Source organism: Terrabacter sp. Soil810 (genome assembly GCF_001429645.1).
GTDB lineage: Bacteria > Actinomycetota > Actinomycetes > Actinomycetales > Dermatophilaceae > Terrabacter.
The window spans coordinates 1-57671 of the sequence record NZ_LMSW01000003.1; the positions used below are offsets into that span (position 1 = coordinate 1).

Annotated in this window: 51 protein-coding genes and 1 pseudogene (1 of these 52 running past the window's edge); 25 read left to right on the plus strand and 27 right to left on the minus strand. The window is 71.8% G+C overall.

Going from position 1 to position 57671, the window contains the following annotated elements; genetic code table 11:
- Positions 1-424: 424 nt before the first annotated feature.
- The 7 genes from ASG96_RS04040 to ASG96_RS04070 form a co-directional block, all read right to left on the minus strand.
- Positions 425-1714 carry a thymidine phosphorylase gene (locus ASG96_RS04040; protein ID WP_057586822.1) on the minus strand — a complete coding sequence of 430 codons (1290 nt, stop codon included), beginning with the start codon at positions 1712-1714 and terminating at the stop codon, positions 425-427.
- 56 nt (positions 1715-1770) lie between these two features.
- Positions 1771-2205, minus strand: coding sequence for a cytidine deaminase (locus tag ASG96_RS04045; RefSeq protein WP_082588952.1), 435 nt, complete (start codon positions 2203-2205; stop codon positions 1771-1773).
- Entirely contained in the window at positions 2205-3473 is a 1269-nt protein-coding gene (locus tag ASG96_RS04050) for an ABC transporter permease (RefSeq protein WP_057586824.1), read from the minus strand. Before ASG96_RS04050 ends, ASG96_RS04045 begins: the two co-directional genes overlap by 1 nt.
- Complete coding sequence (locus ASG96_RS04055; RefSeq protein ID WP_056761092.1) at positions 3470-4588, minus strand: ABC transporter permease; 1119 nt, start codon at positions 4586-4588, stop codon at positions 3470-3472. Before ASG96_RS04055 ends, ASG96_RS04050 begins: the two co-directional genes overlap by 4 nt.
- Complete coding sequence (locus ASG96_RS04060; protein WP_056761089.1) at positions 4585-6054, minus strand: ABC transporter ATP-binding protein; 1470 nt, start codon at positions 6052-6054, stop codon at positions 4585-4587. Before ASG96_RS04060 ends, ASG96_RS04055 begins: the two co-directional genes overlap by 4 nt.
- Positions 6055-6357: 303 nt before the next feature.
- Positions 6358-7425 carry a BMP family protein gene (locus tag ASG96_RS04065; RefSeq protein ID WP_056761086.1) on the minus strand — a complete coding sequence of 356 codons (1068 nt, stop codon included), beginning with the start codon at positions 7423-7425 and terminating at the stop codon, positions 6358-6360.
- Between the two features lie 112 nt (positions 7426-7537).
- Positions 7538-8797 (minus strand): amidohydrolase, encoded by a 1260-nt coding sequence (locus ASG96_RS04070; protein ID WP_057586826.1) that lies wholly within the window; start codon positions 8795-8797, stop codon positions 7538-7540.
- Between the two features lie 82 nt (positions 8798-8879).
- On the opposite strand from ASG96_RS04070, the gene ASG96_RS04075 reads away from it, so the two are divergent.
- The 4 genes and pseudogenes from ASG96_RS04075 (at position 8880) to ASG96_RS04090 (ending at position 12522) form a co-directional block, all read left to right on the plus strand.
- Positions 8880-9596 carry a (2Fe-2S)-binding protein gene (locus ASG96_RS04075; RefSeq protein ID WP_057586828.1) on the plus strand — a complete coding sequence of 239 codons (717 nt, stop codon included), beginning with the start codon at positions 8880-8882 and terminating at the stop codon, positions 9594-9596.
- 10 nt (positions 9597-9606) lie between these two features.
- Positions 9607-10601 (plus strand): annotated as a pseudogene (locus ASG96_RS04080) (pseudouridine-5'-phosphate glycosidase).
- The gene (locus tag ASG96_RS04085; protein WP_057586830.1) at positions 10598-11479 is read left to right on the plus strand and encodes a carbohydrate kinase family protein; all 882 of its coding nucleotides are present in this window, start codon (positions 10598-10600) and stop codon (positions 11477-11479) included. The pseudogene ASG96_RS04080 and the gene ASG96_RS04085 overlap by 4 nt, the downstream one beginning before the upstream one ends.
- 155 nt (positions 11480-11634) lie before the next feature.
- Entirely contained in the window at positions 11635-12522 is an 888-nt protein-coding gene (locus tag ASG96_RS04090) for a DUF559 domain-containing protein (protein ID WP_162262013.1), read from the plus strand.
- A 73-nt stretch (positions 12523-12595) separates the two neighbouring features.
- Here ASG96_RS04090 and ASG96_RS04095 read toward each other — a convergent pair whose 3' ends face one another.
- On the minus strand, positions 12596-14188 hold the full coding sequence (locus tag ASG96_RS04095; RefSeq protein ID WP_057586835.1) for a methylmalonyl-CoA mutase: 1593 nt from the start codon (positions 14186-14188) through the stop codon (positions 12596-12598).
- Between the two features lie 162 nt (positions 14189-14350).
- Positions 14351-14866 carry a GbsR/MarR family transcriptional regulator gene (locus tag ASG96_RS04100; RefSeq protein WP_235506859.1) on the minus strand — a complete coding sequence of 172 codons (516 nt, stop codon included), beginning with the start codon at positions 14864-14866 and terminating at the stop codon, positions 14351-14353.
- Positions 14867-14949: 83 nt separating this feature from the next.
- On the opposite strand from ASG96_RS04100, the gene ASG96_RS04105 reads away from it, so the two are divergent.
- From ASG96_RS04105 to ASG96_RS04140, 9 genes are all read left to right on the plus strand, one after another.
- On the plus strand, positions 14950-15855 hold the full coding sequence (locus tag ASG96_RS04105; protein ID WP_056761071.1) for an ABC transporter ATP-binding protein: 906 nt from the start codon (positions 14950-14952) through the stop codon (positions 15853-15855).
- Positions 15852-17480: an ABC transporter permease gene (locus ASG96_RS04110; protein WP_057586837.1), complete on the plus strand. Its 1629-nt coding sequence runs from the start codon at positions 15852-15854 to the stop codon at positions 17478-17480. The genes ASG96_RS04105 and ASG96_RS04110 overlap by 4 nt, the downstream gene beginning before the upstream one ends.
- Before the next feature lie 50 nt (positions 17481-17530).
- Positions 17531-18619 carry a mannose-1-phosphate guanylyltransferase gene (locus tag ASG96_RS04115; RefSeq protein WP_056761065.1) on the plus strand — a complete coding sequence of 363 codons (1089 nt, stop codon included), beginning with the start codon at positions 17531-17533 and terminating at the stop codon, positions 18617-18619.
- A gap of 13 nt (positions 18620-18632) precedes the next feature.
- Positions 18633-20237 (plus strand): DUF2029 domain-containing protein, encoded by a 1605-nt coding sequence (locus tag ASG96_RS04120; protein ID WP_057586838.1) that lies wholly within the window; start codon positions 18633-18635, stop codon positions 20235-20237.
- Between the two features lie 85 nt (positions 20238-20322).
- The gene (locus ASG96_RS04125; protein ID WP_057586840.1) at positions 20323-21126 is read left to right on the plus strand and encodes a GNAT family N-acetyltransferase; all 804 of its coding nucleotides are present in this window, start codon (positions 20323-20325) and stop codon (positions 21124-21126) included.
- Positions 21127-21385: 259 nt separating this feature from the next.
- Positions 21386-21520: a hypothetical protein gene (locus ASG96_RS24435; protein WP_255359540.1), complete on the plus strand. Its 135-nt coding sequence runs from the start codon at positions 21386-21388 to the stop codon at positions 21518-21520.
- 58 nt (positions 21521-21578) lie between these two features.
- Entirely contained in the window at positions 21579-23297 is a 1719-nt protein-coding gene (locus ASG96_RS04130) for an IlvD/Edd family dehydratase (protein ID WP_057586842.1), read from the plus strand.
- Positions 23284-24159: a fumarylacetoacetate hydrolase family protein gene (locus ASG96_RS04135; RefSeq protein ID WP_157610642.1), complete on the plus strand. Its 876-nt coding sequence runs from the start codon at positions 23284-23286 to the stop codon at positions 24157-24159. Before ASG96_RS04130 ends, ASG96_RS04135 begins: the two co-directional genes overlap by 14 nt.
- Positions 24156-25643 (plus strand): aldehyde dehydrogenase (NADP(+)), encoded by a 1488-nt coding sequence (locus ASG96_RS04140; RefSeq protein ID WP_057586844.1) that lies wholly within the window; start codon positions 24156-24158, stop codon positions 25641-25643. The genes ASG96_RS04135 and ASG96_RS04140 overlap by 4 nt, the downstream gene beginning before the upstream one ends.
- A 139-nt stretch (positions 25644-25782) precedes the next feature.
- Here the strand turns inward: ASG96_RS04140 and ASG96_RS04145 are convergent, their stop codons facing one another.
- Complete coding sequence (locus ASG96_RS04145) at positions 25783-26754, minus strand: SDR family NAD(P)-dependent oxidoreductase (RefSeq protein WP_057586845.1); 972 nt, start codon at positions 26752-26754, stop codon at positions 25783-25785.
- Between the two features lie 115 nt (positions 26755-26869).
- On the opposite strand from ASG96_RS04145, the gene ASG96_RS04150 reads away from it, so the two are divergent.
- The 7 genes from ASG96_RS04150 (at position 26870) to ASG96_RS04180 (ending at position 35667) form a co-directional block, all read left to right on the plus strand.
- Positions 26870-27715 carry a hypothetical protein gene (locus tag ASG96_RS04150; protein ID WP_057586847.1) on the plus strand — a complete coding sequence of 282 codons (846 nt, stop codon included), beginning with the start codon at positions 26870-26872 and terminating at the stop codon, positions 27713-27715.
- Positions 27715-29637, plus strand: a complete 1923-nt coding sequence (locus tag ASG96_RS04155; RefSeq protein WP_057586849.1) for a fumarate reductase/succinate dehydrogenase flavoprotein subunit — start codon at positions 27715-27717, stop codon at positions 29635-29637. Before ASG96_RS04150 ends, ASG96_RS04155 begins: the two co-directional genes overlap by 1 nt.
- Positions 29634-30386, plus strand: a complete 753-nt coding sequence (locus ASG96_RS04160) for a succinate dehydrogenase/fumarate reductase iron-sulfur subunit (protein ID WP_057586851.1) — start codon at positions 29634-29636, stop codon at positions 30384-30386. The genes ASG96_RS04155 and ASG96_RS04160 overlap by 4 nt, the downstream gene beginning before the upstream one ends.
- Positions 30387-30572: 186 nt before the next feature.
- Positions 30573-31226 (plus strand): succinate dehydrogenase cytochrome b subunit, encoded by a 654-nt coding sequence (locus ASG96_RS04165; protein ID WP_200958672.1) that lies wholly within the window; start codon positions 30573-30575, stop codon positions 31224-31226.
- Between the two features lie 36 nt (positions 31227-31262).
- Entirely contained in the window at positions 31263-33230 is a 1968-nt protein-coding gene (locus ASG96_RS04170; RefSeq protein ID WP_157610649.1) for a fumarate reductase/succinate dehydrogenase flavoprotein subunit, read from the plus strand.
- A gap of 58 nt (positions 33231-33288) precedes the next feature.
- The gene (locus ASG96_RS04175) at positions 33289-34032 is read left to right on the plus strand and encodes a succinate dehydrogenase/fumarate reductase iron-sulfur subunit (protein ID WP_057586854.1); all 744 of its coding nucleotides are present in this window, start codon (positions 33289-33291) and stop codon (positions 34030-34032) included.
- A gap of 114 nt (positions 34033-34146) precedes the next feature.
- Positions 34147-35667: a hypothetical protein gene (locus ASG96_RS04180; RefSeq protein WP_057586857.1), complete on the plus strand. Its 1521-nt coding sequence runs from the start codon at positions 34147-34149 to the stop codon at positions 35665-35667.
- Positions 35668-35696: 29 nt separating this feature from the next.
- Here ASG96_RS04180 and ASG96_RS04185 read toward each other — a convergent pair whose 3' ends face one another.
- Genes ASG96_RS04185 through ASG96_RS04195 form a run of 3 tightly spaced genes read right to left on the minus strand, consistent with a single transcriptional unit; the run spans position 35697 to position 38056 of the window.
- The gene (locus ASG96_RS04185) at positions 35697-36374 is read right to left on the minus strand and encodes a bifunctional 2-polyprenyl-6-hydroxyphenol methylase/3-demethylubiquinol 3-O-methyltransferase UbiG (RefSeq protein WP_057586859.1); all 678 of its coding nucleotides are present in this window, start codon (positions 36372-36374) and stop codon (positions 35697-35699) included.
- Positions 36375-36415: 41 nt separating this feature from the next.
- Entirely contained in the window at positions 36416-37489 is a 1074-nt protein-coding gene (locus tag ASG96_RS04190; protein ID WP_162262014.1) for a YihY/virulence factor BrkB family protein, read from the minus strand.
- Positions 37490-37525: 36 nt separating this feature from the next.
- Positions 37526-38056: a 2'-5' RNA ligase family protein gene (locus tag ASG96_RS04195; protein ID WP_056761019.1), complete on the minus strand. Its 531-nt coding sequence runs from the start codon at positions 38054-38056 to the stop codon at positions 37526-37528.
- A 90-nt stretch (positions 38057-38146) separates the two neighbouring features.
- Here ASG96_RS04195 and ASG96_RS04200 point away from each other — a divergent pair, with 90 nt between their 5' ends.
- The gene (locus ASG96_RS04200) at positions 38147-39229 is read left to right on the plus strand and encodes a glycosyltransferase family 4 protein (RefSeq protein WP_057586861.1); all 1083 of its coding nucleotides are present in this window, start codon (positions 38147-38149) and stop codon (positions 39227-39229) included.
- A 39-nt stretch (positions 39230-39268) separates the two neighbouring features.
- Here the strand turns inward: ASG96_RS04200 and trpS are convergent, their stop codons facing one another.
- The gene (trpS, locus tag ASG96_RS04205) at positions 39269-40318 is read right to left on the minus strand and encodes a tryptophan--tRNA ligase (protein WP_056761013.1); all 1050 of its coding nucleotides are present in this window, start codon (positions 40316-40318) and stop codon (positions 39269-39271) included.
- A gap of 55 nt (positions 40319-40373) precedes the next feature.
- Positions 40374-41180, minus strand: a complete 807-nt coding sequence (locus ASG96_RS04210; RefSeq protein ID WP_056761011.1) for an exodeoxyribonuclease III — start codon at positions 41178-41180, stop codon at positions 40374-40376.
- 100 nt (positions 41181-41280) lie between these two features.
- Here ASG96_RS04210 and ASG96_RS04215 point away from each other — a divergent pair, with 100 nt between their 5' ends.
- On the plus strand, positions 41281-42267 hold the full coding sequence (locus ASG96_RS04215) for a MauE/DoxX family redox-associated membrane protein (protein ID WP_056761009.1): 987 nt from the start codon (positions 41281-41283) through the stop codon (positions 42265-42267).
- A gap of 72 nt (positions 42268-42339) precedes the next feature.
- Here the strand turns inward: ASG96_RS04215 and ASG96_RS04220 are convergent, their stop codons facing one another.
- The 8 genes from ASG96_RS04220 to ASG96_RS04255 all read right to left on the minus strand — a co-directional run bounded on the left by ASG96_RS04220 (position 42340) and on the right by ASG96_RS04255 (position 50829).
- On the minus strand, positions 42340-42936 hold the full coding sequence (locus tag ASG96_RS04220; RefSeq protein ID WP_056761005.1) for a hypothetical protein: 597 nt from the start codon (positions 42934-42936) through the stop codon (positions 42340-42342).
- A 108-nt stretch (positions 42937-43044) separates the two neighbouring features.
- The gene (locus tag ASG96_RS04225; protein WP_056761002.1) at positions 43045-43386 is read right to left on the minus strand and encodes a hypothetical protein; all 342 of its coding nucleotides are present in this window, start codon (positions 43384-43386) and stop codon (positions 43045-43047) included.
- Positions 43383-44162, minus strand: coding sequence for a hypothetical protein (locus tag ASG96_RS04230; protein ID WP_056761000.1), 780 nt, complete (start codon positions 44160-44162; stop codon positions 43383-43385). The genes ASG96_RS04225 and ASG96_RS04230 overlap by 4 nt, the downstream gene beginning before the upstream one ends.
- Positions 44159-45310, minus strand: coding sequence for a glycosyltransferase (locus ASG96_RS04235; protein ID WP_056760997.1), 1152 nt, complete (start codon positions 45308-45310; stop codon positions 44159-44161). Before ASG96_RS04235 ends, ASG96_RS04230 begins: the two co-directional genes overlap by 4 nt.
- Positions 45310-46329, minus strand: a complete 1020-nt coding sequence (locus ASG96_RS04240; RefSeq protein ID WP_056760994.1) for a glycosyltransferase family 4 protein — start codon at positions 46327-46329, stop codon at positions 45310-45312. Before ASG96_RS04240 ends, ASG96_RS04235 begins: the two co-directional genes overlap by 1 nt.
- A complete protein-coding gene (locus tag ASG96_RS04245; protein ID WP_057586863.1) occupies positions 46326-47483 on the minus strand; it encodes a glycosyltransferase family 4 protein in 1158 nt (385 codons plus the stop codon). The genes ASG96_RS04240 and ASG96_RS04245 overlap by 4 nt, the downstream gene beginning before the upstream one ends.
- Entirely contained in the window at positions 47480-48826 is a 1347-nt protein-coding gene (locus ASG96_RS04250; RefSeq protein ID WP_056760988.1) for an O-antigen ligase, read from the minus strand. The genes ASG96_RS04245 and ASG96_RS04250 overlap by 4 nt, the downstream gene beginning before the upstream one ends.
- Positions 48823-50829 carry a glycosyltransferase gene (locus ASG96_RS04255; RefSeq protein WP_235509059.1) on the minus strand — a complete coding sequence of 669 codons (2007 nt, stop codon included), beginning with the start codon at positions 50827-50829 and terminating at the stop codon, positions 48823-48825. Before ASG96_RS04255 ends, ASG96_RS04250 begins: the two co-directional genes overlap by 4 nt.
- A gap of 118 nt (positions 50830-50947) precedes the next feature.
- On the opposite strand from ASG96_RS04255, the gene ASG96_RS04260 reads away from it, so the two are divergent.
- The gene (locus tag ASG96_RS04260; protein WP_235509060.1) at positions 50948-52369 is read left to right on the plus strand and encodes a polysaccharide biosynthesis tyrosine autokinase; all 1422 of its coding nucleotides are present in this window, start codon (positions 50948-50950) and stop codon (positions 52367-52369) included.
- Between the two features lie 50 nt (positions 52370-52419).
- Here ASG96_RS04260 and ASG96_RS04265 read toward each other — a convergent pair whose 3' ends face one another.
- Positions 52420-52674, minus strand: a complete 255-nt coding sequence (locus ASG96_RS04265; protein ID WP_157610644.1) for a PqqD family peptide modification chaperone — start codon at positions 52672-52674, stop codon at positions 52420-52422.
- Between the two features lie 38 nt (positions 52675-52712).
- Positions 52713-53624, minus strand: a complete 912-nt coding sequence (locus ASG96_RS04270) for a nucleotidyltransferase family protein (RefSeq protein WP_056760979.1) — start codon at positions 53622-53624, stop codon at positions 52713-52715.
- Between the two features lie 68 nt (positions 53625-53692).
- On the opposite strand from ASG96_RS04270, the gene ASG96_RS04275 reads away from it, so the two are divergent.
- Complete coding sequence (locus ASG96_RS04275) at positions 53693-54367, plus strand: phosphatase PAP2 family protein (RefSeq protein ID WP_057586868.1); 675 nt, start codon at positions 53693-53695, stop codon at positions 54365-54367.
- Between the two features lies 1 nt (position 54368).
- Here ASG96_RS04275 and ASG96_RS04280 read toward each other — a convergent pair whose 3' ends face one another.
- Positions 54369-55430 carry a glycosyltransferase family 1 protein gene (locus ASG96_RS04280; protein ID WP_057586870.1) on the minus strand — a complete coding sequence of 354 codons (1062 nt, stop codon included), beginning with the start codon at positions 55428-55430 and terminating at the stop codon, positions 54369-54371.
- A gap of 114 nt (positions 55431-55544) precedes the next feature.
- On the opposite strand from ASG96_RS04280, the gene ASG96_RS04285 reads away from it, so the two are divergent.
- On the plus strand, positions 55545-56783 hold the full coding sequence (locus ASG96_RS04285) for a glycosyltransferase family 4 protein (RefSeq protein WP_057586871.1): 1239 nt from the start codon (positions 55545-55547) through the stop codon (positions 56781-56783).
- Positions 56784-56794: 11 nt separating this feature from the next.
- Here ASG96_RS04285 and ASG96_RS04290 read toward each other — a convergent pair whose 3' ends face one another.
- On the minus strand, positions 56795-57671 hold the 3' portion of the coding sequence (locus ASG96_RS04290) for a lipopolysaccharide biosynthesis protein (RefSeq protein WP_057586873.1). 827 nt of this gene lie beyond the right edge of the window; the window shows 877 of its 1704 coding nt (coding positions 828-1704); its start codon lies beyond the right edge, outside the window; the stop codon is at positions 56795-56797.

The following is a 57671-nucleotide window of genomic DNA, read 5'->3' on the forward strand; positions in this document are numbered from 1 at the left end:
CCTTCAGGACGACCAGGCCCAACCCGCTTGGAATCAGCGGCACCACCCCCAAAGCCTACCGGATCAACCAGAGTGCTTCGGACCGCTCCGGACCGTACCCGATCGCTCGGGCGAGTCCAGAACTCCCGACTCGCGGTCCCGATCACTCGAGACCCGACTGCGGGGCCGTCCGAACCTTACCGGATCAACCGGAGTGCTTCGGACCGTGCTTCTCAGCCCCGGGACCGGCCAACTTCGCTGGGTGATCTCTCACCGCCGCGGTGGCGTCCGTTCCTCCCTGTCGGGCTGACGAAGAGAACATTACATGGGCCCCCGGGGATCTCATAATCGGGTCCCTGACCGTCCGGCGGACGTGCACCCGCAGCCCTCTGACCTGCGCAGACGCCATCTTTCGGCGTCGCATCCGGGCCGTGCGACGTCGGTGTCAGGACACCCGGTCGATGACGATGGGCGGCAGGTCCGGGCGCGAGCCCTCCGGCGCGATGGTGAAGCCGCCCTCGAGAGCCTCGAGCGCGCGCTCGAACCGCTCCGGTTCGTCGGTGCGCAGCGTCATGAGCGGCTCGCCCCCGCGCACGGTCGCCCCGGGCTTGTGGTGCAGCTCGACGCCGGCGCCCGCCTGGACCGGGTCCTCCTTGCGCGCGCGCCCGGCGCCTAGGCGCCACGCGGCCACGCCGACCGCGAGCGCATCCAGCTGCACGAGCACCCCGTCGGCAGGGGCCAGCACGTGGTGGGTCTCCCTGGCCGTCGGCAGCTCGGCATCGGGGTCTCCCCCCTGCGCCCGGATCATCCGTCGCCAGACGTCCATGGCCCGACCGTCGGCGAGCACGTCCGCCGGGTCGACGTCGGAACGGCCCGCGCCGGCCACCATCTCGCGGGCCAGCGCCAGGGTGAGCTCGACGACGTCGCCGGGGCCCCCACCCGCCAGCACCTCGACGGACTCGCGCACCTCGAGCGCGTTGCCCGCCGTCAGCCCGAGCGGCGTCTCCATGTTGGTGAGCAGCGCCACCGTGCGCACGCCGGCGTCCGTGCCGAGGCGGACCATCGTCTCGGCGAGCTCCCGGGCCTGCCCGAGCTCCTTCATGAACGCGCCGGACCCGACCTTGACGTCGAGGACGAGCGACCCGGTGCCCTCGGCGATCTTCTTGCTCATGATCGACGTGGCGATCAGCGGCACGCAGGAGACGGTGCCGGTGACGTCGCGCAACGCATACAGCTTCTTGTCCGCGGGCGCGAGACCGGAGCCGGCGGCGCAGATCACGGCGCCGACGTCCTCGAGCTGGGTCATCATCTGCTCGTTCGTCACGTCGGCCCGCCACCCGGGGATCGACTCGAGCTTGTCGAGCGTGCCGCCCGTGTGCCCGAGACCGCGGCCCGAGAGCTGCGGGACCGCGACGCCGCACGCGGCCACGATCGGCGCCAACGGCAGGGTGATCTTGTCGCCCACTCCCCCCGTCGAGTGCTTGTCGCTCGTCGGGCGCGACAGCCCCGAGAAGTCGAGCCGCTCGCCCGAGCGGATCATCGCGTCGGCCCACCGGGCGATCTCGCGCGCGTTCATCCCGTTGAGGTAGATCGCCATCGCGAGGGCCGACATCTGCTCCTCGGCGACGGCGCCCCTCGTGTACGCGTCGATGACCCAGTCGATCTGGGCGTCGGACAGCTCGGCCCGGTCGCGCTTGGCGGAAATGACGTCTACGGCATCGAAGGCTTCACTCACGGGACCATCATGTCCCAGCGCCGCCGACGCCGGAGGCCGGCCGGGTCGGGACGGGTTCAGCCCTCGGCGTGACGGAGGTCCTCGGCCCCGAACGCCTGCGGCAGGACCGCCGACATCGGCAGCACGCCCTCCGGGGTCATGAGCAGGCACTCGGGCCCACCGTTCTCCCAGAGGAGCTGCCGGCAGCGCCCGCACGGCATGAGGGCCTGCCCGTCGCCGCCGACGCAGAAGACCGCCGTCAGGCGCCCGCCACCGGAGGCGTGAAGCTCGGACACCATGCCGCACTCGGCACAGAGAGCCACGCCGTAGGCGGCGTTCTCGACGTTGCACCCGGAGACGACGCGGCCGTCGTCGACGAGACCGGCGACCCCGACCCGGAACCTGGAGTACGGCGCGTACGCCCGCTCCATGAGCTCGACCGCGCGCAGGCGCAGCGACTCCCAGTCGACCGCGTCGACGGCTCCCGGGGACGGGCTCGACGTGTCGGCCACTAGTGCCCCTCACCCTTGCGGTAGATCTGCCCGTCGGCAGCCGGCATGCGCAGGCGTTGCGCGGCGAAGGCCAGCACGAGCAGCGTCGTGACGTACGGGAGCGTGCTCGACAGCTCCGGCGGCACGATGTCGGTCAGGGCGTACCAGGTGCCGACGACCGCGCCGACCACGATGCCGATGATGCCCTGGACCGTGCGGCCCTTGCGGAGGATCTGCCAGATGCCGATGCCGATGAGCAGGACGGCGAGCAGCAGGAGGAAGGCGTGCACCGTCGTGCCGCCACCGCGCAGCTGGGCCGCGTCGGTGTAGCCGAAGAGGACCGAGCCCGCCATCAGCCCGCCGGGGCGCCAGTTGCCGAAGATCATGGCGGCCAGACCGATGTAGCCGCGACCGCCCGTCTGTCCGTCACGGAAGACGTTGGCCGCCACGAGGGCGAGGAAGCCACCGCCGAGCCCTGCCAGGCCGCCCGAGACGAGGACGGCCACGAACTTGTAGCGCAGCACGTTGACGCCGAGCGACTCGGCCGCGACCGGGGACTCACCGACGGAGCGCAGGCGCAGACCGAAGGCCGAGCGCCAGAGGATGTAGGCGGTCGCGATGAACAGCAGGACGGCGAGGATCGTCACGACCGACACGTTGGTGCAGAAGGCACGGAGCACGCCGGCGAGGTCGGAGATGAAGAAGATGTGCTGCTGCTCGAGGTCACCGAGGGCGTCGGACAGCCCCGGGATGCTGATCGTCGGCAGCTCCTCGAGCGGGGGCGACTGCGTCGGGCCGCCTCCGGGGAGGGTGCTGAAGAAGCGCACCGAGAGGTACTTCGCGAAGCCGAGCGCCACGATGTTGAGCGCGACACCGGAGACGATGTGGTCGACGCCGAACGTCACCGTGGCGATCGCGTGGATGAGCCCACCGACGGCACCACCGATGACGGCACCGACGAGACCCCACCAGGGGCCGAGGTGGTAGCCGAGGAAGCCGGCACCCCAGGTGCCGAGGATCATCATGCCCTCGAGCCCGATGTTGACGACGCCCGCTCGCTCGGACCAGAGACCGCCGAGACCGGCGAGGGCGATGGGAACCGCGAGGCCGAAGGCGGCGATGAGCAGCCCGGACGAGTCGACGTCGTTGGCGCCGGTGACGACGCGCAGGACGGAGAGGACCAGGACGGCGCCGAGGAAGACGCCGACCCACTGGAGCGGGCTCAGACGGAGCCGACGCGGGTTGGCCGTGACCTTCGCGGTGCCGGCGTCCAGACCGGTGACACTCATGCCGTCGCTCCTTCCGGGGTGGGGGCATCGGATCTCGTCGCGGCCAGCTCCCTCGCCACCCGCTGCTGCTCGAGGCGCACGTCGGCGCGACGGATCAGCTCGTAGGCGATGACGACGGCGAAGAGGATGACGCCCTGGATGATGAAGACGACCTCGGAGGCGACCCCGGCCCGGATCTGCAGCGCGTTGCTCTGCACGTCGAGGAAGGACCACAGCAGCGCCGCGGCCGCGATGCCGAGGGGGTGGTTGCGACCGAGCAGCGCGATGCCGATGCCGGCGAAACCGAGCCCGGCCTGGAAGGTCGTGCCGTAGCTGTGGTCCTGGCCGAAGAGGAGCGGCATGCCGATGAGGCCGGCCAGCGCGCCCGAGGCGATCATCGTCGTGACGATCATCCGGGGCACCTTGACGCCGCTGGCGATCGCCGCGCTCTCGGAGCGGCCGGTCGCGCGCAGGTCGAAGCCGAAGCGGGTCTTGTTGATGACGAACCAGTAGAGCGCGCCGACGAGGACCGCGAGCAGGATGAGCGTGTAGACCTTGTTCGTCGCGCCCGGGATGAGGCCGAGGCCCGAGAGCTGGGACGACTCGGGGATGGGCTTGGTCGAGATCGTGTTGCTGCCCTGCTGCTTGACCGCGACCTTGAGCAGCAGCCACTGGACGACGCCGGTCGCGATGGCGTTGAGCATGATCGTGCTGATCACCTCGGAGATGCCGCGCCGGATCTTGAGGTAGGCGGCGATGCTCGCCCAGAAGCCGCCGGCGACCATCGCGACGACGATCGTCAGCAGGACGTTGAGCGGACCGGGGAACCAGGCCTGACCGGCGAACGCCGCCCCGGCGAAGACGGCGACGCGGTACTGCCCGTCGACGCCGATGTTGAACAGGTTCATCCGGAAGCCGACCGCGACGGCGACGGCCGAGAGGTAGTAGACGGTGGCACCGTTGACGATCTGGACGAGCTGTCGCGGCTTGGGCCAGCTGAGGATCGTCTGCCAGACCTCCACGACGGGGTCGCCGAGGAGCAGCAGGATCGCCGAGGTCACGAGGAACGCGACGACGAGGGCGAGCAGGGGCGCAGCGACGGCGAGGAGGAGCTTGCGGGGGCTGAAGGTGCTCATCGGGTCTCCTCCGCGCTGCCAGCAGCTCCGGTCATGGCCGCACCGAGGTCCTCGGCAGTGACGGTGTCGGGGTCGAAGGTGCCGGTGAGCCGACCCCGAAGGATCACCTCGATGGTGTCGGAGAGGCCGATCAGCTCCTCGAGGTCGGCCGAGATGAGCAGCACGGCGAGGCCGTCGCGGCGGGCCTGGCGGATGATGTCCCAGATGCTCGACTGCGCGCCGACGTCGACGCCACGGGTCGGGTGCGCGGCGACGAGCACCTTCGGCTGGTGGCTCATCTCGCGGCCGACGATGAGCTTCTGCTGGTTGCCGCCGGAGAGCGAACCCGCCTTGACGTTGATCGACGGCGTGCGGACGTCGTACTCCTTGACGATCCGCTCGGTGTCGGCCTTCGCGCCCGCGGCGTTGATGATGAAGCCCCGGACGTTCGGCTCCTCCGTCTGGTGACCGAGGATGCGGTTCTCCCAGAGCGGGGCCTCGAGCAGCAGGGCGTGCCGCTGCCGGTCCTCGGGGATGTAGGCGACACCCGCCTCGCGGATCTCGCGCGTGCGCCAGTCGGAGATGTCCGTGTCGCCGAGGAAGACGAGGCCCGACGTGGGCTCGCGCATCCCCATGATGACCTCGACGAGCTCGGCCTGGCCGTTGCCCTCGACGCCGGCGATACCCAGGACCTCGCCCGCGTGGATCGTCAGCGAGATGCCGTCGAGCACGTTGCGGCTGTCACCGGCACCGGAGAGCACGATGTCCTCGATGCGCAGGACGACTCGGTCGGTGACCGTGGACTCCTCGGTCTGCGGGGTCGGCAGCTCCGCACCGACCATGAGCTCGGCTAGCTGGCGCGCGTTGACCGACGACGGGTCGACCGTGTCGACGGTCGTGCCGCGCCGGATCACCGTGATCGAGTCGGCGACCGAGAGCACCTCGTCGAGCTTGTGGGAGATGAACAGGACCGTCAGGCCCTCCGACTTGAGCTCGCGGAGGTTGTCGAAGAGCTCGTCGACCTCCTGCGGCACGAGGACGGCCGTCGGCTCGTCGAGGATGATGATCTTGGCGCCGCGGTAGAGCACCTTGAGGATCTCGATGCGCTGGCGCGCGCCGACCCCGAGGTCGGCGACGAGCGCGTCGGGCTCGATGTCGAGACCGTAGTCGTCGGAGATGCGACGGATCTCGGCGCGCGCGCCCTCACCGATGCCGTGCAGCTTCTCCGCACCGAGCACGACGTTCTCGAGGACCGTGAAGTTGTCGGCGAGCTGGAAGTGCTGGAACACCATGCCGATGCCCTCGGCGATGGCGTCGGAGGGAGAGTGCAGGTGCACCTCGTGGCCGTCGATCGAGATGGTGCCCTCGTCGGGGCGCTGGACGCCGTAGAGGATCTTCATCAGCGTCGACTTGCCGGCGCCGTTCTCACCGACGATCGCGTGGACCGTGCCCTTGCGGACCTTGAAGCCGATGTCCTTGTTGGCCACGACTCCCGGGAAGCGCTTGGTGATGCCTTCCAGCTCGACTGCGTAGTCGGCCCCAGCGGGGGCGGCCGGTCGCTCGGGTGCGGATGCAGTGATGGCGACAACTCCTCGTCCGGGCCCGGAGTTCGGGCTCCGGGCAGCAAGTGGTCAGGGCACCGGGCCGGCCGTCACGGACCGACCCCGGGTCCGGTCGGACCGACCGGCGGTGCGTGGGGACGGACACGGCCCGCGACGACGCTACCGCGCCGCACGGGCCGTGTCTCCCCATCAGGGTGTGGTGCAGAAGGTGGTGCTGGGTGTGGCCGACTACGGCTTGGTCGGGACCGTGATCTCGCCGGAGATGATCTTCGCCTTGTAGCCGTCGAGCTGGCTCTTGATGTCGTCGACCTTGCCACCGGTGGTCGCGTAGTCGACACCGTTGGCCTTGAGGTCGAAGACCTTGTTGCCCGTGATGTCGGTGCCCGCGGAGGCCGCCTTGAGGAACTCGTACACCGCGACGTCGACCTTCTTGATCATCGAGGTGAGGATGACGTCACGCACGTCCGGCGTGGCCGTCAGCGCCTGGTCGGAGTCGACACCGATGGCGAGCTTGCCGGCAGCCTTGGCAGCCGTGAAGACACCGCTGCCCGAGCCGCCCGCAGCGTGGTAGACCACGTCGGCGCCGCCCTGGTAGAGGCCCTCGGCAGCCGTCTTGCCCTTGGCCGGGTCGTTGAAGCCCGAGAAGTCCGGCGGCTGCGAGAGGTACTGGCTCTTGACGACGATCGACGGCTTGGCCGCCTTCGCGCCGGCGACGTAGCCCGCCTCGAACTTCTTGATGAGGTCGACACCGACACCACCGACGAAGCCGACCGTGTTGGTCTTGGACTTGAGGGCGGCGGCCGCGCCGACGAGGAAGGAGCCCTGCTCCTCGGCGAAGGTCAGCTGGGCGACGTTGGGGCCGGCGGAGTCGGGGGACGCGTCGTCGATGATGGCGAACTTGACGTCGGGGTTGGCCTTGGCGACCGTGCCGATGGCCTTGGCGTAGGCGAAGCCGACACCGATGACATGCGTCGCACCCGCGTCGATGAACTGCTGCAGACGCTCCTCGGTGGCAGCCTCGCTCTCACCGTTGACCTGCGTGGCCTCCTTGAACTCGACACCGAGGTCGGCCTTCGCCTTGTCGAGGCCCACGGCCGCCGAGGCGTTGAAGGACTGGTCACCACGACCGCCGACGCCGTAGGCGATGCCGACGACGATCTTCTTGCCGGTGGCCTGCGTGCCGGTGCCGGCGGAGGTGTTGCTGCCCGCGGGCGTGTTGTCGCTGCTGCTGCCGCAGGCCGCGAGGCCCAGCGCGGCGGCGACGACAACGGCCGCGACCTTGGTTGCGTGACGCAAGAGGTGCTCCTTAGATTCCGCGGGGCCGACGACGACATCGGCCCAGATAGCACGGAACTGTAGACCCCGGCACGACAAGATCTGAACGGCTCGGGGCAAGTCGCAGGAAGTGTTACCGATCCGCGACCGCGCTCAGAGGAGAGACGCCTCCGAGGGCCGGTGTGCCGGCCAGCCGGGCCGCCGCGGCGAACACGACACCGGCCAGCGTCCGGGCCCCGACGTCGATCGCGCCCTCGTCGACGACGAGGTCGCCGCGGTGCAGGTCGTAGGTCGGGCCACCCGGCGAGCGGATCCCGAGCCGGGCCATGGCGCCGGGCACGTGCGTGAGGTACCACGCGAAGTCCTCGCCCCCGAGGGACTGCGGCGTCGGGGCGACGAACGAGCCGGTTCCGGTCACCGCCGCCGTGAGCGCGTCGATGCAACCCGCGTCGTTGACGACCGGGGGCACCCCCTTGGTGATCAGCACGTCGGCCTGGACGGCATACGGCTTGACGACCTCGTGGACGACGGCCTCGAGCAGGCGCTCGACGCCCTCCCAGATGCCGGCGTCGAGCATGCGGAGCGTGCCGCCGACCTTGCCGGACGACGGGATGACGTTGTGCGCGCCACCGGAGTGGATCGAGCCCCACACCAGGGCGGCGCCTGCGCGGGGGTCGAGCCGTCGCGAGAGCACCGCCGGCACGTCGGTGACGACCTTCGCGAGCGCGTACGTCAGGTCCTGGGTGAGGTGCGGGCGCGACGTGTGGCCGCCCCGTCCGGACAGCGTGACCTCGACCTGGTCCGCGGCGGCCGTGATGGCGCCGACGCGCAGGCCCACCTGGCCGACGTCGAGGTTGGGGTCGCAGTGCAGGGCGAAGATCCGGTCGACCCCGACGAGGCCGTCCTGGGCGACGACGTCCTCGGCCCCGCCCGGCATCAGCTCCTCGGCCGGCTGGAAGACCAGCCGGGCGCCGACCCCCGCGGCGACGAGCCGCTCCTCGACCGCCTTGAGCGCGAGAGCCGCACCGATGAGCGCCGTGGTGTGGACGTCGTGACCGCACGAGTGGCTCACGCCGTCGGTCCGCGACGCGAAGTCGAGCCCGGTCTGCTCACGGATCGGGAGGGCGTCGATGTCGGCCCGCAGCGCGATCCGGTGGGAGGGGTTCGGGGCGCCGAGGTCGGCGACGAGCCCCGTGCCGCGCAGCCGGCGGACGCCGATGCCGGCCCGCTCGAGACACTCGGCGACGAGGGCCGTGGTGCGCACCTCGCCACGTCCGAGCTCCGGGTGCGTGTGCAGGTCGCGGCGGATCGCGACCAGCTCCGCGGCGTGCTGCTCGACGGTTCGGGCGATGGCCTCGAAGGGCAGCGAAGCGGAGCGGTCGGTCACGAGCACGAGAGTCTAGCGAGAGGATGGGGGGCGACCCCCGCAGGGTGGGTCGCCGCGGCCGGTCGGACGATGGATGGAGAGGTCACGCGTGGAGTCGGAGGCACCCACCGGGACGCCCCTGGGACCGGAGGCCGTCCGTCACGTCGTCGGGCTCGTCGACCGGGCGCTGCCCTTCACGACCGTGACGTGCCGTCCCTCCCCCGCGACCGTCTGGAACGCCGACGTCGTGGCCCACGTGCGGGCCGGCGCGGACCCCCTCGCACCATGGCGCTCGGCGCTGCACACGCAGATGGAAAGACGCAACGCCGCCACCGTGCGGCCGCACGTGCCCGCCGCGTTCGTGCTCCAGTGGTGGTGCGAGGTGGCGGCCACCCCGATCGCGTATGCCGCCGCGCTCGGTCCCTGGCTGCTCGTCCCGTCGCCCGCCGGGCTCGGTCTCGAGCTCGCGCCGGCGCTCAACCCGTTCCGGGTCGTCGTCGCCCCGGAGCGGACGTCGCTCGAGGTGGACGACGACCCGGCGCGACGTCTGGGACGCGGCCACGCCGCATACCTCGCGCTCGTCTCGGAGGTCGTGACGGCATACGCCCCCGACGTGCGGATGGGCTCGCGGCAGCGGTGGGGCGTCGTCGAGGACATGTGGGGCACGGCCGTGCGGCTCGCACGCGGTGCGGCGGGCGAGAGCGTCGGGGCGGAGCCGACCCGGGTGTCGTGCTGCTTCATCTACGCGATCCCGGGGATGCGCGAGTGCGCGGCGTGCCCCCGCAGCGGTCGGGGGTACGTCGGCGTCCCGGGCCGGCAGAACTAGGGTGTCGGCCATGCCGCAGCACCTGCCGGAGTCCGACCTGCTCGTCGTCCACGAGGAGGTGCGCGAGGCCCTCGATGCCGGGGTCGGTGTCGTCGCCCTCGAGAGCACGATCCTCGCCCACGGCCTCCCCCACCCCGACAACATCGAGATCGGCGGGCAGATCGAGGGAGCGGTGCGCGCCGGAGGGTCCGTGCCCGCGACCATCGCCGTGCTCGACGGTGTCGTCCACATCGGCCTCGGTGACGCCGAGGTCGAACGCGTGTGCACCGACCCCGACATCGCCAAGCTCTCGGTCAGGGAGTGGGTGTCGCTGCGGCACTGGGTCTTTCGGGCGCGACGACGGTGGCGTCGACCTCGGCGCTGGCGCACCTCGCGGGTATCCGGGTGTTCGCGACGGGGGGCCTCGGTGGCGTGCACCGCGGTGCGTCAGAGACCTTCGACGTCTCCGCCGACCTCGGGGTCATCGCGTCCACACCGGTGCTCGTCGTGTGCGCCGGCGTCAAGTCGATCCTCGACGTGGCCGGGACGCTCGAGACCCTCGAGACCCTGTCGGTGCCGGTGCTCGGCTACCGGACCGACGCGTTCCCCGGCTTCTACCTGTCCGACTCCGGACAGCCCGTGCCGTGGCGCGTCGAGTCGGCGGCCGAGGCGGCCCGGGTCGTCGTCGCGCGCAGCCGTCTCGGCACCGACACCGCCGGGGTCGTCCTCGCCAACCCGCTGCCCGCCGACCGCCAGGTCGAGCGAGGGCTGCACGACCGGCTCGTCGAGGAAGGACTGGCGCTGCTCGAACGTGAGGGCGTGCACGGCAAGGACGTCACGCCGCGGCTCCTCGAGTACTTCCACGACCACTCCGGCGGCGAGTCGCTGCGCGCCAACGTCGAGCTCGTCCTGTCCAACGCGCGGCTCGCCGGTGAGGTGGCGGCCGAGGTCGCCACGCAGTCGGCGGGGGCCACGGGCGGTGCCGGCGGTGCCCGCGGTGCCGGCGCCCCGGCCTCGGGCGCATGAGGACCCGGCCGGTCGTCGTCGTCGGTGACGTCGGGCTCGACGTCATCACCCGCCCCTCCGGTGACATCCGGTGGCACTCCGACACGCCCTCCGCCGTCGCCCTCGTGCCCGGCGGTGCCGGGGGCAACTCCGCGTCGTGGCTGGCCGGCCTCGGCGCCGAGGTGACCCTCGTGGCCCGCGTCGGCGCCGACGCCGCAGGCGCGACGTGTCGGAGCGAGCTCGAGTCCGCCGGCGTGACCTGCGCGTTCGCCGTCGACCCGACGCTGCCGACGTGCATGGTCGTCATCCTGCTCGACGCGCACGGCGACCGGACGATGTTCCCCGACCGCGGCGCCAACAAGGCCTTCTCGGTGGCCGACGTCGACCTGGCCGCGCTCGGTCTGCCCGCCGACCCTCGGCCGCACCTGCACCTCTCGGGCTACGTGCTCTTCGACGCCGGGTCGCGCGCCGCCGGCCTCGAGTCGCTCCGCCAGGCGCGCTCGCTCGGGTGGACGACGTCGGTCGACCCGCAGTCACCGGCACTCATCGAGCGCGAGGGCGTCGAGACCTTCCTGTCGTGGGTCTCGGGCGTGGACCTGCTGCTGCCCAACGAGAACGAGGTCGCCGCCCTGGGTGGGCTGGCGTCGATCCTCGACCACACGAACGAGGTCGTCGCGACGTACGGCGCCGCCGGAGCCCGATGGGTCGGCGCCGCCGGAGTCGACGAGTCGGCCGAGGCGCCGGTCGTCGAGAACGTCGACGCCACCGGGTGCGGCGACGCCTTCAACGCGGGGCTCCTCTCCGCGTGGCTGGGCGGCGAGGACCGGTCGAGCGCCCTGCGCGCCGGGGTCAGCGCCGGCAGCGCCGCGGCGGCCCGCGTCGGAGCGCGACCGAGCTAGACGGCATACGCCCTTCGGTCCCGACGGACCGCCACGAACTGGCTTGTGCCGGGTGTCGCGTGCGTGAGTCCAGTGCCATGGACGGCGTCTTGGCGGTCCGTCGGACCTGTGGATGGCGTCAGCCACCGGTCGTGTCGCCCGGGCAGCCTGAAGCCATGGATGTCGGGACAGTGCTGGCCCAGCTCGGCGGCAGTGCACGGTGGGCCGAGCTACGCCCCGCCGTGCGCCGTCGCCAACTGCGTCGCGCAGTAGCTGATGAGAGTGTCGTGCGACTGGGCCGAGGTCGCTACGGCCTATCGAGCCTGACTGCGGCGCGCAACATCGCAGAATCCCTCAGTGCGACCGCGTCACACCTCACGGCAGCGCTGCATTGGGGCTGGGCGGTCAAGCACGAGCCGGACATGCCACACGTGACTCTGCCACGGGGCCGCAAGCTGAGGGACCCGGCGCGCGAAGGCGTGCATCGACACTGGAGAGATCTGCAGGCCGACGAGGTCGTGGACAGCTGGGTCACCAGTCCGGCGCGCACAGTCATCGACTGCTGCCTGGACCTGTCGTTCGACGAGGCCCTTGCCGTGGCCGACTCCTCATGGCGCGCCGGCCTGTCGCCTCTAGTCGTCCGGGATCTGGCGCTGCGGTTGCCTCCTCGGTCGAGGCGCAAGGTCGGCCGAGTGCTCCAGCACGTGGACCGCGGGGCTGCCAACCCGTTCGAGTCGGTGCTGCGCGCCCTGTGCCTGCGGGTAGACGGACTCAGTGTCGTGACCCAGCACGTGGTCAAGGGCCGCGGCTTCTTCGCCCAGGTGGACCTTGCCGACCAGTCGTTGGGCATCGTCATCGAGGCTGAGGGGTTCGACAACCACGGCACCCGGGCAGCCCTGAAGCGCGACTGCAGGCGTTACACGGGGCTGGGGGCGCGCGGGTGGGTGGTGCTTCGGTTCACCTGGGACGAGGTGATGTTCGAGCCCGACTACGTCGTGGCATCCCTGCGAGAGACGGTCGCCGTGCGCCGGCCGACCGCCACGAACCTGCCGACCGCGTCGTAGTCGTGCTCGGCACTCAGCCGCGCCGGAACTCGTGGCGGTCCGTCGAGCCGGGCACACGGCATACAGCCTCTCGTCAGAAGGTCTCTCGGGGCTGGTAGACGCCCCACACCTCACGCAGCGCGTGCGCGACCTCGCCCCCGGTGGCGCGCGCGGCGAGCGCCTCCTTCATGGGGTAGAGCAGGTTGTCGGTGCCGAGAGCCGCGTCCTGGAGGCGGCTCAGGGCCGACTTCACGGCGTCGTCGTCGCGGTCGGCGCGCAGGGCCTCGAGGCGCGCCCGCTGGTCGGCCTCGATCGTCGGGTCGACACGGAGCGGCTCGTAGTGGTCCTCCTGGTCGAGGACGAAGCGGTTGACGCCGACGACGGTGCGCCCGCCGTTGTCGATCTCGAGCTGCACGCGGTAGGCCGAGCGCTCGATCTCGCCCTTCTGGAAGCCCTGCTCGATGGCCGCGACGGCGCCGCCCTTGTCCTCGACGGCCTGGATGAGGGCCAGGGCGGCCGTCTCGATCTCGTCGGTGATCGACTCGACGACGTACGAACCCGCAAACGGGTCAACGGTCTTCGTCACATCGGTCTCGTAGGCGATGACCTGCTGCGTGCGCAGCGCGAGGCGCGCGGCCTTCTCGGTCGGCAGGGCGATGGCCTCGTCGAAGGAGTTGGTGTGCAGGGACTGCGTGCCGCCGAGCACCGCGCCGAGACCCTGGAGCGCCACGCGGACCAGGTTGACCTCGGGCTGCTGCGCGGTGAGCTGCACACCGGCGGTCTGCGTGTGGAAGCGCAGCATCATCGACTTCGGGTTCTGGGCGCCGAACTCCTCCTTCATGATCCGCGCCCAGATGCGGCGGGCGGCTCGGAACTTCGCCACCTCCTCGATGAGGGTCGTGCGCGCGACGAAGAAGAACGAGAGGCGGGGCGCGAAGTCGTCGACGTGCAGGCCCGCGGCCTGGGCGGCGCGGACGTACTCGACGGCGTTGGCGATGGTGAAGGCGATCTCCTGCACGGGCGTCGCCCCGGCCTCGGCCATGTGGTAGCCGGAGATGGAGATCGTGTTCCAGCGCGGCATCTCCTTGTGGCAGTAGGCGAAGATGTCGGCGATGAGGCGCAGGGACTCGCGCGGCGGGTAGATGTAGGTGCCGCGGGCGATGTACTCCTTGAGCACGTCGTTCTGGATCGTGCCGGTCAGCTGGTCACCGGCGACGCCCTGCTCCTCCGCGACGAGCTGGTAGAGCAGGAGCAACGTCGAGCCGGGGGCGTTGATCGTCATCGACGTCGAGATCTTGTCGAGCGGCAGGCCGTCGAAGAGCGTGCGCATGTCGTCGAGGCTGTCGATGGCCACGCCGACCTTGCCGACCTCGCCGTGCGCGATGGCCTCGTCGGAGTCGTAGCCCATCTGCGTCGGGAGGTCGAAGGCGACGGAGAGTCCGCCGGTGCCGGCCTTGACGAGCTGGTGGTAGCGCTGGTTGCTCTCCTTGGCGGTGCCGAAGCCGGCGTACTGGCGCATCGTCCACGGACGGCCGGTGTACATCGACGGGTAGACACCGCGCGTGAACGGGTAGCGGCCGGGCGCGCCGAGCTTGCTGTCGGCGTCGAAGCCGACGAGGGCCGACGCGTCGTAGACGGGCTCGATGGGCAGGTCGGACTCGGAGCGCGCACCAGTGCTGTCAGCCATGCTGCCGAGCGTATCGGCGTGACGGTCCCCCACTGCCGACCGGCGGGCGAACGTTGCCGATCTCACGTCACCGAGGGCGTATGCCGTGAGCCCGGGTCGCGACAGCCTGTGGCCTCTCGACGGGGCCAGGCGGCAGATTGTGGCCTCTCGACGGTTGAGGGGTCAGGCGTCGACGGGCCAGCTGCGGGTGATCTCGGCCTTGTGGGCGGCCCACTCCCCCTCGAGCTCGCCGAGCCGGTCGGCGAGGAACTCGAGGAACGCGACCGACAGCTGCAGGCGCCGGCCGGCCTCGGTGTCGAGGCCACCGACGGCGGGCACACCCGCGCGCAGGCTCGTCTCGATCTGGGACAGCATCCGGTCGCGGGAGAGCATGGCTCCGTGCCACGCGTCGGCCTGCACGACGTAGACGTCGCGACGCGACCCGCGCTCGCGCTCCTTGCCGATCATGTAGGTCTGGGTCAGGTAGCGCACGGCCCCGGACACGGCGGCCGGGCTCACGTCGAGCGACTCGGTCAGCTCCGCCGCGGTCATCCGGCCGTCGTCGTCGGCGAGCAGCTGGGCGAAGACGCGGGAGGCCAGACGCGGCATACCGGCGTCGGTGAGGGTGTCGCCGAGGCGCTCGACGTAGGCGGAGACCGCCCGCTCGTCCCGAGCGGCCCGCTGTCGCACCACCGTCACCACTCCTCCTCCGTCGCCTGCGTCGACCCTAACCCAGCTCTCATAGCATTCAGTAAACAGTGAAAGTTGTGTATTGTCGATTCATGACCTCCGCCATCCAGGTCCACGACCTGCGCAAGACCTTCGGTCACACGGTCGCCCTCGACGGGCTCGACCTCGACGTGGCCACCGGTGAGATCCACGGCTTCCTCGGCCCCAACGGCGCCGGCAAGTCGACGACGATCCGCATCCTGCTCGGCCTGCTCCGCGCGGACGGCGGCAGCGCCACGCTGCTCGGGGGCGACCCCTGGAACGAGGTGGAGTCGCTGCACCGCCGCCTAGCCTACGTCCCCGGCGACGTCGCCCTCTGGCCCAACCTCACCGGTGGCGAGGTCATCGACATCCTCTCCCGGCTGCGCGGGGGCGTCGACGAGAAGCGCCGCGCCTCAATGATCGAGCGTTTCGACCTCGACCCCACCAAGAAGGGCCGCTCCTACTCCAAGGGCAACCGTCAGAAGGTCGCCCTCGTCGCGGCCCTCTCGTCCGACGTCGAGCTGCTGCTCCTCGACGAGCCGACCTCGGGCCTCGACCCGCTCATGGAGGCGGTGTTCCGGGACGTCGTCCACGAGTTCCGGGAGGCCGGTGGCACGGTGCTCCTCTCGAGCCACATCCTCTCCGAGGTGGAGCAGGTGTGCGACCGCGTCAGCATCATCCGTGCCGGCGTCAACGTCGAGTCGGGCACGCTGACCGACCTGCGCCACCTGGGCCGGACGACGGTCCGGGCCACGCTCGCCCACCCCGTCGACCCTTCGACCCTCTCGGGGATCCCGGGAGTGGCCGATGTCGTCGTGACCGGGGACCGCGTGACGTGCACCGTCGGCGGCGACGACCTCGGACGACTCCTCGAGGTGCTGGGCGCCCACGGCATCACGGCCCTCACGAGCGCGCCGCCGACGCTCGAGGAGCTGTTCATGGACCAGTACCGCACGACCACGACGGCGACATCATGACCACGCTGGTCGCTCCCGCCCGCCCGGTCAGCATCGGCCTGACCGGGACGACCTCGCTGCTGCGCCTCGCGGCCCGCCGCGACCGGGTGCTCGTGCCGGTCAGCGCGTTCGGGCTCGCCGCCTTCGTCGCGCTGTCGGCCCAGGCGACCTTCGCCCTCTTCCCCGACCTGAAGTCGGCGCTGGCGTCGATGGCGTCGACGCTCGCCAACCCGGCGCTCGTCGCGATGTACGGGCCGATCTCGAGCCTCGGCATCGACTCCATCGCGACGCTCAAGTCGGTGCTCCTCGGGGGCGTCTTCCTCGCGCTGCTCGCCTACGTCGTCGTGCGGCGCCACACGAGGACCGAGGAGGAAGCCGGACGTCTCGAGCTGCTCGGTGCCGGCGTCGTCGGTCGCCGGGCCGCGCTGACGGCGGCCGTGCTGCTCGGCACGTCCGCCGTGCTGCTCACCGTCGTCCTCACCGTCGTCTGGTCGGTCGCCGTCGGCCTCGACCCCGCCGGCTCGGTCGCCCTCGGCGTCTCCTGGCTCGTCATGGGCCTGTCGTGGGTGGGCGTCACGGCCGTCGCCGCCCAGCTGACGTCGAGCACCCGCGGGACGGCGGCGTGGTCGCTCGGTGCCCTGGCCGTCGCGTTCCTCGTGCGCGCCGTGGGCGACACCGCCGCCGACGACAGCCCGGCGCGGTTCCTGTCCTGGCTGTCGCCGCTCGGCTGGGGCGTCAAGGTGTCGCCCTACGGAGCGAACCGCTTCTGGGTGGTCGTGCTCGGCCTCCTGCTCTACGTCGTCCTCGTGGCAGCCGCGTACCTGCTCCTCGAGCGCCGCGACCTCGGGTCCGGCGTGCTGCCGAGCCGCGCCGGCCACGAACGCAGCACCATCGGCACCGCGGGTGCCCTTACTCGTCGGCTCGCCCGCGGCACGCTCCTCGGCTGGGTCATCGCGTACGTCATCCTCGGCCTCGTCCTCGGGTCGATCGCCGGCAGCATCGAGACGTTCGTCGACTCGCCCGAGGTCGCCGACATGCTGCGGTCCATGGGCGGCGACGCCGGCTCCATCACCGACATCTACTTCGCCACGGAGCTGCACTTCGCGGCCGTCGGCGCCTCGGCCCTCGCGATCGCCCTCGTCACGCGGATGCACACCGAAGAGACGACGAACCGCCTCGAGGCCCTCCTCGCCACCCCGGTCCGGCGCGTCAGCTGGGCGCTCGGGCACGTCGCGCTCGCGGTCGTCGCGTCGGCCGTCGTCATGGTCGTCAGCACCACCGTGGCCGGACTCGTGCACGGAGCTGACGCGGGCGACATCGGCGGGACGGTCGCACGCCTCACCGGAGCCGCGCTCTCGACCCTGCCGGCGGTGTGGGTCGTGATGGCCTGTGCGCTCCTGCTCTACGGCGCACTGCCCCGCTTCACCGGCCTGGCCTGGGCCGCGCTCATCGTCTTCCTCCTGCTCGGCGAGTTCGGCGACCTGCTCGACCTGCCGCAGTGGCTCGTCGACCTCTCACCGTTCACGCACCTGCCGGCGCTGCCGGGCGGCACGTTCGAGTGGGCGCCCCTCGTCGCGCTCACGGTCGTCGCCGCCGCACTGGGCGCAGTGGGCGTCGCGGCGCTGCGGCGTCGCGACATCGGCTGACCTCACCAACGGGTTCGGGCATCGCCGGACGGGTCGGTACGGTGTCCCCCATGACAGGCATCCCCGGCTTCTGGGCCGTGATCCCCGCCGGCGGCTCGGGCACCCGGCTGTGGCCCATCTCCCGGCGCAGCTCGCCGAAGTTCCTGCACGACCTGACGGGGTCGGGACAGTCGCTGCTGCGGGCGACGTGGGACCGCCTCGAGCCCCTCGTCGACGACCGGATCCTCGTGGTCACCGGGGTCGCCCACGAGGAGGCGGTGCGCCGCCAGCTGCCCATGCTCGGCTACGACGCCGTCATCGGGGAGCCCTCGCCGCGCGACTCCATGCCGGCCATCGGGCTCGCCGCTGCCGTCCTCGAGCGACGCGACCCCGAGGCCGTGCTCGGCTCCTTCGCGGCGGACCACGTCATCACCGAGCCGGACAACTTCCAGCGCGCCGTCGCCGAGGCCGTCGTCCTCGCCCGGCGCGGAGAGCTCGTGACGATCGGCATCGAGCCGACCGAGCCGGCCACCGGCTTCGGCTACATCCGGCTCGGTGCGCCACTCGACGTCGAGGGCGCGCCGAGCGCCCACCGGGTCGACGAGTTCGTCGAGAAGCCCGACCTCGAGACCGCGACGCGCTACCTCGAGAGCGGGGAGTACCGCTGGAACGCAGGCATGTTCGTCGTCGGCGCGACCACCCTGCTCGAGCTGCTGGCCGAGAACCACGTCGAGATGGTCGACCACCTGCGCACCATCGCCGGGGACCCCCGCCGGATGCGCGACCTCTGGCCGTCCCTGCGCAAGATCGCCATCGACCACGCGGTCGCCGAGCCCGCGGCAGCCGCAGGCCGCGTCGCGGTCGTGCCCGCGGCCCTCGGCTGGGACGACGTAGGCGACTTCAACTCGCTCACCAAGCTCGTCGCCGAGTCGACCGAGCTCCCCGGCATCACCGCGATCGGCCCGGTGGACGACATCATCAGCATCGACTCGACGGCCACCGTGGCCGCGGGCGGGCGTCTCGTCGCGCTCATCGGGGTCGACGACCTCGTCGTCATCGACACCCAGGACGCCCTGCTCATCACCCGACCCGACCGCGCCCAGGAGGTCAAGAAGGTCGTCGAGACCCTGACCGCCCGGGGTCGCACCGACCTCGTCTGAGCCGGGGCGAGCCGTGACGAGCGCCCCGGACACGTCCGTCACGAAGCCGGCTGCGGCGCCGGCCCCGGGGCGCAGCCCGACCGCCTCGGCGACGGCCCGCATCGCGACCGTCGGGGCCGTCGTCCTCGCCTGGGCCGTCACGCTGCCGCGGCTGGTGCCGAGCACCTTCGGCGACCACGGCACCTACGTCTCGGTCGCCGAGCGCCTCCTCGCCGGCGACCGCCTGTACGTCGACGTCTGGGACAACAAGGACCCGCTCTTCTACTACGCCCTCGCCATCGGCCGGCTCGTGTCCCCGCTCGCCGATGTCGTCCTCGAGGTGCTCTGGGTGCTGGGCGCCGGCGTGTCGGTGCTCGTCCTCGCCCGTGCGGCCGGGGCGAGGCGCGGCCTCGCGCTCGTGGCGGGTCTCGGCGCGACACCCCTGCTGCTCACGGGCCCGGCGTACGAGAGCGGGATGACCCACCTCCCCGGCCTCGCCCTGCTCCTCGCCGCCGTCGCGTGCGCGGTGCGCTCGCGCTGGGTCGTGGCCGGGGTGCTCGTCGGCCTGCTGCTGTTGACCAAGCTCATCCTCGCCCCGGTGGTCGCCGGGGCGCTCCTCGTCGTCGCCCTCCACCGTCGGTCGACGGGCGGACCGAGGGGGCTGGCCCGAGCCGTCGTCGGTGCGGTCGCCCTGCTCGCGGTCGGGATCGGCGCGATGTGGCTGCGCGGCGAGCTGCCCGGCTGGCTCGAGAACTTCCGGCTCAACGCGGACTACGCCGAGGGTGAGCTCGCGGCCTCCCAGTACGGCCCCGTCATCGGTCACCTCCTGCGCGCCTTCCCCGAGGACGGTCGCGGCGCCGGCATGGTCACGGTGGCCACGCTCGTCGTCGTGCTGCTCGCGATCCCGCGCTCGTGGCGACCCCGCGCGTCGGACACCGCGTCGCCCGTGCCCGACACGGCCCCCGACGGGACGCCCGACACCGCGCCCGACACCGCGCCCGACGCCGCCGGGCAGACCATCTCCCCCGCGGTCCTCTGGGACCTCGTCGTCGTCTCGCTGGCCCTCGGGCTCGTCGTCATCGCGGCCACCGCCACCTGGCCCCACCACGCCCAGACACTCTCCGGCCCGGGCGGGTTCGCGGTCGCGCTCGTCGCCGCGCGCCTCTCCGACCGGGTCACGCACTGGCGTGCCGTCGCCGTGCTGCTGCTGACCGGCTACCTCACGGCGGGGGCGCTCCACCCCTACTTCACCCTCACGGCCGCCGGCTCCGTCCCGGCGAACCTGCAGCTGCTCCAGCGCGACTCGCCGGACAGCGTCGTCCTCGACGCCCTGCCGCAGGTGCGCACCTACGCCCGTGCGGGCTCGAACGACGCCACCGCGCACGCGGTCGGGCTGGGTCACCTGCAGCTCGTCTGCCCCCGCTTCCACCAGTACTCGCTCGAGCCGGACGCGATCCTCGACCTGACAGCCGACTGCCTGCCGCGGGCAGACGCCGTCATCGTCCACGACACCGTGCGTCCCGAGGCCGGCGAGTCCGGCTGGAACGCCTACGTCGCGCGCGTCCGCGCCCTCGTGGCCACGGGCTACGACTGCGTGCGCACCACGGGGTCGCAGGTCTGCGTCCGCCGCGCCGGCTGAGACCGGCACGCCGGGCCGCCGTGCCGCGCCCACCGATCCGGCCGAACCCGCACCGCGATCCCGACCGCGGGACGATGGTGGTGGCATGAGCTCGATGCTGCCCGAGGAGGGCGAACACCTCACCACCGGCTGGGAGGACGACCTCGCACCGGCCGACTCGCTCGTGCGCCAGGCCGTCCTCGCGCACGTCTCCTGGGCGCGGGCGCTGACCGCTGCCGCCCGCGGCGAGTTCTCCGAGGGGCCGAGCTGGTGCGCGGGTCGTGGAGGTGGCGTCTCGGCCCTGCTCAACTGGGCCATCGTCACGAGCCCACCTCGCGACTGGGAGCAGACCGTGGGACAGCTCTGGGCGGCATACCCCGAGGGCGTGTCCTCCATCGTCATCAGCCCGTTCCCGACGCCCGACCTCACCACCCACGGGCTGGCGCTCGTCGGGCACCCGCCGCTCATGTTCCGACCCCCGTCGACCGTCACCCCGGCGCCGTCGACGCCGCTCGACGTCCGCGAGGCCACGACCGAGCAGCACCTGCAGGACGCGGAGCGGGTGCTCGTCGAGGGCTACCCCATGCCGGACATGGCGGACCTGCCGCCGGGAGACTTCTACCGGCCGGACGTCGTCGACGAGCCGACGAAGGTCTTCGTCGGCTACGACGGCGACACCCCGGTCGCGACGGCCGCAGCCCACTCGGCTGCCGGCGTCACCGTCGTCGAGAACGTCGCGGTGCTCGCCACGGCCCGTGGCCAGGGCGCCGGCGCCGCGCTCACGTGGGCGGCGACGACGGCGTGGCCCGACCAGGGCGCCGTCCTCATTGCGAGCGACGACGGCCAGCCCGTCTACGAGCGGCTCGGCTACCTGCGGATCGAGCGCTGGACCTGCTGGGTGCGCCCCTGACGCACCCACCCGACGTCTGCCGTCAGGCTGGATCAGCTCAGGCGGTCCGCGTCAACGGGCCAGCCAGCTCAGCCAACGGGCACTGGCATCCCGTGGCTCGCACACGAAGGTCCACCAACGCTCGACCTCGCCGGGCGACGACGGGCTTCGGTCTGTCCGCCTCGGCGAGCTGCTCACGGTAGAGCGTGCCCCGTCGGCCCGACGGGTCGCCGACTTCGTCGGGAACCCCGACGAAGACACCGCGGCCGGAGGCGGGCTCGTGGCACTCATCGGCGTCAAGGACCTCGTCGTCGACACCCAGGACGCCCTGCTCATCACGGCGCCCGAGCGTGCCAAGCAGGACGAGCAGATCCTCGAGACCCTGACCGCCCAAGGACGCCTGGACCTCACCTGAACGTCGGCGCTCGGCGTAGCGTCAAGGGTGGCCACCCCACCATCGAGAGGAGCCCCCCATGGAGGGCCTGCGCAGCAGCGAGTGGTACGGATCGGAAGACCGCAACGGCTACCTCCACCGAGCGTGGATGCGTCGTGGGGTGCCCTCGAACGCCCTGTCGGGAGAGCGACCGCAGATCGCGATTGCCAACACCGCCTCGGACCTCACGCCGTGCAACCTGCACCTCGACGAGGTCGCCGAGTCGGTCAAGCACGGGGTGTACGAGGCGGGCGGGATCCCCCTGAACCTGCCGGTCGTGTCTTTGGGCGAGACGCTCGTGCGGCCCACCGCGATGCTGTGGCGCAACATGGCCGCGATGGCCATGGAGGAGATGTTCCGCGCCAACCCGATCGACGGCCTCGTGCTGCTCGGCGGCTGTGACAAGACGATCCCAGCGCTGCTCATGGCCGCCGCCTCCGTCGGCATCCCCGCCGTCGTCGTCCCGGGCGGGCCGATGCTCAACGGGACCTTCCGCGGCCGGCCGCTCGGGTGCGGGACCGATGTGTGGAGACTGAGCGAGGAGGTGCGCGCCGGGAACCTGTCGCAGGAGTCCTTCCTCCGCAGCGAGTCCTCGATGATCCGCAGCAAGGGTCACTGCAACACGATGGGGACCGCCTCGACGATGGCCGTCATGGCGGAGGCGCTCGGCACGACGCTCCCGGGCCTCGCCGGGACCCCCGCGGCCGACGCCCGGCTGCTGGAAGGGGCGCACGAGTCTGGCAGGCTCGCCGTCGAGCTGGTGCAGGAGGGTCGCACGATCGGCGACGTCGTCACCGCGGGGTCATTCACCAACGCCATCGTCGCCCTCGCCGCCGTCGGTGGCTCGACCAACGCCGTCGTCCACCTCCTGGCCATCGCCGGCCGACTCGGCATCGAGCTCAGCCTCGATGACTTCGACCGGGTTGGTGCCGCCGTGCCGCTGCTCGTCAACCTCCAGCCCGCCGGCGAGTTCCTCATGGAGGACCTGTTTCGGGCCGGGGGGCTGCTCGCCGTCCTCGCTCAGGTGCGCGACCTGCTCGATCCGACGCCCATCACCGTCACCGGCCGGCCGCTCGTCGACTACCTCACGGACGCGCCCGTCTGGGACGAGACGGTCATCACGCCCCGCGACCGCCCCCTGTTGCCCGATGCCGGGATCGCGGTCCTGCGTGGCAACTTGGCGCCGCACGGCGCCATCGTCAAGCCTGCCGCGGCGTCGCCGCACCTGCTGCGCCACCGCGGACCCGCCGTCGTCTTCGACTCGGTCGAGGACCTGCACGCCCGGATCGACTCCCCCGACCTCGAGGTCACCGCCGGCTCGGTGCTCGTGCTGCGGGGCTGCGGGCCGATGGGCTACCCCGGTATGCCGGAGGTGGCGAACCTGCCCCTGCCGCAGCGGCTGCTGCAGGAGGGGGTCCGTGACATGGTGCGGATCTGCGACGGCCGGATGAGCGGGACGGCATACGGGACCGTCGTGCTCCACGTCGCGCCCGAGGCCGCCGCGGGTGGACTCCTGGCCCTCGTCCAGGACGGCGACATCATCGAGCTCGACGTCGCGAACCGGACCCTTCACCTCCACGTCCCCGAGGAGGAGATCGCCCGTCGCAGACCCCCTCAGACGCTCGTCGACGGGTTCGCCGCACCCCGACGCGGCTGGGAACGGCTCTACGTCGACCACGTCCAGCAGGCCGACACCGGCGCGGACCTCGACTTCCTCGTCGGCGCCACCGGCCCGGGGGTGGCCCGTGAGTCCCACTGACCCCGTCATCGGCTCGGTGCGGCGCGTCGCGACGGCGGACGGACCACGCTGGCTGGTCCGCTCGGAGGACGGAGACCGGCTGCTCGACGGCAGCCTCAGCGACCTGCTCGCGCTGCCGCTCGACGATGCCCGCGCCACGGTCGAGGCGGCACCGTTCACCGACCTCGCCGGGCCGGTCCTCGCGCCCGTCGACGGCCAGGAGGTCTGGGCGGCCGGTGTCACCTACGCGCGCAGTCGCGACGAGCGGATGGCCGAGTCAGCGAGCGCCTCGGTCTACGACGAGGTGTATGCGGCGGAGCGGCCCGAGCTCTTCTTCAAGGCGCCCGGGTGGCGCGTGGTGGGCCCGGGTGAGCACGTCGGCATCCGCGCCGACTCGAGCTGGGACGTCCCCGAGCCGGAGCTGGCCCTGGTCTTCACCCGCGACGGTGAGCTCTTCGGCTACGTCCCCGCCAACGACGTCAGCAGCCGGTCCATCGAGGGTGAGAACCCCCTCTACCTGCCGCAGGCCAAGGTCTACGACGGCGCGTGCGCCCTCGGCCCGGCCATCGTGCCGGTGTGGGTCGCGCACGAGCCGTTTGCCATCGCCCTCACGATCGAGCGCGGTGGTGAGGTCGCGTTCCGCGGCGCGACCGACACGAGGCAGCTGACCCGATCGTCGGCGCACCTCGGGAGGTGGCTCACCGCGGCCACGTCCTTCCCGGACGGAGTCGTCCTGCTGACCGGCACCGGGATCGTCCCGGACGAGGCCTTCACGCTGCGGGCCGACGACGTCGTGACCGTCACCATCGACGGTCTCGGCGCCCTGACCAACCCGGTCCGGGTCGTCGGGCGGGACCTACGTGACCACGGAGGAACACGATGAGGACCCCCCACGAGCCCGAGACGCCCACCCCCGCCGGAGCCACGGCGCAGCTCGGCGGGCTCCTCGACGTCGCGACGTCGGCGGCCCCCGTCCTCGCGGGGTCGGCGCCAGAGCAACGGGCCGGGTGGCTCCGGGCCGTGGCGCACCGTCTCGAAGCCGGGGCGACCAACCTCGTCCCGCTGGCGCAGCAGGAGACCCACCTGCCCGAGGCACGGCTGTCCAGCGAGCTGGTGCGGACGTGTTTCCAGCTGCGGCTGCTGGCCGACGAGATCACGCTCGGTTCCTACCTTCGCGCGACCATCGACCACGCCGACCCCGGCTGGGGCATGGGACCCCGACCCGACCTGCGACGGATGATGCGCCCACTGGGGCCGGTCGCGGTGTGGGCGGCGAGCAACTTCCCGTTCGCGTTCAGCGTCGCCGGGGGCGACACGGCGTCCGCGCTGGCCGCCGGCTGTCCCGTCGTGCTCGTCGCCCACCCCGGCCACCCCCGGCTGTCCGCGGCGACGGGCGAGCTCGTAGGCGACGCGCTGTCGGGCGCCGGGGCCCCGGCCGGTGTGTTCGCCATGACCGAGGGGGTCGAGACCGGCAGGGCGCTGATTCGTGACCCTCGCATCACTGCCGGCGCGTTCACCGGCTCGATCAGCGGCGGCCGTGCACTGTTCGACCTCGCCGTCTCCCGGCCGGTGCCCATCCCGTTCTACGGTGAGCTCGGCAGCGTGAACCCCGCCTTCGTGACCCGCGGCGCATCGGAGCGCCGCCCGGTGGACGTCGCCGATGGCTTCGTGGCCTCGATGACCCTGGGGGCAGGACAGTTCTGCACGAAGCCGGGGCTGTTGGTCGTTCCGCGCGGATCGGCTGTCGTCGACCTCGTCGGCGAGCGGGTTGCGAAGGTCAGCGGGGCCCCGCTGCTGAACGAGCGGATCCGCCTGGGGTATGCCGCGTCGCTGGACTCGCTGGCCCGGCGTGACGGCGTCGAGGTTGCTGCCGGGAGGATGCCCTCCGCCGATGACCCCTCCGACGCCCCGGCGCCGACCCTGCTGCGCTCGACCGCGGCAGCGCTTCTGGCCGACGCCCGGCTGGGGGAGGAGGTCTTCGGACCGGCCGCCCTCGTCGTGGAGTACGACGACGAGGGCGAGCTCCTCGCCGTCGCCTCGGGTCTGGCCGGGCAGCTGACCGCGACGGTCTGTGGTGATCCGCAGGACGCACTGGTGGGGACGCTGCTGACCACCCTGGCCGGACGCGCCGGGCGGGTCCTGCTCAACGACTGGCCGACCGGGGTGTCCGTCACCTACGCCCAGCAGCACGGTGGGCCCTACCCGGCGACGACCGCGGTGGGCACCACCTCGGTGGGGATGGCAGCCATCGACCGGTTCGTCCGGCCGGTCGCCTACCAGGGTGTCCCCGAGCCGCTCCTTCCCCCCGCGCTCCGCGACGCCAATCCCTGGGGCGTCCCGCAGCGCATCAACGGACGACTGGGCTGACCTGCCAGGGCGCGAGCCCGCGGGCGAGCGCGGCGGCATACTCGGGACGGGCTGCGACTGCGAAGCGGGCGAGCCTCCATGCCGCCTTCGACGGGCCACGGAGGGAGCGTCGACGGGCTCGACACGAACGGAGTCGACGTCAGCCCCTTGGCGTGGGCACTCCCGTGGTCTCGCACACGAAGGCCCAGAACCGCTCGACCTCGCCCGGCGTCTCGACGCGCACCGGCGCGTAATGCGTGGAGCGTCTCCGGCGGTCGTGCCAGAAGCCGCCCGAGCCGATCGGGTCGCCGGTCGCGGTCAGCCAGACGGCGGTGTCAGCGCCCTGCTCGGCGTTGCGCAGCAGCGGCCCGGTGACCCTCGCGAAGCCGGGCAGCGACTCCGTCACGCCCGGCGTGTCGGCCCATCCCGGGTGCATCGAGGCAACCGTGATGTCGTCTCCGGCCAGCTCCCGCGCCCACAGCGGGGCCAGCACGAGCTGCATCCGCTTCGTGCGGGCGTATGCCGCCGTCCCCGAGTAGGTGCCCTGTGTGTAATCGGGGTCGTTGGCCTCCAGTCGCTGGGCGTACGCGCCACCGGAGGTCACGAGCACGACGCGGCCGCCGCCCCCGAGCGACTCGCGAAGCCCGAGGGTGAGCACGTGCGGACCGAGGACGTGCGTGGCGAGAGCCAGCTCATGGCCCTCCGGCGTGACCGTCCGCGTCGGTGGCATGACGCCCGCGTTGTGCACGACGGCGTGCAGTCGCGGCACGTCGACCACGAACCGGCGCGCGAACTCGGCGGTCGCGGCGAGGTCGCTGACGTCAGCGACGTGGGACGTGACCTCGGCGAGAGGCTGCTCCTCGAGCAGCCGCGAGCGGGCGTCGTCGAGACGCGAGGCGTCCCGGCCGGTGATGTGCACCACCGCACCGAGACGGGCCAGACCTCGCGCCGTGGCCAGCCCGAGGCCCCCGCTCGCGCCGGTGACGAGGACATGGCGTCCGACGAGGGCGCCCGGCACCGGGTCGTGCGGCCACCAGGCCCGGCGCACGGTCGGCCCGATCTTCGTGTAACCGAGGACGAGGGACTTGTCCATGACCCAGTCGAGGGCCGCGGTCGCTGCGTGGAGCACCATCCGCCCACCCTAGGTGGCGGCTCGCAGGGCGTCGGGAGCGTCGCTCCACCCCGCGTGGCGCACGTCACACTAGAGTGTGCGACGGCGCCCGACCAACGACGGTGGAGGTTCGCAGATGAGTGAGACGAGGCTCGACCCGGCTTCCGGCGGAGGAGGGTCCGTCGCCGGTGGCGTCGGCGCTCCGGGACGGGCGCAGATCCCCGAGCGCACCCTGCGCGGCGACCGGTGGTGGGTCCAGCCGGTCATCATCGTCACGCTGCTCGTCCTCTGGCTTCTCTACGCGCTGGTCCGGACCTCCATGCAGCGGTACTACTTCGTCGAGACGTACCACTACCTCACACCGTTCTACTCCCCCTGCGTGACCGCCTCGTGCGTCCCGGAAGCGCGCCACCTCGGCACCTGGATGGGTGAGCTGCCGCCGCTCGTTCCGTATGCGTTCTTCCTGCTGCCGATCCTGCTCGGCTTCCGGCTCACCTGCTACTACTACCGCAAGGCGTACTACCGGTCGTTCTGGCTCTCGCCGCCCGCCTGCGCCGTTGCCGAGCCGCACGCGAGGTACACGGGCGAGACGCGCTTCCCGCTCATCCTGCAGAACGTCCACCGCTACTTCTTCTACGCCGCGCTCGTCGTCTCCGGGATGAACACCCTGGACGCCTTCGACGGCTTCCACGGCAAGGACGGCGGCATCGGCATGGGGCTGGGCACGCTCATCATGCTCGTCAACGCCGGCTTCCTCTGGCTCTACACGGCGTCGTGCCATTCGTGCCGACACCTCATCGGTGGCCGGCTCAAGCACTTCTCCAAGCACCCGGTGCGCTACCGGGCCTGGACCGTCGTCTCGCGCCTCAACACCCGGCACATGCAGCTGGCCTGGACCACGCTGGCCACCCTCATGGTGACCGACGCCTACATCGCCCTGGTCGCCTCCGGGGCCGTCACGGATCTGAGGTTCTTCAACTGATGGCCGCCGACCTGGAGCACTTCGAGTACGACGTCGTCATCGTCGGGGCCGGCGGGGCGGGCCTGCGGGCCGCGATCGCCGCGCGTGAGGCAGGACTTCGCACGGCCATCATCTGCAAGTCCCTCTTCGGCAAGGCGCACACCGTGATGGCCGAGGGCGGCATCGCCGCGAGCATGGGCAACGTCAACAGCAACGACAGCTGGCAGGTGCACTTCCGGGACACGATGCGCGGCGGCAAGTTCCTCAACTCGTGGCGGATGGCCGAGCTGCACGCCAAGGAGGCCCCCGACCGCGTGTGGGAGCTCGAGACGTACGGCGCCCTCTTCGACCGCACTCCGGACGGACGGATCAGCCAGCGCAACTTCGGGGGCCACGAGTACCCCCGCCTCGCCCACGTCGGCGACCGAACCGGGCTCGAGCTGATCCGCACCCTGCAGCAGAAGATCGTCTCCCTCCAGCAGGACGACGAACGTGAGACCGGCGACCCGGAGAGCCGGCTGAAGGTCTTCGCCGAGGTGACGATCACCGACCTGCTCCAGGACCCGAGCGGGGCCATCGCCGGCGCCTTCGGCTACTGGCGCGAGTCGGGTCGGTTCGTCCGCTTCAACGCGCCCGCCGTCGTCCTGGCCACGGGTGGCATCGGCAAGTCGTTCAAGGTCACCTCGAACTCATGGGAGTACACCGGCGACGGACACGCCCTGGCCCTGCGGGCGGGATCAACCCTCGTCAACATGGAGTTCATCCAGTTCCACCCAACCGGCATGGTGTGGCCGCCCTCGGTCAAGGGAATCCTCGTCACCGAGTCGGTGCGCGGTGACGGCGGCGTGCTGAAGAACTCCGAGGGCAAGCGCTTCATGTTCGACTACGTGCCCGACGTCTTCCGCGGCCAGTACGCCGAGACCGAGGAGGAGGGCGACCGCTGGTACACCGACCCGGACACCAACAAGCGGCCGCCCGAGCTGCTCCCCCGTGACGAGGTGGCGCGCGCCATCAACTCCGAGGTCAAGGCCGGGCGCGGGTCACCGCACGGCGGCGTGTTCCTCGACATCGCCTCGCGGCGCCCCCCGGAGGAGATCCTCAAGAAGCTGCCGTCGATGCACCACCAGTTCAAGGAGCTGGCCGACGTCGACATCACGAAGGAGGCGATGGAGGTCGGCCCCACCTGTCACTACGTCATGGGCGGGGTCGAGGTCGACCCGGACACCGCCGCCGCCGCAGGGGTGCCTGGCCTCTTCGCCGCCGGAGAGGTGTCGGGCGGCATGCACGGGTCCAACCGCCTGGGCGGCAACTCCCTCTCGGACCTGCTCGTCTTCGGCGCCCGCGCGGGAACCGGCGCCGCGGCATACGTCCTGGCACTGGGCGACCGTCGGCCGGACGTCGACCAGGCGGTCGTCGACGCCGCCGCAGCCGCTGCGCTCGCGCCTTTCGAGGAGGAGGGCGGCGAGAACCCGTACACCCTCCACCAGGAGATGCAGCAGACGATGAACGACCTCGTCGGCATCATCCGCACGGCCGCGGAGATCGAACGCGCCCTCGAACGGCTCGAGGACCTCAAGGCCCGCGCCGAGCACCTGACCGTCGAGGGCCACCGGCAGTTCAACCCGGGCTGGCACCTCGCCCTCGACCTGCGCAACATGCTCGCCGTCAGCGAGTGCGTGGCCCGGGCCGCGCTGCTGCGCCAGGAGAGCCGCGGGGGTCACACCCGCGACGACTACCCGACGATGGACCCGCACTGGCGGGGCCGCAACCTCATCTGCTCGGCGGACGGCGACGGCATCGTGGTGCGCGAGCAGGAGATGCCGTCCATGCGCGGCGACCTGCTGGCCCTCTTCGACACGGGCGAGCTGGCCAAGTACCTCACGCCGGACGAGCTGGCCGCGGTGCCGGCACCGGCGACGCCCACCGACGGGAGCGGGTCATGAGCTACGACGCGAGGTTCCGGGTCTGGCGCGGCGACGCCGAGGGCGGCGAGCTCGTGGACTACACCGTCGAGGTCAACGAGGGCGAGGTCGTGCTCGACATCATCCACCGCCTCCAGGCCACCCAGTCGGGCGACCTCGCGGTGCGCTGGAACTGCAAGGCCGGCAAGTGCGGATCGTGCAGCGCCGAGGTCAACGGCATGCCACGGCTGCTGTGCATGACCCGCATGTCGACCTTCAGCGAGACCGAGACGGTCACGGTCACGCCGCTACGCGCCTTCCCGGTGATCCGCGACCTCGTCACCGACGTGTCGTTCAACTACGCGAAGGCCCGCCAGATCCCCGCCTTCGCCCCGCCGGACCTGGCGCCGGGCGAGTACCGGATGCAGCAGGTCGACGTCGAGCGCTCGCAGGAGTTCCGCAAGTGCATCGAGTGCTTCCTCTGCCAGGACACCTGCCACGTCGTGCGTGACCACGAGAGCAACAAGGAGGCGTTCGCCGGACCCCGCTTCCTCATCCGCGCGGCCGAGCTCGACATGCACCCGCTCGACGCGCGCGAAGACCGTGCGGACTTCGCCCGCGACGAACAGGGCATCGGGATGTGCAACATCACGAAGTGCTGCACCGAGGTCTGCCCCGAGCACATCAAGATCACCGACAACGCGATCATCCCGATGAAGGAGCGCGTGGTCGGCCGTCACTACGACCCGCTCGTGTGGCTGGGCACGAAGATCGGTCTCCGCAAGCGCTGAGTGCGCTGACGGCGCTGACGGCGCTGACGGGCGCATGACAGTGGAAATAGTCACACTCGGCGTCTACCGGACGGTAGCCGTCGGACCCTGCGAAGCCTCGGGGATAGGGTTTCGACCGTGGCCACCAATACTCTCCCGGTGACGGGATCGAATCGACCTGCATCGGCCCGCCGGAACACCGTGTTCATGAAGATGCTCATGGCCGGCTCGGGCGCGCTGTTCGTGTTCTACGTCCTCGTGCACATGTACGGCAACCTCAAGATCTTCGCAGGCGTCGACGCGTTCAACGAGTACGCCGAGCACCTCCGGACGTTGTTCACGCCCTTCCTGCCGTACGCCGGCTTCCTCTGGCTCTTCCGGGTCCTCCTCATCGCGGCGCTGGTGGCTCACGCGTGGTCCGCGTTCTACCTGTGGAGCCGTGCTCGTGGCGCCCGGACGACGCGCTACGTGGCCAAGGCCGCGGCCCGTGCCACGGTCAAGAGCAAGATGATGCGCTGGGGCGGCGTTGCGCTGCTCCTCTTCCTCGTGTGGCACCTGCTCCAGTTCACGATCGTGAAGTTCAACGTCGGCTCGCTTCCGGCAGAGGGCAACCCGGGCCTGCTCGTCATCAGCAGCTTCCAGGTGTGGTGGGTCGTCCTGATCTACCTGCTCGCCCTCGTCGCCCTGGGCCTGCACCTCTACCACGGCGTCTGGAGCGCCACCCAGACCCTGGGTTGGGCCGGCAACGCCGCCGCCCGCCGTCGCGCCAAGACGCTCGGGACGGTCATCGCACTCGTCACGAGCGTGGGGTTCGCCCTCCCCCCGCTCGCCATCCTCTTCGGACTCGTCAAGGGAAGCTGACCAGTGACCACGACCTCCACAACGCCCTCCTCGTCGGTGCCCGGTCTCGTCCACGGCGTGTACGCCGAGGGTGAGCCGATCCGCGACACGAAGGCCCCGCCCGGCCCGATCGACCGCCGCTGGAACACCCGCAAGTTCGAGGCCTCCCTCGTCAACCCGGCCAACCGCCGCAAGCTCTCCGTCATCATCGTGGGCACCGGACTGGCCGGTGGCGCAGCCGCCGCGACGCTCGGCGAGGCCGGCTACCAGGTCAAGTCCTTCTGCTACCAGGACTCCCCGCGCCGCGCGCACTCGATCGCGGCGCAGGGCGGGATCAACGCCGCCAAGAACTACAAGGAGGACGGCGACTCCGTCTACCGCCTCTTCTACGACACCGTCAAGGGCGGCGACTACCGCTCGCGCGAGTCGAACGTCTACCGCCTCGCCGAGGTCAGCACCAACATCATCGACCAGTGCGTCGCGCAGGGCGTGCCCTTCGCCCGTGAGTACGGCGGCCTGCTCGACAACCGCTCCTTCGGCGGTGTCCAGGTCTCGCGGACCTTCTACGCGCGCGGCCAGACCGGCCAGCAGCTGCTCATCGGCGCCTACCAGGCGCTCGAGCGCCAGGTCGCCGCCGGCACGGTCGAGATGTTCAGCCGCCACGAGATGCTCGAGGTCGTGGTCGTCGACGGCAAGGCGCGCGGCATCATCGCCCGCGATCTCGTGACCGGTGAGATCGAGACCCATCTGGCCGACGCCGTCGTGCTCGCATCCGGCGGTTACGGCAACGTCTTCTACCTCTCGACGAACGCGATGGGGAGCAACGTCACGGCGACGTGGCGCGCACACCGCAAGGGAGCGCGCTTCGCCAACCCCTGTTACACGCAGATCCACCCGACGTGCATCCCGGTGGCCGGTGAGCACCAGAGCAAGCTGACGCTCATGTCGGAGTCGCTTCGCAACGACGGCCGCATCTGGGTGCCGAAGAACGCCGCGGACTGTGAGAAGGACCCGCGCGAGATCCCCGAGGAGGACCGCGACTACTACCTCGAGCGGATCTACCCCTCGTTCGGCAACCTCGTCCCTCGTGACATCGCCAGCCGCCAGGCCAAGAACGTCTGCGACGAGGGCCGCGGCGTCGGCCCGAAGGTCGGCGACTTCCGCCGCGGGGTCTACCTCGACTTCACGGACGCCCTGAAGCGCATGAGCGCCGAGGCCGTCGCGGAGAAGTACGGCAACCTGCTCGACATGTACCAGCGGATCACGGGTGAGAACCCCTACGAGGTGCCGATGCGCATCTACCCCGCCGTGCACTACACGATGGGCGGCCTCTGGGTCGACTACGACCTCCAGTCGAGCATCCCGGGCCTCTTCGTCACCGGCGAGGCGAACTTCTCCGACCACGGCGCCAACCGCCTCGGGGCCTCCGCCCTCATGCAGGGCCTCGCCGACGGCTACTTCGTGCTCCCGCACACGATCCGCGACTACCTCGCCAGGGGCCCGTTCGAGAAGCTCGAGGAGTCCCACGAGGCCGTCGTCGAGGCTCGCGCCTCCGTCGACGCCCGGGTGCAGAAGTTCCTGTCGATCAAGGGCGACCGCTCCGTCGACTCCTTCCACAAGGAGCTCGGCAACATCATGTGGGAGTTCTGCGGCATGGAGCGCTCCGAGGAGGGGCTGCTCAAGGCCATCGACCTCATCCGGGGCCTGCGCGACGAGTTCTGGCGCAACGTCAAGGTGCTCGGCGCCGCCGACACCCTCAACCAGAGCCTCGAGAAGGCCGGCCGCGTCGCCGACTTCCTCGAGCTCGGTGAGCTCATGTGCATCGACGCGCTGCACCGCCGCGAGTCCTGCGGCGGTCACTTCCGCGCTGAGTCCCAGACCGAGGACGGCGAGGCGCTGCGTCACGACGACGAGTACGCCTACGTCGCCGCGTGGGAGTGGGGCGGTCAGGACGGTGCGCCGGTCCTGCACAAGGAAGACCTGGTCTACGAGTTCGTCGAGATGAAGCAGCGGAGCTACAAGTGACGATCACCCCACACAGTTCTCCGTTCGTACCTCACTCCGATACCTTGCGAGGACCCCGATGAACCTGACCCTCAAGATCTGGCGCCAGTCCGGGCCCAAGGCCAAGGGCGAGATGGTGACCTACCCGGTCACCGACATCTCCGAGGACATGTCGTTCCTCGAGATGCTCGACGTGCTCAACGAGCAGCTCAACGCCCGCGGCGAGGAGCCGATCGCCTTCGACTCCGACTGTCGCGAGGGCATCTGCGGCATGTGCGGCCTGATGATCTCGGGCAAGGCCCACGGCCCCGAGGTCACGACGACCTGCCAGCTGCACATGCGCAGCTTCTCCGACGGCGACGAGATCACCATCGAGCCGTGGCGCGCCGACGCGTTCCCGGTCATCAAGGACCTCGTCGTCGACCGCGGCAGCTTCGACCGCATCATCCAGGCCGGCGGCTTCATCAGCGCCAACACCGGCTCCGCGCCCGAGGCCCACTCGGTGCCGGTGCCCAAGCCGAAGGCCGACCGCGCCTTCATGGCAGCCGCCTGCATCGGCTGCGGTGCGTGTGTCGCGGCGTGCCCCAACGCGTCCGGCATGCTCTTCATGGGCGCGAAGATCACCCACCTCGGCGAGCTCCCCCAGGGCCAGCCGGAGCGCGACGCCCGCGTCGTCAACATGGTGAGCCAGCACGACCACGAGGGCTTCGGCGGCTGCACCAACATCGGCGAGTGCTCCTCGGCGTGCCCCAAGGAGATCCCGCTCGACGTCATCAACCAGCTGAACAAGGACCTGCGCGGCGCGCTGATGCGCGGCGAGTGAGGCGCGACGCGTCCACCGCGGGACCACCGACGACCCGCCCCGGATCCATCCGGGGCGGGTTAGTCTTTCCCGGCGATGACGCCTCAAGACGCTAGACGACGTCGCCCGTGGACGGTGACCGCCGCGGGCGCCTCGCTCAGCGCGCTCGGGCTCGGGCTCGCCCTGACGACGACGTATGCCGTCCCGCCGGCAGCCGGGACACCACTCCCCCGCGCCGCGACCGCGGCAACGCCCGTCGTGGCGCCGACCTGTGCGCCGTGGCAGACCCGGCAGGCCGTGCCGGTCGGCGTCACGCTGACGCCGCGGGTCTTTCCCACCGACGAGCCCGCCGCACGGCCCACCACCTCGGCGCCGGGCGCCACGGGCGCGACGAGCGCGACGCGCGCCACGGGCGCCACGGGCGCGGTCCCCCGGGCCACGACGGCCCCGACTGCGGCGAAGCCGCCCAAGGTCCGGCTCGTGTGCCGCAACGCGCCGCCGAAGCCGTTCGCGCACCCCGCGTGGGAGCCGGAGTCGGTCGTCGGCGGCTCGCGTCTGGCTGAGACCGGTGTCCTCGTCGACCGGACCACCTCGGTGCCCCCGCCGCCGGAGGTCTACGACGTGTCCTACGTGCTGGCCGACCTCGAGACGGGCGAGATCCTCGCCGCCAAGTCGCCGCACGCGTGGCTGCGCCCCGCCAGCACCCTCAAGACCCTCACGGCCCTGACGCTCATGCCGCGGCTCGACCCGCGACGGGTCGTCGTCGCCGGACAGGACGCGCAGGACGCTGCCGGTTCGCGCGTCGGCATCCTCGCCGGCAACCGCTACCCCGTCTCGAGCCTCTTCGACGCCATGCTGATGTTCTCGGCCAACGACGCGGTCTACGCCCTCGCCGACGCCGCGGGCGGCTACGACGCCACGGTGGACCTGATGAACCTCAAGGCCCGCGAGATCGGGGCGCACGACACGCTCACCGTCGACCCGAGCGGCCTCGACGACGGCGCCCAGCGGTCGAGCGCCTACGACCTGGCACTCATCGGGCGCGACGCCATGCGACTGCCGGCGTTCCGCAGCACCATCACCAAGCGCGACGCCGTCTTCCCCGGCGGCACGGACGAGCGCGGGAAGGTGTGGCCCGCCTTCCACGTCTACAACATCAACGAGCTGCTGCGGCACTACCCCGGGGCCGTCGGCATCAAGCCCGGCCGCACCGACCGCGCGCAGCACACCTTCATCGGCGCGGCGACCCGCGGGGAACGCACGCTCGTCGTCGCCCAGATGGGCAGCGTCACCGGCTCGTGGAAGCCGACCGCCGCCCTGCTCGACTGGGGCTTCGCCAACGCCGACCGGGTCACGCCCGTCGGGCAGCTCGTCGAGCCCGGGGAGTCCACCGGCCCGGTCGCGGCCCCGGTCCTGCCCGAGCTGCCCACCGGCGGCGTCACCGGCGCCGGGACGGGAACGGCAGGTACGCAGACGCCCGGCACCGCGGCCTCCTCGTCGGGGACCGGCACCCCCGCCCCACTGGCCGCACCCGCGACCGAGGCGACGGCATACGACCGCACGATGTCGCTCGTCGTGCTCGCCTCGGCCGGGGTCGTCGTCACGGCCGGCGTCGTGCTCGTCGCATTTGCGCGGCGCCGCCGCCGGCCGATCTGACGATCCCGGTCCGTGGTCGACGTGCCGGGTCAGCCAGCGCGTCGAGGCTGGGCCACCACGACGAAGTGCACGAACCGCATGTTCCCGAATGGCACGGGAAGCACCCGGGCCGCCGCCTTCAGCACCTTACTGTTGCTCGCCGCCCACCGCCTGCCCATGGTGTTGGCACCCACGCAGGAGAGCACGTCGTACCCGCAGGTCTCGAACATCTCGACCATCGTCGCCTTGGTGAAGAAGCGGACGTGGGTGCGGTCAAGCGTGCCTTGGTCGACGTAGTCCCACCGTCCACGCAGCAGCTTGAACACCACCGGGGCGTACTGGATGCTCGGGATCGCGGCCACGACGCAGCCCTCGTCCGAAAGGAAGCGAGGCACCTGTCGCAGCACCGACCACGGGTCGACGATGTGCTCGAGGACGTCGTTGAAGAAGATGGCGTCGAACGCGTGCGGGTAGCCGTCGAGGGCCTCCGGGAAGTAGCCCGCGACGACGTCGTCGAACCCGTGACCACGCCGGGCCGACTCGGCCTGGGTGGCCACGGCCTCAAGCCCGACGATGGTCGCGTCATCACCCAGAACCGCGCGGAGGGTCGTGCCGAAACCCCCCGCGCCGCAGCCGACGTCGAGGACCCGTGTCGCTCCCGGTGGGATGAACGGGGCGACGTCGAGCCGCGCGTTCTCGACGTAGACGTCTTGTTGCGGAGGCTGCACGTCGGTCCCTTCAGGCGTGACGCAAGGGCCCGTCCGGAGCCCTACTGACGCCTGACCCTACGCACAGACCGGACCGCAAGGGTGGCAAATGCCCCGATGACGGCGCCCGCTGCCAGGCTCACGCGGTCCGTGGACCTCGAAGTGCCGCCGCGGGTCGCGGGGGGTGCCGGCGTGGTCACGGGGGCTGCGGCATACGGCACGAGGCTCGGGTCCGCACGGGCGGCGAGCGGGGCGACGAACACGGGACGCAGGGCTATGGACAGGGGTGAGCGCTCGCTGTCGTCGCCCAGTCGGTCGAGGTCGACGTCGTTCGCGGCCCACGCGGCCGAGATGAGGATGATCTTGGACATGAGGTCGAGCCAGAAGAGCAGCCCGACCGAGAGCGCGACGGCCCCGAGCAGCGGGTTCGCGGTGGCATGGCTGACGATGAACCCTCCGAACAGCTTGAGCAGCGTGAGGACGACGGCACCGATCACCGCTCCTTGACGGATGTCGCGCATCGGCAGCGGGGCCCCCGAGAGGACCCGCAGCAGGACGACGAGGATGAAGGTGTCGAAGACGACGCCGATGAGCAGCGCCAGCAGCCCCACGAACAGACCGTTGACCTCGACACCGATCCACCCCGGGACACGATCGGCCAGACCGCCGAGGCTGCTCGTGAGGATCGCCGACACTGCGACGGCCAGACCGACGGTCGCGAGGACGAAAAGGTCACGGGCGTTGGTGCGCACGAGGTCGTCGGGGATGGTCCTGAGACCGAAGACACCACGGATGCCGGTGCGCAGCGCCCGCACCCAGCCCAGTCCGGCGAACAGCAGCGTGACGAACGCGATGATGCCCGTCAGGGTCAGGGTCAGGCTCTCGGGAGCCGCGATGCTGATGATGCCGTCGGGGTTGCTCGGGGTCTGGATCATCCCTGGGAAGGCCTGGTTGAGCGAGTCGGCGATGGCCGCGACGAGATCGGGCCGGCCCTGCAGGACGAAGCCGAAGATGGCGAACGCCAGCGCCAGCGCCGGGAAGATGGAGAAGAACGCGTAGTAGCTGACCCCCGCGGCGAGCAGGTTGCCGCTCGACTCGCGATAACGGGTCCAGGCTCGATGTGCACGGGTGGCCATGAGCCGGTCCATGAGGGGCCCCAGCGCCGGCACCCGTCAGCCCCCGGTGAGGGTGAACTCGTGCACGGGACGCCACACGTCGTCCTCGCCCAGCTCGTAGAGCTGGTACGCGCCGACCTCGAACGCGACGGAGTAGCCGGCGAGGTCGGTGAAGGCGAGGTCCAGCGACTCGGCCGGCACGTTGTGTGCCACGGTGACGTGCGGATGGTAGTAGAACTCGAGGTCGCGGCTCACCGGGCCCGAGCGCAGCGACACCTCGAGCGCCTCGCAGTTCGAGACCCCTTGGGCCACCTGGATGAACACCACGTCGGACAGCGGACGGAACGTGCCCGTACCGCGCAGGACGACGTCGAAGGCCGCGTGGCTGGCGGCGACGTCGGCGCAGTGGCTCCGGAAGGCGGCGTAGGCCGCCGCGTCCACCTCTGTGGGCGGGAGCAGCGTGATGTGTGCGGGGATCTGCCAGGCCTGGGGGTCGCCGAAGTCGGCCCGGCGGCGCTGGAGGTAGTCGCCGTGCGGGGCCGGGATCGGGATCGAGACGCCGATCGTCGTGGGACGCGCAACACTCACGCACCCGACCGTACCGAACTCATCCCGCTGCCGCGGTTCCGGGCCCGGCCTTTCGCAGATCCCGTCGACGCGCGCTCCTAGTCTGGGCGCATGACGGATGACAGGGGGAGGCGGAAGCGCCGCCCACGCTTCGGCTCGGAGCCGGGCCTGCGCATCGCGGCCCTCTTCGTGTCCGACTGGGGCCACGAGTTCGAGAGCGTCGCTGCGGGACGCGTGCCCTCGCACCGGCTCTTCGGGATGCGCGAGCTGGGCAGCCTCGGGCACCACGTCGTCCACCACACCCGGCCTGTGACCTCGAGACTCACCCGCCGCGTGGGCTGGCGCGTGTCGCAGCTGTGGTGGCTCTTGGGCGTCCAGCGAGAGGTCGATGTCGTCATCGCGACGCACGAGGCCGCTGCGGTCCCCGCCCTCCTACTCCGCCGGCTGGGTCTCATCCGTCGCCCGGTGATCGCGATGACCGTCGCGGCCCTCGACGCGACGTCGCGGCCGGGACCCGGCGGCGTCCTGCAGCGCACCGCCTTGCGGGGAGCAGACCTGATCACGGTCTTCTCGTCTTCGCACCGCGAACCCCTCGCCCGCCGGCTCGCGCGCACGGCGGAGACCGTGCGTTGGGTCCCGCTCGGCGTCGACACGCAGTACTTCTCCGCGAGCACGCGCCCCCGCGACGGCGGCCGGCTGTCGGTGGGCACCAACGCGGGCAAGGACTACCCGACCCTGATGGCGGCCCTGCGTCCAGGCGAGCAGCTCGTCGTCGTCACCGATGCGTGGAACCGCTCCCAGGCGCGTGAGTCGGCGGACGGTCTCGACGTCTCCTTCCGCAGCGACGTTCCCATCACCGAGCTGCGCGAGCTCTATGCCCGCGCGGACGTCATGGTGCTTCCTCTTCGGGAGTGCGAGATGTCGTCGGGCCAGACCGTCCTCCTCGAGAACCTCGCCTTGGGCACACCGGTCGTCATCAGCGGCGTCAGCGGCGTCGCCGACTACGTCGATCCGTCGATCATGCTCGTCGTCCCAGCGGGCGACCCGTCCCGGCTCAGGCAGGCCCTGACAGACACCTCGTGGCACGACCGTGCGCGCCGGGGGCCGGAATTTGTGGCCCGACGGTTCACCGTGGAGCACCTGGCATCGGCCCTCGAGGCGATCGCAGACGAGTTGGTCGCCCGGAGAGGTTGAGCGCGCCGGTCCCAACCTGCACGGCCCCCGTGCGACTCCTCAGGAGCGCAGGGTGCTGGGCAGCAGGCCGACCTTGTCGTAGACGCGGCGGACCGTGGCCTCGGCGACCGCCCGCGCACGCTCGGCGCCGTCGGCGAGGATGCGGTCGAGCTCTGCACGATCCGTCATCAGCTCGAGCGTGCGGATGCGGAACGGCGTCACGGCCTCGACGACGACCTCGGCGACGTCCTTCTTGAGGTCGCCGTAGCCCTTGCCGGCATAGGCCTCCTCGAGGAGCGACACCGGAGTGCCCGACAGGGCGGAGTGGATCGAGAGCAGGTTGGAGATGCCGGGCTTGTTGTCCTCGTCGAAGCGGATCTCGCGCTCGGCGTCGGTGACGGCCGAGCGGATCTTCTTGGCGATGCGCGACGGCTCGTCGAGCAGGCTCACGAGTCCCGCGTCGGACGTCGCCGACTTGCTCATCTTGGCCGTCGGCTCCTGGAGGTCCTGGATCTTGGCCGTCGCCTTCATGATGTGCGGCTCGGGCACGACGAGCGTGTCGCCGAAACGCTGGTTGAAGCGGCCCGCGAGGTCGCGCGAGAGCTCGAGGTGCTGACGCTGGTCCTCGCCGACCGGCACGACGTTCGCGTCGTAGATGAGGATGTCGGCGGCCTGGAGCACGGGGTAGGCGAACAGGCCGACGTTGGTGTTGGTGCCCTTGGCGGACTTGTCCTTGAACTGGGTCATCCGGCTCGCCTCGCCGAAGCCGGTCAGCGTGCCGAGCACCCAGAAGAGCTCGGTGTGCTGGGCGATGTGGCTCTGCACGAAGAGCGTCGAGCGCGACGGGTCGACGCCTCCCGCGATGAACTGGGCCGCCGTGATGCGGGTGCGCTCGCGCAGGACCGCAGGATCGGGGGCGACCGTCAGGGCGTGCAGGTCGGCGACGAAGTAGAAGGCGTCGTGCGTCTCCTGGAGACGCACCCACTCGACCAGCGCGCCGATGTAGTTGCCGAGGTGGAGCGAGTCGCTCGTCGGCTGCATGCCCGAGAGGCTGCGCGGCGTCGTGGTCGGGAGGGAGGGCGTCGAGGACATGGGTGCATTCTGGCCCATGGGAGCCCGCGGTCCCCAAACCGGTCCGCTGCGCGGCGTCGCCGGGTGGGGCGGGTCAGCCCTCCTCGAGGGCGTAGTCGACGACGACGGGCGCGTGGTCGCTCCAGCGCTCGGCGTACGTCGGCGCGCGTCCGACGAAGGTGTCGGTGACGGTCGCGGCCAGTCGCCGCGTCGCCAGCTGGTAGTCGATGCGCCACCCGGCGTCGTTGTCGAAGGCCTTGCCCCGCCAGGACCACCACGAGTACGGGCCCGCGACGTCGCCCGCGTGACGGCGCTGGACGTCGACCCAGTCACCGCCGGCGAACCAGCCGTCGAGCACCGCCCGCTCCTCGGGCAGGAAGCCGGCCTTCTTGAGGTTGCCCTTCCAGTTCTTGAGGTCGGCCTCCCGGTGCGCGACGTTGAGGTCGCCCGTGACGAGGACGAGCTCGTCGGCCTCGGCCGCGCGCGTCATGCGCTGCGTCATGGCCCCGAGGAAGGCCATCTTGACGTCCTGCCGCTCGGTGCCGGCCTCGCCCGTGTGGACGTACGCGGAGACGACCGTCAGCGGACCGGCCGCCGTGACGACGTCGGCCTCGACCCAGCGCCCCTCGTCGGCGAACGCCCCGTCGATGCCGACCCGCACCACCGCCTGGGGCTCGCGCGTGACGACGGCGACGCCCGCACGCCCCTTGGCGGAGCCCTCCGTGTGCGCGACCGACCAGTGGACCAGGCCGGCGTCGGCGAGCACCTTGGCGAGCTCGACGTCGTCGGCACGCACCTCCTGGAGGCACAGGACGTCGGGCTCGGCCTGCTGGACCCACGGCACCATGCCCCGTCGCGCCGCTGCTCGGATCCCGTTGACGTTGGCCGTGACGACGCGCATGGTCCCCGATTGTGCAGGAGGCGACCGACAGGTCGCCGTCCGCCCCGTCGGATCGACCGATCACCCCCGGTGGTATGCCGTCCCCTGCCTAGAATGCGACGTGCCCACCGATGCCCTCGCCCTCGCGCCCGTGATCCTCGCGGTCGTCCTCGTCGTCAGCGCGGTCGGCAAGCTGCGCTCGCCCAGCGCGTCGGCCGAGGCCTTCCGTGACCTCCGTGTGCCGGCTCCGCTCTCCGGGAGGTTCGTCGTCGAGGCGCTGCCGTGGGGTGAGCTGCTGCTCGCCGTCGTCCTGCTCCTCGTGGGCGGGCCCGTGGGCGTGGTCGCCGGCGTGGCCGCGGTCCTGCTCTTCACGGCATACCTCGTGCTCGTGGTGCGTGCCCTCGCCTTCGACGAGGACGTCGAGTGTGCCTGCTTCGGAGAGTTCGCGCCCGGACGCATCACACGTCGCACGGTCGTGCGCAACGCCTGGCTCGTGGCCCTGGCGGCCGTCACGCTCGGGGTGGCGACCCAGGGCTCATCGGTGGCGGCGCGCGTCGCCGACGAGCGGCTGCCGTGGTGGTGGCTCGTCGCGGCCCTCGCCACCGCCGTGACGACGTGGCTCGTCGCCGGGCCGGCCACGGCACCGGAGCGGCGGGAGGACCCGCCGGCCCACACCGACGAGGAGGGCGACTACGTCCGCACGCGCACACCCGCCCTGCCGGTGACGCTGGGCGACGGCTCGGTCACCCACCTGCGGCGCCTGAGCGAGGCACGCCCGCAGCTGCTCCTCTACGTGTCAGAGGGTTGCGCCAGCTGCCAGGACGTCATCGCGGGAGCACCGGGCTGGCGAGACGACCTCCCTGCTCTCGACGTGCGCCTCGTCGTGCGGTCGGCGCCAGACGAGACGGCCCTGGCCTCGCCCGTCGAGCCGCAGAGCCTGCACGACACCGAGGGCCTGGTCTACGAGTCCTTCGGCCTGCGTGGGACGCCGAGCGCCGTGCTGTTGGGGGCCGACGGTCTGCTGGCCGGTGGGCCCGTCGTCGGTGCCGCGAACGTGACCGCCTTCGTCGACGACATCCGCGTCGAGCTGGGTCTCATGACGTCGTGACGCTCGCGGGTCGCGACCGAGTGGCCGCGGACACGACGCAAGCCGCGACCACGGGGTGGTTGCGGCTTTNCCTCAGGTCGGCGGCGTCGGGTCCACGATGGTGCACGGGCCCTGAACCGGCGGGGTGCTCGAGATGACGGTCGAGGCGCTCCCGTTGGTGGGTGCCCCGCACGTGCTGGTGTTGTTGCAGTCGAACTGACGGTAGGTCACCGTCACCGTCGCGTTCGCGCTGTTGCCCGTGACGTCCGCGCTGGTGAAGATGAGGATGCGCTGGTTGAGGTGGCCGTCTGCGGTGCAGAAGGTGTGGGCCAGGACCGTCCCGGGACACGGGCCGCAGGAGCACGAGTCGTTGGGGCCCTTGACGACCACGGCGAAGGCGCCGAGGTCGGGGAAGCCGGACACGCTGATGCCGGTGATCTCCGTGATGGCATCTCGGGGCAGAGGTCCCGCCGCGTTGTTGGCGAACAGCTCGAAGACGTAGCCCTTGAAGACGCTCTGGGAGTTGCCGGGAAGCTTGCACGCGTTGCCGCTGAAGGTCAGGAACCCTGCTGACGCGGCGACCGTGGGCGCAGCCCCGGCAACCACGACGGCAGGCACGGCCCAAGCCGCGCCCTTGACGACCGAGCGACGGCTCGGAGGCGCCGAGTCGGCACCGTGATTGTGTGACATGTATGTATCCCCCACTCGATGACTGAAACCCCCAAGTGCTTCGTCAACATACCGGAACAGGGCGCCCTCGATGCCGGAAATCGCACACCTTGGCACCCTCCAGGGAGATCACGATCGGATGTCGCCCGAATTGTCGTCTTTGGGCACCTGACCTGCGACGACGACCCCCTCGTCGACCAGCGAGTGCACGGCTGAGCGGACCAGGTCAGACAGGTCCCCGGTCGGTGGCTGCCCCAGGAGAGACACGAGCTCGACCTCGAGCTCGGCCAGCGTCCGCCCCGGTCCGACGGCAGAGTGGACGGCGTGGCCCAGGGGCGAGAGCCGCACGACGCGGTGCCCCGCGGCCCCTGCGACGAGGACGACCGTTCCGTCGTCGGTCGAGTACGTGTCGAGCAGGTCGCCCCGAACCAGGACGGTGTCGGGCCCGAGGACCGGCTCCGTGTCGCTCACCGCGACCTCCCGAGGACGTCGGCGACGACCGGCTCCACGTCAGCCGCGTCGTGGTAGCGGACCCGTCGCAGCCCACCGACCGACTCCACGAGGTCGGCCAGCCGATGGAGCGGGCGGTCGAACGACGCGAGCGAGGAGGACTCCGGGGCCAGCAGGACGAGGGCGTCGAGCAGGTCGACCTGCTCGACGACCACAGGTTCGCCGGCCTCGCGGTCCCGTCGCAGCAGCACCATCCCGGCGAGCCACGGCTGCACCTGCGGTGGTCGGAGTCCTAGAGAGGCAGGTGCGACCTCGTCCTTGGGCTGCCCGGGCTCCGTCCGACGCACGGACAGGGGCTTGGAGTACGCGGCGACGGAACGGTCCGCAGCAACCGCGACGGTCTCGTCGGTGACGTAGCCCCGGCCCGGACCGAGCGTGCGCACGAGCGTCGTCTTGCCCGTGCCTCCGGGTGCGACCATCGCGATCGTCGCACCCGACCGCTGGTCGCTGAGCGCGGAGGCGTGGAACATCATCAGCTCGCCGGCACGGGCCAGGATCGCCGCACGGGTGACGAGCTGCGTCAGGGACTGGAGGGCCCGGGCGATGTCGTCCGCACCGGCGTCCACCACCAGCGCGGGCGCCGTCACCGAGGGGCACTCGACGACGGGCGGCGTGCGGCACGCCGACCACGCCTGTCGAGCGGGTGCCCGGAGTCGGTGGTCAGGGAGCGCGATCGCGATCGTCGCCCCGAGCGCCGCGACGTGCAGCACGGCCTCGTCGACGTCCGGGGCCGTCACTCGACGGCCCCGCGCTCGCGCAGCCGCTGGAGGACCACGTCGACCTGGTCGACCCGGCGGGCCCAGTCGGCGTCCGCCGCCCGCTCCCGGTCCGTCGCCGCGTGACCGTCGCCACCGGCGTCCGCGAGCGCCCTGACGACGGCGGCCGCGAAGGTCTCGTGCCCGGCGACGGTGACGAGCTCGTCGACGACGTCACGGAACCCGGCCACCGGCGTCGAGACCACGGGCCGACCCGCGGCCTGGTACTCGTAGAGCTTGATCGGGTCGAGGCTGTCCGTGAACGGGGTGACGACGTGGGGCACGACGAGCACGTCGGCGTGCTGGACGTAGGCCGGCACCTCGGAGCTGGGTCGGGCACCGAGCATGACCACACCGGCATCGTCGAGACGCGAACGCTGCTCAGGCGCGAGCGCGTTCGGTCCGACGAGCACGAGGTGGCGGGTCACGTCGAGCGCATGCGCCGTGGCGACGCAGAGGTCGATGTCGAGCCGGTCACCGTGAAGGGTCCCGACGTAGACCGCCACCGGTCCGTCGGGCAGGTCGGTCGGTCGGTCGTGCGCGACGCGATAGGCGGCGGTGTCGACGCCGTTGGGCACGAGCGTCACCTCCCGCAGCGCCCCCTTGCTCGCTGCGAGCGCGGGCGAGCACACGACCACCTCGTCGCACCGGGTCAGCAGGACCTGCTCCTGGGCAAGCACCCGCTCGGTCTCGGCCGTCGATCGCTCGGCGAGGGTCCAGTCGTCGGTGACGTCGTAGAGAGATGGCCACTGCGTGGCCTCGACGAGCAGCGACCCCGTGGGGTCGTTGACCCAGAGCAGCGGATCTGTCATGTCGAGAGTGCGCGTGGCGCGCAGCACCTGTCGGGCCCAACGCTCGTCGAGCCGACGGTCGACCCGGCGGGGCAGCCACTTCGTGGGTTCGAGCAGCCACAGGGCCTCGGCGCGGACGCCGTCGAGCGGCGGCCCGGCACGGAGTCCCCGACCGAGTCTCGGCTGACTCGCGCCGAGGGCGGCATGGAGCGGGTCGGTGGCCGGCTCCACGAAGAGCACTCGCAGGCCGGGGTCGCGGCGCAGCAGGCCGGCGACGAGGTGCTGGTTGCGACGCCACACGCGGTCCCAGGCCTCGAGGGAGGTGACGACGAGGTCCATCAGACCACGCCCCGGTAGACCGCCGCGGTCTCCTGCGCCTGGTGCGCGGGCGTGAAGCGGTCGCGCTGGACACCCTGCAGCGCCGCGGCGTACCCGTCGCGACGCTCCGGGTGCCCCGCGAGCTCGCGGAGCAGCTCTCCGGCCCGGTCGGCGTCGCCGGGCGGGTGCAGTGCGGCCCCGGCAACGGCTCCGACGGTCTCGAGGTGGCCGCCAGCGCCGACCGCGACGACCGGCAGGGCGGCGGCCATCGCCTCGAGCACCGTGAGTCCGAGGCCCTCGATCTGGCAGGGCGCGAGCAGCACGCCAACGCGCTCCATGAGGGCCGGGACGTCGCTGCGGTGCCCCAGGAAGCAGGTCGCCTCGGCGATGCCCAGATCGTCCGCGAGCTCCGTCAGCCGCCGGCGCTCAGCACCGTCACCGGCGACCTCGAGGCGCCACCCGTCCGCGGCGATGCCAGAGGCCGCGAACGCGCGGAGCGCCACGTCGGTGTCCTTCTCGGGTTCGAGCCGCTGGGCCACGAGCACGACGCGGTCGCGGTCCTGCGCGGTGCGGGTGCTCGTGGTCGAGTCGACCCCGGGATGGATGACGACACTCGCGCCCGCGATCATCTCGGCCACGTAGTGACTGATCGCGATCTGGGCGTCGACCCGGCGGGCGGCGGCTGCCGCCGCGACGGCCGAGACGCGGTTGCTGCCGCGGTCGCGGGCGAAGTGCCGGGTGACGACGAGGGGCGTACGGACCCCGACCAGCGCTGTGGCACAGGCGATCTCGGCTGCGGTCATGTGGGCATGGACGACGTCAGCATGGCTCGCCCACTGGCGCACGGTCGCGAGCACCTGGGTGACGGTGGCCGCAGGACGGGTGCGGACACCGGGTCCGGCGGCGTCGGTCATCCGGTCGGGGTCACCGCCGAGCACGAGGACCTCGTCCCCGGCTGCGAGCTGCGCTCTGGCCAGTCGGGCGACATGGCTCTCGACGCCTGCGAACGCGTCGGAGCGGATGGCGTGCAGGATCCTCACGCCGCTGCCCCGCCGACCCCGGCCGACGTGGAGCGCCCCGGACGCAGTCCGGTCAGCAGGTCGAGATAGCGCTGGGCGACGGTGGCCCACGAATGCCGCTCCGCGCTCTCCCGCGCCGCCGCAGCCGCAGCAGCCGGGTCGAGTGCGAGGACGCGCGCGAGACCTGCGGCGAGCTCGTCGGGGTCGGCCCCGACGACGGCACCGTTGACACCGTCGGTGACGACGTCGGGGACGCAGCCGGTGGGGGTGGCGACGACAGGAACGCCGCAGGCGAGCGCCTCGAGGACGACGAGCCCATAGGACTCGTAGGCACTCGGCATGGCGAGGGCGTCCGCGGCGTGGAGCCAGGGCCGGGGGTCGGAATGGGCGCCGGCGAAGACCAGGCGATGGGCAAGCGCGGTGGCGGGCTCCCGGGCGGCCTCCGACGCGATCATGTCAGGAGTGCCCCCGACGACCACCAGACGGACCTCTGGCCCTAGCCGCGCGACCGCGTCGACGAGCATCGGCAGGCCTTTGCGCCCGAACTCGTTGCCGATGAAGAGCACCATCCGGTCGTCGGCGCCGAGCCCCAGCTCACGACGGGCCGCGTCCCGCTCGGTGGGAGTCGGCGGCCGGAAGCGCTCGACGTCGACACCGTTGCCGATGACGACGGTCGGGATCGCGAGGCGAGGGTAGGACTCGCGGAGCAGCCGCTCCTCGTCGGTGACGAGGTTGACGACGACCCGGTGGCTGCCTGCGTGCGAGTATCGGCGCCGGTCACGGGTCGTCGTGAAGAGGTGGAGGGGGTTGCGGGCCATACGGACCCAGTGGTGGCCACGCGCCCGCATGGCGGCCTGGACGATCCCGTGGTTGACGTAGACGTCGCCAGCCACCGCGTCGTTGTGGCACACCGACAGCTGCTCCGGATGGTCCCGCAGGTAACGACGCGCGCGGGCCGTGCCCACCGTCGAGAACCAGACCACGCGCCCGACAAGCGCCAGCCGCCCCGACACGCCCCCGCGGGGTGTCGAGAGCCAGGCGCCGCCGGCCTCATCGAGAGTAAACCGCCGGACGTCGACGCCGAGCCGCAGCCATTCCTGCTCGAGGTGGTACGCCACCGCCCCCACCCCCGTGCCCGGACCGATCTCGGGTGTGATCTGGACGATGGTCGTCACGCCGTGCCCACCGGTAGACGAGAACTGATGGCGACATCGGTGGTCGTCGCGATCTCTCGTTCCGCATGCCAGCTCGCACCCAGGCAGAGCCCGAGAACGACGAAGGGCAGGGAGCCCTGGACCGCCGACCAGAACAGGTCGAACTGGCCCTGAACCACGCGCGACACGAGCACGGCAACCGCCATGGAGCCATACGCCGGGTCGAGCCGCCACGCCACTCGCAGGGAGACGACCATGAGCAGCACGAAGGCGGCGAGCCCGACGACCCCGACGGAGGTCAGCACCTCGATCTCGGCGTTGGGCGGCTGGAACTGGAACGGGAACCTGTCGGTGTACCACCAGCGCAGCCCGACGCCGAACCAGGGGTCTGACGACCACACGGTCATCGAGTCCTGGAACCACGTCAGACGCTGGAAGACCGAGTTGAACTGGTTGCCCGACTGGACCTGGTCCTGCACGAGGTTGGTCACGAAGAGCACGAGTGGGGCGGCGAGGAGCAGCACGAGCTTCGACCTCCTGCGATCGGTCTTCGACCGGAGCACGAGGACGAAGACCGCCGCCACGAGACCGATGACCGCCTGTCTCGACTGTGTGAACAGCACGGCGGCGAGCATCAGAGCCATGAGCAGGATTGACCATCGCCGGTTGATGCCCGCCCACGTCGGCCTGGCGTAGACCATGACCGCTCCGGTGGCACACACCGTGCCGGCGAAGTTCTTGTGCATGCCGTAGGGAAAGGTGGGGTAGACCGCTGAGAAGTCTCCCTGGGCAAGGTGCACGCTGCCCTCGATGACGGTGATGAGAGCCAGAACCGCGATGGTGCCGACGAGCAGACGCACACCGGCCCGGCCATGGCCGTTGGCGCCGACGGCCCAGCCGACGAGAAGGGACCCGGCCACCAGGACCCATGCGTGCGCCCACTCGACGGCATTGGCGGCGTACGGGTTGTTGACGACACTGATGAGTGTGGCGAACTGGTAGAGGGCCGAGGCCCAGAGTACGGCGCGCAGCCCCGATGAGAACGGGCGCTTGGCGAGGAAGAGCGCCGGGATCACCGCAGCGGCGAGAGCGAAGTCAGACAGGGACAAGTCGATCCCCCCACTGCCGATGCGCAGGACCACGAGCAACAGGGGCAGGACGGCAAGCGGGATGAGCCCCGGCTGGACCGCGGTGACTCCGATGGCGAGCACAGCGACGGCGATGATGACGGCGGCCTCGGGCATGGTGACCGCGAGACGCCCGACGAGCGCGACGAGGGCGACACCAGCGAGTGTGAACCCGACCTGCGCGAGGAGGTCGGTGCGGCCCGGACCGCGGAGCCGCTCGGGGAACAGACTGCTCACGACGCCTCCGACCGGACGGGCGTCGCGGTGTCGGGACGGGCGGTGCCCGTCGGCGCAGGGCGCCGCGCGTCGTCGGGACGCACCTCGGACCGGACGGGACCGGCGAGGTAGAGCCGCGCCCGGGATCGGGCGGAGCGCCCACGCTCACCACGGAGCAGGACTCCGCGCACGGTCGAGCCGGTGACCTGCCCAGCGCGGGCCACCTGCCAGCCGAGGGCGCCGAAGTGCTTCCGGAGATAGACCTCCTGGGCCGCGTGGAAGTGCCCCTCACGCCGGGTCGGGTCGGTGCTCGTGGCCGCACCCACGTGCGTGGCTCGTGCAGCCGGCACGACCGCGTGCCGCCAACCGAGCAGGCTCGCGCGCTGCGCCCAGTCGGTCTCCTCCGCATAGAGGAAGAAGCGCTCGTCGTCGAAAGGCCCGACGTGCTCGATGGCCTCGCGGCGGAGCAGCAGCACCGCGCCGATGACGTAGCGGCTGCGCCTCAGGCGGCCGAGTCCGGCCGCCTCGACCCACGTCCCGAGGGGCGACGGGAAGGGCCACTCGACGCGCGCCGGTGTGCCGGTGGCATCGACCTGTGTCGGTCCGACGCTCGCGAGGTCGGGCTCGGCGAGCAGGGCGGCGCGCAGCAGCGCGACGTCTCCCGTGCCGACGACGGCATCCGGGTTGACGAGGAGCACGTCGGCGCGCGGATCGACACGTCGCAGCGCCTCGTTGACACCGGCGCCGAAGCCGCCGTTGCGCCCCGGGTCGACGTAGCGGACCCCGGCGGCCTCGGCGACGGCCCGCACGTCAGGTGACGACGAGTTGTCGACGACGGTCACCGACAGCGCGCCGAGCGGCTCGAGCGCCGAGGCGAGCAGCTCGGGCTGGCCGTACGCGACGACGACGACCTCGAGCCCACGCTCGTCGGTGACGTCCGTGGACCACTGCTTCGTCGCGGCGCGGTACATCGCGTCGTGCTCGACCGCGACTCGGTCCCAGGACGTCGTCGCAGCCCGGGCGAGCCCCGCGGCACGCAGCCTCTGCGCGACGTCGGGGTCGTGCACCACGGCTCCGATCGCCTTGGCGAGCTCGGCGGCGTCGCCCTCGGCGACGACGATGGCGGCCTCGCCGACCACCTCGGGCAGCGCCCCGCTGTCGCTGACCACGACGGGGGTGCCGCAGGCCATGGCCTCCAGGGCGACCCGGCCGAACTGCTCGACCCAGGAGGGGGTCGTCAGCGATGGGACGACCAGCACGTCGAGGGAGTGGTAGAAGTCGGGCAGCCCCTCGGGTGCGAGCGCGCCGAGGAGCTCGACGCGGTCGGCGACGCCGAGCCCCTCCGCCAGCTCGACCAGCCGGTGCCGCTCGGGTCCGTCACCGGCGAGGCGTACGCGTACGGCCGGCTCGAGGGCCACTGCGCGCAGGAGCACGTCGGCCCCCTTGGCCGCGTCGAGGCGTCCCGCGAACCCGACGACGGGCACCTCGCGAGGCGTGACGGCATACGCGGGTGGTGTGTAGACGTTGAGGTCGGTGCCGAGGTCGATGGTGCGGGCCCGACCCGGGAAGCCCTTGCGCTCGGCGATGTGCCCGGCGGCCTCGTTGCACACGTTGAGGCCGCTCGCGTGCCTCAGCGCCATCCGCTCGAACCAGCGGAACGGGACGGGGTGGCGCTTGTCGAGGTTCTGGGCGGAGTAGAGCAGGTACGGGGCGCGCTGACGGCGCAGCCACCGGAGCAGCAGCACCTCGGCGGTCGCGAGGGCGAAGGGCTCCTCGTGGACGTCGATGACGTCGACGGGCCGGCCGAGAGCCCGCCACAGCGGACGCGGGTCGTAGAGGAAGAGGGCCGGGTGGGAGCCGATGGTCCGTGCGGGGACGACGGGTTCGTCAGGGCGCACCGACAGCGCGACGCGGCGCCCACCCTCCGACCACGCGGCAGCCGACACGACGTCGACGCGGTGGCCCAGGCGACGCAGAGCCCGCTCCCGTTCACGCCACGCGTCGACGACGGCGCTGTGGGACACGCGCAGTGCCCACATGACCACTCACCCCTCTCCCCGTGCCGAGCCCCGGATGTCTGCGACTCGGCACAACCCCTTGGATGATATGGGAGGATCGCCGCACGTACTGTCGAGTTGAGGCGTGGGGGGCAAAGTGACGTTCCGGGAGTTCCTGGGCGTTCTGGGGGCACGGTGGCGGATCATCGCGGTGAGCCTGCTCGCCGTGATCGCGGCCGCAGCGGTCCAGACGATGGTGACGCCTGCCGTCTACACCGCCAGCGCGAAGATCTTCCTGTCCGCCACGCAGCCGCCCGGGGCGGGCACGAACAACCAGGTCGTGACCTACGCCCTGAGCGCCGACGACCTGGCCAGGTACATCGACGTCCTCAACGCGCCGTCCGTCATCGAGCCCCTGCGCGACCGACTCGGTCTCGAGCCCGGGACGCCCATCGCGGTGTCCGCGGAGGTGGGTCAGACCTCCAACGTCATGACGATCACCGCCACCGGGGGCAGCCCGGAGCTGATCGCCCGCATCGCCAACACGGCGGGCCCCGTGCTCGCCGAGGTCGCGACGAAGAAGTTCTCCCCGCTCCTGGCCGCCAACGGGCAGTCGGTCGAGGCCACGCCGATCGCGCCGGCCACCGTGCCCACCGAGCCCGTGTCCCCCAACGCCAAGCGCAACCTCATGCTCGGTGCCCTGCTCGGCCTGGCCCTCGGCATCGGCCTCGCGCTACTCCGACACACCTTCGACACGAAGGTGCGCACCGAGGACGACGTCAAGGCCCTGTCGAACCGTCCGATCCTCGGTGACATCCCGATGGTCAAGTCGGTCAAGAGCGGCCTGCTCTCGCTCGAGAGCGACCCGCACGGGCGGCACGCGGAGTCGATCCGTCGCCTGCGCACCAACATCCTCTTCGTCGACGTCACCACGGCCGGCCACTCCTTCGTCGTCACGTCGTCGGTGCCCGGTGAGGGCAAGACGACGACGACGATCAACCTCGCGCTCGCGATGTCCGACGCCGGGTCCAAGGTGCTGCTCATCGACGGCGACCTGCGCAACCCCTCGGTCGCGAGCACGATGGGTCTCGACGGCTCGTTCGGACTGACCACCCTCCTGCTCGGTCAGGCCGACCCCGAGGACGTCGTCCAGCGGTGGCGCGAGACGACGCTGCACGTGCTGCCGGCCGGGCCCGTCCCGCCCAACCCGAGCGAGCTGCTCGGCTCGGAGCCGATGGAGATCCTCTTCGGCAAGCTGTCGCACGACTACGACTTCATCCTCGTCGACAGCCCCCCGGTCGTCCCGGTCATCGACGCCGTGCTCATCAACAAGCTGACGCACGGGCTCATCATGGTCGTCGGGGCCGAGCGCACGAAGAAGCGCGACCTCGCGAGCGCCGTCCAGTCCCTCGAGACGGTGGACGCCCCGGTCGCGGGCTTCGCGCTCAACATGGTGTCGGCCGGCTCGTCGACCGCGCACCGCTACGGCTACTACGGCTACAACCGGGGCGCCGACGCGAAGCCGAGCCGCCGCGAGAGGCGAGCACAGGCCAAGCGCCACGCCTGACCCCGGGCCACGGTGGGGCGGGTGGCGCCCGCGACGCCCGGCGCTCGGGCTCAGCCCGGCGTGCCGGGCGCCTCCGTCGGTGCAGTCACGAGCAGATCCCGCGCGCCCAGGTCGGCGACGAACGCCGCGACGTCGGCGGCGATGACCTCCTCGGACTGCCCGAAGGCCTCGGCGACGCGAGCGACCCAGCCGGTCGCGGGCTCCGTCGTCGCCTCGACCCAGATCAGCGCAGCCGCACCTTCGAGCACGACGATCGGTCCGCCGGGCAGGTGTGCGACGTAGACGCACTGTCCGTCGTCGCTCACGGTGACCCCTGCATCCGGTCCGGGCCGGTAGGCGGCGGTCACTGCTCTCGCTCCCCGGTCGCCCGGGAACCACGGGCGCGACGCGCGACCTGCTCCCGCAGGCCGCGTGCCGGCCGGCCGAAGAACTCGGCCACGATCTCGCGGCGCGTCACCGGTCGGCCGCGCACGATCGTCAGGTGCTCGACGTTGACGAGCACCGACCGTGACGCGACCGTGAGCTTTGCACGCAGCCCGTGCGCCGCCCGGACCCGGGCCCGCCACTCGTCCATGCGGGTGCCGCCCCGGGACGCGACGCGCCAGAGGTCGTAGGCCGGGTCGTCGCGGTGGTCGTCGAGGGTGCCCGTGATGACGGAGAAGCCCAGTCCGGCGTCGAGCCGCTCGACCCAGTCGAGGATGCGGGCGCGCCGGGCCTGGTCGGCGGTTGTCCACACCCAGTCGACGTCGTGGGCGGCCTTCGGGTCGCTGCCCCCGCGCGCGGCATGGAGCAGCAGGAGGGCGGCTTGGGCGTCCCGCGAGGGGACGGCGCACTCGACGCCGCCCAGCACCCTCGTCGTGCGCTCGGCCCAGAGGGTGTCGAAGGCGCGCCCGGGCGTCGGCCCGGTGCCCGGGTAGATGCGGTGCAGGTCGAGCAGTCCGAAGTCGCTGTGCCGCAACGTCGCCGAGTGCTCGAACGACGAGCCGTACGCGAAGGAGTTGATCAGCTCCCACCCGTGGTGGCGCAGCTCGTCGAGCAGCATCCGCACGTGCTCGGGCCGGGCCAGCACGTCCGCGTCGGAGAAGCCGCGGCCTGGCACCAGTGTCGGGTCGAGCGCCGCGCCTTTGACGTGCAGCAGGTCGGCGCCGCACCGGTCGGCGATCCACTGGAGGCAGGCGTGCGCGAATCCGATCCGGACCTCGAGAGGCACCGTGGCCCCCGCTGCGGGGGCCTCCGTCGCCTCGTGGGTTGCCATCGCGCGAACCCCCATAGACTGCAAGCGGACTGGTCGATCGCACCATAACAGCCCCGTAGGAGGCGCACGTGCCGCATGGCGATCGCCTCCGCTGGGCCGGTCTCGCGGTCGCCGCCGCGGCGGCCTTCGTGGTGACGGCGCTCGCGTCGACCCGCACCGGAGTCGGGGTGTCCGTCGACGAGGCCACGCGCAACTGGGTCCTCAACGAGCTGCCCGTGCCGCTGCGCCAGGGTCTGGACCGGCTGGCGCGTCCGCTCGTCATCGTCGTGCTTACTCCCGCGGTGCTCGTCCTCGCGCTCCTGGCCCTGGTGCGACGTGGCTGGCAGCGGGCCCTCGCCGGCGTCGTCATCCCCGCGTCAGCGACGTTCATCGCCCTCGAGCTGCGCGTGCGCGACACCTTCGGCATCGGCGGGGACGCCTTCCCGTCCAACCACGCGGCTGCGGGCCTCGGCCTGCTCGTCGGGGTGGCTGTCGTCTGGCCGCGTCCGGTCACGCGACACGGTCTGGTCGGACTGGGTGTGGCCGCGTTCTGCATCGGTCTCGGCAACGTCACGTGGTACGCCCACCAGCCCCGTGACGTCGTCGGCAGCGCGCTGCTCGTGGTCGCCGTGGCCGCCGCGACCTTCGCCGTGGTCGGCGGCGACTCCCCCAACCTCGCAGCGGAGGTCCGGGCCCGCGGCTCGGCGGACCCTGCCGGCACCAGCGACGCCCGCGAAGGCGGCGACCCCGACCGGGTCGCCTGAGTCAGTCGCCGACCGAGCGCCAGACCCGGGCGTGCCCCTCGGCGCTCGCCTCCCAGGTGAAGCGACGCGACCGCTCGAGGCCGCGGCGCGCCATCGCCTCGACGTCGTCGCCACCCGCGAGGACGTCGAGGATCCCGTCGGCGAGCGCCCCGCCGGTGGGCTCGACGAGCAGGCCGCCGTCGCCGACGACCTCGGGCAGCGACGACCGGTCGGAGGCGACGACGGGCACGCCCGTGGCCATGCCCTCGAGCGCCGGAAGCCCGAAGCCCTCGACGAGAGAGGGGACGACGACGACGGACGCGGCGGCGTACAGCCTCGGCAGCACCTCGTCGGAGACGCGCCCGACGAAGCGAACGCCGGGCAGCGCGCCGAAGAGCTCGGTGCGGCGGGCGTGCGGCGGCCCGGCGAGGACGAGCGTCACGTCGGGGCGGGCGGAGTGCACCCGCGGCCACGCCTCGGCCAGCGCGGCGAGGTTCTTGCGCTCGGACGCCCCGCCGGCCGTGAGGACGTACGGGCCCTCGACCCCCAGCCCGGCCAGCGCGTCGGCGCCGAGCGGCGCCGCGCCGAAGTAACGGTCCTCCACCCCGTTGGGCACGACGACGGGGTCCTCCAGCCCGAGCAGGTCGACGGCCTCCGCCGCGGTGAAGGTCGAGACGCAGACGACGGCCGCGGCCCGGCGCAGCTCGTGGGCCGCGGCGGCTACGGGCGCGGACTCATCGGCGTAGCGCCACGCCACGACGTCGTGGAGGGTGACGACCTCGCGGGGCGCGGGCGGCAGCTCGAGGTTCATCCGGTGCACGAGACCACCGCGGGCGTACGCGAGACGGCCGGCCGCCGCGCGAGCGCTCGGGGACGCGTCCCCGAGCCAGCCCATCGGCAGACGGAGCGTGCCGGCCAGGGGCGACCGCAGCGAGCGCGCCACGACGTGCCGGACCCGCCAGTCCTCGTCCGGCACGGCGAGTGCCGCCAGGGCGGCTGCCGCACGCGAGACGATGTGTCGCTCGTAGGCCTGCGCGCCCATGGGCACCGCCGTCGCGGTCGTGACGATCGTGAGCCGGGGCACGCTTGTTCCTGCCTGTCGGGGTGCTGGTCGAGTGCGGGACGGTCCGCCCTCGCATCGTAGGGTGATACCGCACGCGAGCCGGTCAGCTCGCGGCGCCGACCGAGAGGAGCCGCGATGGGTGGTGTCGGTAGGCCCCGCATCGCGCTCGTCACCTCGTCCTACCACCCGCACCTCGGCGGGGTGGAGTCGCACGTCCGACACGTCGCGCGCGAGCTGCGCGGCCGGGGCACCGAGGTCGAGGTCTGGACCGTCGACCGCGGCGAGCACCTCGGAGTCACCGAGCTCGACGGCACCGTCGTGCGCCACCTGCCGACTCCCATGCCGGCACGGTCCGGCAGAGCCCTCATGAGCTTCGGGCTGGCCGCGCCCCGCGCCTGGAAGGCGTGGAGATCGGCGTTCCGCGCCTTCCACCCTGACCTCCTGCACGTCCAGTGCTTCGGCCCCAACGGGGTATATGCCGCCGCACTGGCCCGCAGAGCAAGGGTGCCCCTCGTGCTGTCGAGTCACGGCGAGACGACGGCGGATGACCACGACGTCTTCGGCACCTCAGCCCTGCTTCGACTGGGACTCCGGTGGGCGATCTCCGCGGCTGCGACGACAACAGGCTGCTCGGAACCCGTGCTCGAGGACCTTCGGAATCGCTTCGGCCTCATCGGTGGGGAGGTCGTACCGAATGGTGTGGGACCGGCCCCGACGAAGACATCCTCGAGCGTCCTGCCCGACGATCTCGACCTCGGTGACGGCCCCTTCGTACTCGGCGTGGGCCGACTCGAGATGACGAAAGGCTTCGACCTGCTCGTCGAGGCGGTCGCCGGCATGGATCCCGACCTGCGCGTCACGCTCGTCCTCGGCGGCGACGGATCGCAGCGTGAGGCTCTGCGGTCCCTGGGCGACGGGCTCGGTCTCGGCGACCGCCTCAGGCTCGTCGGTCCTCTCGACGAGGCCGCGGTCGACGCGTGGATGCGGCGGGCCGACGTCGTCGTCATGCCGAGCCGTCGCGAGGCCTTCGGCATCGTCGCCCTCGAGGCGTGGCGCGCCGGGACCCCCCTCGTCGCCACCAGCCTCGGCGGCCCGGCGTCGTTCGTCACGGACGGCGTCGACGGCGTGCTCGTCGACCCGGTCAACACCGCGGCGGTGGCCCACGTCGTCGAGTCGCTCCTGCACGACCCTGCTCGGCGCTCGGCCCTCGGCGCGGCCGGCGAGGCGTCCGCTCGCCGCTACTCCTGGCAGGCGGTGGCCGAGTCCTACGCGGCGCTCCACGCGGACGTCCTGCGACCCGAGAACGAGGGTGCCGCGGACCAGGGGTCCGTGAGCGCCGGCGGACCCGGCCGCGAGGGGCCGTCGAGCCGCTGAGCCTCGAGCCGTCAGGACGTGCCGGGTGCGTCGAGGGCGCGGCCGGTGAGCAGTCCGAGCACCCACGGGCCGACACGACGCGCCGGTCGGGGCAGCGCCCGGATGATGGCGTCGGCGTCGGGCACCGTCAGGCCCGAGCGGGTCACCCGCAGGACGGCGACGTAGACCAGGCCACCCACGACCGCGACGCCGAGGGCGCGCAGCCACTCGTTGCCGGGGGTGACGTCACCGGCGACCATCAGGACGCCGGCCAGGGCTGCCCCGACGAAGCATGGCAGGGCGTCGCGCATCGCCAGCGACACCGTGATGCCCAGCCCGCGCAGCTCCGACCGGGTCAGCAGCAGCAGGCTCGTCATCGAGCCGCCGACGTTCGCGATGACGGCACCCCACACCCCGAGAGGCGGGATGAGGGCGAGGGCGAGGACCACGTCGACGACGAGCGCCACCGACGTCGCCTTGAGCATCTCGCCGGCCGACAGCCGGGCCGAGACGAAGGCCACGACCGGGCTCGCGACGGTGACGAAGCCCGCCGAGACGCCGAGGGCGACGACGACCGGGCCGGCCTCGACGAACTCCGGACCGTAGAGCACGGGCACGAGCACGGCGAGCGGCACGACGGCCACCGCCTCGACGAGCCCGACGACGGTGGCCCCGGCCCGCAGCACGCGCCGGAAGGCCGGCCGCACGGCCGGTGCGTCGACCTCCATGAGGCCCGAGATGGCTGGCACGAGCGGGCCGACGAAGGCCTGGGCGGGCGCGAAGACGTGCCCGGCGAGCCCGAAGGCCAGGGCGAAGACCCCGACCGCGGCCGGCGCCGCGAGCCAGTTCATGAAGAAGATCTCGCTGCGCGACATGACCAGCCCGCCGATGACGCTGGCCAGGCCCACG

Bases quoted from the DNA above. Each gene is read 5' to 3' on its own strand.
- ASG96_RS04050 (WP_057586824.1), bottom strand. From the start codon at position 3,473: ATGAGTGTCACCGGTCTGGACGCCGGCACCGCGAAGGTCACGGCCAAC.
- ASG96_RS04055 (WP_056761092.1), bottom strand. From the start codon at position 4,588: ATGAGCACCTTCAGCCCCCGCAAGCTCCTCCTCGCCGTCGCTGCGCCC.
- ASG96_RS04085 (WP_057586830.1), top strand. From the start codon at position 10,598: ATGAGGACCCGGCCGGTCGTCGTCGTCGGTGACGTCGGGCTCGACGTC.
- ASG96_RS04090 (WP_162262013.1), top strand. From the start codon at position 11,635: ATGGATGTCGGGACAGTGCTGGCCCAGCTCGGCGGCAGTGCACGGTGG.
- ASG96_RS04095 (WP_057586835.1), bottom strand. From the start codon at position 14,188: ATGGCTGACAGCACTGGTGCGCGCTCCGAGTCCGACCTGCCCATCGAG.
- ASG96_RS04105 (WP_056761071.1), top strand. From the start codon at position 14,950: ATGACCTCCGCCATCCAGGTCCACGACCTGCGCAAGACCTTCGGTCAC.
- ASG96_RS04110 (WP_057586837.1), top strand. From the start codon at position 15,852: ATGACCACGCTGGTCGCTCCCGCCCGCCCGGTCAGCATCGGCCTGACC.
- ASG96_RS04115 (WP_056761065.1), top strand. From the start codon at position 17,531: ATGACAGGCATCCCCGGCTTCTGGGCCGTGATCCCCGCCGGCGGCTCG.
- ASG96_RS04125 (WP_057586840.1), top strand. From the start codon at position 20,323: ATGAGCTCGATGCTGCCCGAGGAGGGCGAACACCTCACCACCGGCTGG.
- ASG96_RS04130 (WP_057586842.1), top strand. From the start codon at position 21,579: ATGGAGGGCCTGCGCAGCAGCGAGTGGTACGGATCGGAAGACCGCAAC.
- ASG96_RS04140 (WP_057586844.1), top strand. From the start codon at position 24,156: ATGAGGACCCCCCACGAGCCCGAGACGCCCACCCCCGCCGGAGCCACG.
- ASG96_RS04145 (WP_057586845.1), bottom strand. From the start codon at position 26,754: ATGGTGCTCCACGCAGCGACCGCGGCCCTCGACTGGGTCATGGACAAG.
- ASG96_RS04150 (WP_057586847.1), top strand. From the start codon at position 26,870: ATGAGTGAGACGAGGCTCGACCCGGCTTCCGGCGGAGGAGGGTCCGTC.
- ASG96_RS04155 (WP_057586849.1), top strand. From the start codon at position 27,715: ATGGCCGCCGACCTGGAGCACTTCGAGTACGACGTCGTCATCGTCGGG.
- ASG96_RS04160 (WP_057586851.1), top strand. From the start codon at position 29,634: ATGAGCTACGACGCGAGGTTCCGGGTCTGGCGCGGCGACGCCGAGGGC.
- ASG96_RS04165 (WP_200958672.1), top strand. From the start codon at position 30,573: ATGAAGATGCTCATGGCCGGCTCGGGCGCGCTGTTCGTGTTCTACGTC.
- ASG96_RS04175 (WP_057586854.1), top strand. From the start codon at position 33,289: ATGAACCTGACCCTCAAGATCTGGCGCCAGTCCGGGCCCAAGGCCAAG.
- ASG96_RS04190 (WP_162262014.1), bottom strand. From the start codon at position 37,489: ATGGCCACCCGTGCACATCGAGCCTGGACCCGTTATCGCGAGTCGAGC.
- ASG96_RS04200 (WP_057586861.1), top strand. From the start codon at position 38,147: ATGACGGATGACAGGGGGAGGCGGAAGCGCCGCCCACGCTTCGGCTCG.
- trpS (WP_056761013.1), bottom strand. From the start codon at position 40,318: ATGGGCCAGAATGCACCCATGTCCTCGACGCCCTCCCTCCCGACCACG.
- ASG96_RS04210 (WP_056761011.1), bottom strand. From the start codon at position 41,180: ATGCGCGTCGTCACGGCCAACGTCAACGGGATCCGAGCAGCGGCGCGA.
- ASG96_RS04220 (WP_056761005.1), bottom strand. From the start codon at position 42,936: ATGTCACACAATCACGGTGCCGACTCGGCGCCTCCGAGCCGTCGCTCG.
- ASG96_RS04235 (WP_056760997.1), bottom strand. From the start codon at position 45,310: ATGGACCTCGTCGTCACCTCCCTCGAGGCCTGGGACCGCGTGTGGCGT.
- ASG96_RS04270 (WP_056760979.1), bottom strand. From the start codon at position 53,624: ATGGCAACCCACGAGGCGACGGAGGCCCCCGCAGCGGGGGCCACGGTG.
- ASG96_RS04285 (WP_057586871.1), top strand. From the start codon at position 55,545: ATGGGTGGTGTCGGTAGGCCCCGCATCGCGCTCGTCACCTCGTCCTAC.